The organism is Streptomyces sp. UC4497, from assembly GCF_054871485.1.
In genome coordinates this window covers 54,211-111,881 of record NZ_JBTYHB010000017.1, presented here as the reverse complement: position 1 = coordinate 111,881, position 57,671 = coordinate 54,211, and the positions used below count along the sequence as shown (strand labels likewise).

The following is a 57,671-nucleotide window of genomic DNA, read 5'->3' as shown; positions in this document are numbered from 1 at the left end:
AGCAGCCGCTCAACTCCGTGCTCGGCAACTCCGTTCCGTGCAAGGCGAAGGACTCCGGCTGCAACTGGGACATGTCCTTCTTCGGCACCGCCGGCAGCTGGTACTACCCGCTCAACCCGAGCGGCGAGCAGCTCTTCTCCACGGGCGCCTCCTCCAACTTCGGTAATTACAGCGACAAGAAGGCCGACCGCCTCATCGGTGCCGTGCAGTACGCGCCCGACATGAAGGCCATCCACGAGTACGGCGAGTACCTGGCCGAGCAGCTGCCGGTGATGTGGATGCCGAACCCCGCGTACCAGGTGTCGGTGATCCGCAACGACCTGCGCGGCATCGAGCAGAACCCGACGGTGACCTTCCAGCCCTCGCACTGGTACTTCGTCAAGAACGTCAAGAAGGGAGCCGAGAAGTGACCGGCTTTCTGGTCAAGCGTTTCCTTCAGGCGCTCGTCGTCCTGTTCCTCGTCTCGATCATCGTCTTCACCCTGCTGCACCTGCTGCCGGGCGGCCCCGCCCGCGCGATCCTCGGCCCCAAGGGGACGCCGCAGCAGATCGAGCACTTCAACCACGTGCAGGGCTACGACCGTTCGCTGCCGACGCAGTATCTGATGTACCTGAAGCGCCTGCTGACGGGTGACCTCGGCGAGTCGTACAAGCTCAACTCGCCGGTGATCGACCTGCTCACCCAGCGCCTGCCGAAGACGCTCCTGCTCACCCTCATGTCGACGGTCCTCGCGGTGATCATCGCGGTGCCGCTCGGCCTGCTCCAGGCGGTGCGGCGCGGCAAGGCGTCCGACTACGCGCTGACCGGGCTCGCGTTCCTGCTGTACGCGACGCCGGTGTTCTTCCTCGGCCTCGTCATGATCATCCTGTTCGCGCAGGTGCTGCCGATCTTCCCGGCGGAGGCACCGCAGGGCGAGACGATCGGTCAACTGCTCGGCGACATACCCGGGTTGATCCTGCCGGTGGTGACCATGGCGTTCGGCATCGTGGCCATGTTCAGCCGCTACATGCGCTCGGCGGTCCTCGACAACCTCACCGAGGAATACGTGCGCACGGCCATGGCGAAGGGCCAGTCGAGCCGCCGGATCATGGTGAAGCACGTGATGCGCAACGCCCTGATCCCGCTCGCCACCCTGCTCGGTCTGTATCTGCCGACGCTGTTCAGTGGCGCCCTCGTCGTCGAGTCGATGTTCAACTACCCCGGCATGGGGCTGCTGTTCTGGAACGCCGCGCAGGGCTCGGACTTCCCCGTCCTCCTCGGCGTGACCCTCGTCGTCGGCATCGCGACCGTCCTTGGCTCGCTGCTCACCGACATCCTGTACGCCGTCCTCGACCCGCGGATCCGGAGCGTGTCATGACCACTGCTGTGACGACCTCTGCCATACCGGGGCAGGAGGAGGCCGCGCAGGCCACACCCTCGCTGGCCCGCCGCACGCTGCGTGTGTTCACGGGCAACAAGCTGGCGCTGAGCGGCGTCATCCTGCTCGTCCTGCTGCTGGCCTTCTGCTACCTGGGGCCGCTGGTCCACCCGACCGAGCAGATCCACACCGACCTGTCGCAGGCGAACCTGGCACCCGGCACGTCGGGGCACCTCCTCGGCACCACCGACCTCGGTTACGACATGGTGGGCCGGCTCATGGTCGCGGGGCAGACGTCCCTCGAAATCGGCCTGGCGGCAGGCCTGTTGGCCACCCTGTTCGGCACGGTGTACGGCGCCGTCGCCGGGTACTTCGGCGGCTGGGTCGACGCGGCGATGATGCGCATCACCGACGCCGCGCTCGCCATCCCGGCGATGTTCCTGCTCGTCGTCGTGGCCGCGATCATCACGCCCAGCAAGGGCATCCTGATCCTCATCATCGCGGGCGTCGCCTGGCTCTCCCCCGCCCGCCTGGTGCGCGGCGAGGCGCTGTCGCTGCGCAACCGGGAGTACGTACAGGCGATGCGGATGATGGGCGGTGGCGGCGCGCGCGCCGTGTTCAAGCACATCGTCCCGAATGCCATCGGCACGGTCATCGTCAACTGCACGTTCCAGATCGCCGACGCCATCCTCTACGTCAGTTACCTGGCCTTCCTCGGCCTGTCGATCCCGCCGCCGTCCGCCGACTGGGGCTCGATGCTGTCCGCCGGCATCACCTACACGCAGAACGGCTACTGGTGGCTGATCTTCCCGCCGGGCATCGCGATCGTCCTGGTCGTCGCCGCGTTCAACTTCATCGGCGACGGACTGCGCGACGCGTTCGAAGTACGGCTGCGCAAGTGACGTACGAACCAGGTGACTTCAGGGACGTCAAGGGCGAGAAGGGCCTCACGAACATGACCACGACCGAGCCCCTGCTCCGGATCGAAGACCTGCGCGTCGACATCTCCACGCGCGACCGCACCGTGCACGCCCTCGACGGCGTCTCGCTCGAACTGGCGCCGGGCGACGCGCTCGGCATCGTCGGCGAGTCCGGCTGCGGAAAGACCATGACGGCGCTCAGCGTCCTCGGTCTGCTGCCGTCCGGCGGCGAGGTGACCGGCGGACGCATCATGTTCGACGGGCAGGACCTGGCGAAGGCGCCCGCGCCGGTCCTCCAGGACGTGCGCGGCAACACCATCGGCATGGTGTTCCAGGACCCGCTGACCTCCCTGAACCCGACGATGACGATCGGCGCGCAGGTGGCGGAGCCGCTGCTGCTGCACCGGGACGTGTCCAAGAAGGAGGCGTGGGCGCGCGCCGAGGAGACGCTGCGCCTTGTCGGCATGCCGCAGCCGGCCGAGCGGATGAAGGCGTATCCGCACCAGCTGTCCGGCGGCATGCGCCAGCGCGTGGCCATCGCCATGGCGCTGGTCTGCGAGCCGAAGCTGCTGATCGCGGACGAGCCGACGACGGCGCTCGACGTGACGACGCAGCACCAGATCCTGGAGCTCATCGACGATCTGCGCGAGCGGCTCGGCATGGCGATGATCCTGGTCACGCACGACCTCGGCGTCATCGCGAACCGGGTCGACCGGGTGGCCGTGATGTACGCGGGCCAGGTGGCCGAACAGTCCGATGTACGCGGCCTGTTCGCCCGCCCCCGGCACCGCTACACGGAGGCGCTGTTCGCGGCGCTGCCCGAGCGCGCGGCGGACAACGAGACGGAGCTGCGCACCATCCCCGGCCTGCCGCCGAGCCTGACGGTGCGGCCCACGGGGTGCCGGTTCGCGCCGCGCTGCGGATTCGCGACGGACGACTGCCGGACCCTTGAGCCGTTCCTCGAAGAGGACGAGGTGCAGGGCGCGGAGCACCGGTTCGCGTGCTTCCACCCGGTGCCGGCGGCGGATGCCGCCGCCCCGGACGAGGTGGTGGCCCCCGCGCCGATCCCTCCGCAGGACGCACCCGCCTCCGACGTACTGGTCGAACTCGACGCGCTGGTCAAGGAGTTCCCCCTCAAGGGCGGCCCGTTCTCGCGCAGTCGCGGCACGGTCAGCGCGGTCGGCGGGGTGTCGCTGAGCATCCGCAAGGGCGAGACGTTCGGCATGGTCGGCGAGTCGGGCTGCGGCAAGACGACGCTCGGCCGGATCGTGGCGGGCCTGGAGGAGCCGACGGCGGGTTCCGTACGGTTCGAGGGCCGGGACCGCGCCTCGTTGTCCCGCTCCGAGCGGCGCGCGCACCGCCGCGACGTCCAGCTGATGTTCCAGGACTCGACGGCGGCGATGGACCCACGCATGCGGGTCGGTGAGATCCTGCGTGAGCCGCTCGTCATCCAGGGCGTCGGCGACAAGGCCGAACAGGAGAAGCTGATCGGCGAACTCCTCGACGCGGTGGGCCTGCCGCGCGGCGCGGTGCACCGCTATCCGCACGAGTTCTCCGGCGGTCAGCGCCAACGCCTGGGCCTCGCACGGGCGTTGACTCTCTCCCCCGATCTGGTGGTGGCGGACGAACCGGTGTCGGCGCTCGACGTGTCGGTCCAGGCGCAGATCCTGAACCTGATGCGGGAGCTGCAACGCGAACGCGGTCTCACCTACCTCTTCATCTCGCACGACCTCGCGGTGGTCCGCTACCTCGCGGACACGGTCGGCGTGATGTACCTGGGCAAGCTGGTGGAGGTGGGCCCCGCCGAGCAGGTCTACAACCATCCGCTGCACCCGTACACGCGCGGCCTGCTCGACACGGTGAACGTGCCGGATCCGGAGGCGGCCGCCGCCTCCGGGTCCCCGCTGACGGGCGAGACCCCGTCGGCGGCGAAGCCCCCTTCGGGCTGCCGGTTCCGTACGCGCTGCCCGATCGCGCAGGACGTCTGCGCGACGACGGAGCCGCCGGAGTCGACGCCGAACTCGGCGGGCCACCGGGTGGCGTGCCACTTCCCGCTGGCGGTGCCTTCGCCGGCTTGACCGGCGGCACCGACACCGGCCTGACCTGCGACGATGTCCGGTACGGGGCCATTGTCAGTGGTGGGGTGCAGACTGACCGATACCTGGAGACAACGACGTTTCGGAGGTTCGGTATGACTGACGTACTGCTGGCAGTGGGCACCCGCAAGGGCCTCTTTCTGGGCCGCAAGCGCGACGGCGGCCCGTTCGAGTTCGACGAGAGCCCGTACTTCAACGCGCAGGCGATGTACTCGGTCGCCATCGACACCCGCGGGGACCGACCACGGCTCCTCGCGGGCGGCGACAGCACGCACTTCGGGCCGTCCGTCTTCCACTCGGACGACCTGGGCCACACCTGGACCGAGCCTTCCAAGCCGGCCATCAAGTTCCCCGATTTCACCGGGACTTCACTGGAGCGGGTGTGGCAGCTGCACCCGTCGGCCTCGGAGCCGGACGTGGTGTACGCGGGCACGGAACCGGCGGCCCTCTACCGCTCCGAGGACCGCGGCGAGACCTTCGAACTGTGCCGCCCGCTGTGGGAGCACCCCACGCGTTCGCAGTGGGTGCCGGGCGGCGGCGGGGAGGGCCTGCACACGATCCTGACGGACGAGCGGGACCCCGGCGCGGTGACGGTGGCGGTGTCCACGGCCGGCGTCTTCCGTACGACGGACGGCGGCGCGAGCTGGGACCCGGCGAACAACGGAGTGGCGGCGGTCTTCCTGCCCGACCCGAACCCCGAGTTCGGCCAGTGCGTGCACAAGGTGACGCGGGACGCCGTCGACCCCGACCGCCTCTACCTCCAGAACCACTGGGGCGTGTACCGCAGCGACGACGGCGGCGGAAAGTGGCTCGACATCGGCGAGGGACTCCCTTCGACCTTCGGCTTCGCCGCGGCCGCGCACCCGCACCGCGGCGACACGGCGTACATCTTCCCCATCACCGCGGACATCGACCGGGTCCCCGCCGACCACCGATGTCGCGTCTACCGCACCCAGGACGCCGGCACCACCTGGGAACCCCTCACCCACGGCCTCCCGTCGAGCGACCACTACGGCACGGTCCTGCGTGACGCCCTGTGCACGGACGACAACGACCCGGCGGGCGTCTACTTCGGCAACCGCAACGGCGAGGTGTACGCGTCCCCGGACGACGGCGACACCTGGAAGCAGGTGGCGTCGCATCTGCCGGATGTGCTGTGTGTGCGGGCGGCTGTGGTGGGGTGACGCACGGGGGCCGTGGGCTGGGACCGCTCAGCCCACGGATCCGCCCTCCTGGGTCGGCTCGGTGGTGTCGACGCGGTACCAGACCGTGGCGTCCGGAGGCAGGAGCCGGGCCGTCGCCGGGAGAGGCAGGCTGGTCAGGGACGGGGGTCCGGAGGGGACGTCGGGCAGGAGTGCCGGTTCGGGGGACGGGTTGGAGACGCAGCGCAGGGAGCCGACCGTGAAGTCGAGTACGGGGTCGGGTTCCGTGGAGTGCCAGGTGACGTGCTTGTCCGGGGTCAGGAGGGTGCGGCGCAGTGCGATGGCCTCGCGGTAGAGGGTCAAGGTGCTGGTGGGGTCGGCCTGTTGGGCTTCTACTGAGAGGTCGGCGAAGCTCGCGGGCTGGGGCAGCCAGGGGGCGGCCGGGCCGAAGCCGTGCGAGGGGCCGGTGCGTTCCCACGGGATCGGGACGCGGCAGCCGTCGCGGCCCTTGCGGGCGCCGGCGGAGCGGAGGCGTACCGGGTCGCGGAGGGCCTCGTCCGGGAGGTCGGCGACTTCGGGGAGGCCCAGTTCCTCACCTTGGTAGAGGTAGGCGGCGCCGGGGAGGGCGAGGAGGAGAAGTGCGGCGGCGCGGGCGCGGCGGGCGGCGAGGGCCGGGGGTACGTACGGGTCGGTACCTCCGGACCGCAGCCAGGCTTCGACGTCGGTGCCGGGTGGCAGGGCGAGGCGGGAGGTGTGGCGTACGACGTCGTGGTTGGAGAGGACCCACGTGGGCGTTGCGCCGACCTCGTCGGCGAGGGCGAGGGAGCGGTCGATGGTGGCGCGCAGCACCGCGCCGTCCCAGTCCGCGCCAAGGAAGTCGAAGTTGAAGGCCTGGTGGAGTTCGTCGGGGCGGACGTACTGGCCGCGTCGGTCGAGGGCCGCCCAGGATTCGGCGACGGTGACGCGGGGCGGCTCGTAGGAGTCGGTGACGGTGCGGAAACCGCGCAGCAGGTCGTGCACCTCGTCGCGGTCCCAGAACGGGTGCTTGCCGTGCCAGCCGTCGCCGACGATGCGGTGGTGCACCTGGTCGGGACCGAGGTCGCGGAGCGGTTCGGCGAGGTCCTTGGCCATGCCGTGGGCGACGTCGAAGCGGAAGCCGTCGACGCCGCGGTCGAGCCAGAAGCGGAGGATGTCGTGGAACTCGGCGACGACGTCGGGGTGGGTCCAGTCGAGGTCGGGCTGGGTGGCGTCGAAGAGGTGGAGGTACCACTGGCCGTCGGGGACGCGGGTCCAGGCTGGGCCGCCGAAGACGGACTGCCAGTCGGTGGGCGGCTCCGTGCCGCCGTCGCCCCGGCCGTCACGGAAGACATAGCGGGCGCGGGCGGGACTGCCGGGCGGCGCGGCGAGGGCCTCCTGGAACCAGGCGTGCTGGTCGGAGGTGTGGTTCGGGACGATGTCGATGATGACGCGCAGGCCCAAAGCGTGCGCGCGGGCGAGGAGTTCGTCGGCGTCGGCGAGCGTGCCGAAGCGGGGGTCGATGTCCCGGTAGTCGGCGACGTCGTAGCCGCCGTCGCGCATCGGTGACGGGTAGAAGGGGGTGAGCCACACGGCGTCCGCGCCGAGGTCGGCGACGTGGGGCAGGCGGGCGGTGATGCCGGGGAGGTCGCCGATGCCGTCGCCGTCGCTGTCGGCGAAGCTGCGGACGTAGATCTGGTAGATGACGGCGGAGCGCCACCAGGCGTCGTCCGGGTTCACGGGGTGTCTTCCTTCCGGCCCGGCAGGGCGGCGAGTTGGGCGGTGCCGGAGCGCGGCGACGTGAGGACGGGTACGCCGAGCGCGCCCTGCGGCAGTGCGGTGAGCGCGTTCGCCATCGAGGCCTGGGCGAGGACGAGGACGTCGTGGTCGGCGGCGAGCCGTCGGGCCTCGGCGGCGATGAGCGCGTCATGCCGGTCCGGGTGACCGCCGGTCCGCGCCTCGTACGCGCCGGGGCAGGCGGTGGTGGTGAGGGTGATGTCACGGTCCTGCGCGACGGCCGCGCGGCGCACGAGGTCGACGGTGGGTGTGAGGGTCGAGTCGAGCGTGGCGAGGACGGCGATGCGGCTGCCGGTGCGGACGGCCTCTGCGGCCATGGGCTCGTCGACACGCAGCACCGGGATCCCGGTGAGCGGCCGGGCCTGTTCGGCGAACGGGCCGACGGACGAGCAGGTGACGAGGACGGCGTCGGCGCCGGCCGCCTCGGCCTGCTGGACGTAGGCGGCGAGGCGGGCGGCGGTGCGGGGCAGCGGGCCGTGGGCGACGGTGTCGGCGAGGAGACTTTCATCGACGACGTGGTACGGGCTGGTGCGCGGGGCGAGTTCGCGCAGTAGCGGGTCGAAGGTGGCGGGCAGTGCGGCGACGGTGTGCAGGACGCAGACGCGGGGGGCGGCGGTGCTCATGCCGAGACCTCCGCGCGGGCCGCGGCGGTCTCCCACCACGGGCGGCCGTGGGTGTCGACGATGTCGGCGAGGAGGCGGAGGCGGTCCGTGCTGGGGCCGCGGAGGGCCGCGTCGCGGTCGCCGGTGAGGGCGTCGGTCCACAGGGCGCGGCCCGCGAGGAAGCCGGAGGCGCCGGCGCGGCAGGCGGCCTCGACGGCGGTCGGGAAGTCGGCGGCGGCGACGCCCTGCGAGAGGACGACCCAGGGGACGTCGACGACGGCGTCGATGCGGGTGGCCTGTTCGGTGAGGTGGGCGAGGGAGCCGACGCCGCCGTCGGGGACCTGGCATTTGTACAACGAGGGGCGGAGATGAGCGAGTTCGCGGGCGGCGTCGACGATGGCGTCGTTCAGTACAAAGGTGTCCTGTTCGCCCTCGGTGGGGCGGGCCACGGGTTCGAGGACGGCGGCGAGTCCGGCCTCGCGGCACAGTTCGACGAAACGGGCGGCGAGTTCGACGCGGGCGTCGCGCTGGTCGTCGCGGCGCCAGATGACGAGGAGCTTCAGGCCACGGGTGCCGTCGGCGACGACCGCGGCGGTGTCCACGGCCTCGTCGAGGGAGGTGCCCTCGACGGCCTGCCCGGGCTCCTGGTCGAGGACGTCCACGGCGAGGATCGGTGCGCAGGTGCTGGGCAGCACGTTGTCGTCGATCAGCTGCCGATAACCGTAGTCGCGGTCGATGAGCAACGCGGAGGCGTGCGGGCCGAGTTCGCGGGCGACGGCCATCTTGAAGTCGGTGAGGTGGTCGTGCGGAATCTCCTCGCCGGGGACGCCGGTGCGCTCGGCCATCATGGTGCGCAGCGAGTCGCGCTGGTCGGCGGCGACCATGGCGAACGTGCCGGTTTCTCGGGCCAGGTGGGCGGGGGCGAGGGAGCCTCCGGCGAGCAGGGGGGTGGTACGGGTACCGGTGCGGGTGCAGGTCATGGGGTGGGTTCCTCGGGGTCGTTGGCTGTAACGGGGTCGGAGTCGTCGTGAGGTGCGGCCTGCACCGGGGGCCGCCTTGCCCACCCTGCCGCCCCAGGCGGCAGATTGCCCAAGGCGCTGGACGCTGACCGCTCGGGGTGGGGAGCCGTGGTTGGCCGCAGGCTGCCCAAGGCGGGGTGGCGGCCGTCTACCTCCGGGTGGGGAGCCGTGCCAGGCGGGTGGGCCAAATCAAGCCCCTGCGGCGATTGAGCAGCGGGGTCCGGGGCGGAGCCCCGTGGCGTGGGGGCGGTCGGCCCTGAAGGGGCGGGTGGCGTGGCGGCAGCCAAGGGTAGGAAACGGTCCTGGTGATGGGCCCGGTGGGCCTGCGCCGTTGTCGCGTCGGGGACCACGGGGTGCGAGGGGGCGACCGGCGACACCCCGTCCACCCCCACCGCGCGGCCAGCGAGAAGCGCCGCACCGAGCCCCGCCGCCTCCGGCTCCGCGCACACCCGCGTGGGCCACGGCCCGACCGCCGCCTTGAGCGCGGTCCAGGCGGACAACCGGGTCGAACCGCCGAGCAGCGTCACCGAGTCCGGGGCCGCGCCCCCACACAGCCGCGCCTGCGTGTCGGTCATCCAGCGCGCCTGGTGCGCCGTGCCCTCCAGGATGGCGCGGGCGATGTGGGCGGGCCCGTGCTCGAGGCGAAGATCGTGCACCGCGAACCGGGCCTGCGGATCGGGCCGCGGAGCGCTGCGCCCGTGTGCGTACGGGGTGACCGTCGGACCGCACGGCGCCGCCGGCAACGTGGCGACGAGCCGTGCGAACTCCTCGTAGCGCCCGGCGCCCTGAACGCCGTCGAGGAACCGGTCGCAGAACCACTCCACCAACAGCCCGGAGCTCGCCGCCCCCGCGAGCACGATGAAGTGCTCGCCGTCGGCGTGCCGCCCCCACGACATGCCCTCGGCACCGGCCCGCGCGCGGTCGGGCGGTTCGCCGGTCACCGTGAGGACGGCCTCGGCCGTACCCATCGAGTCGGCGACCTGCCCGGGCCCACGCACCCCGGCGGCCCAGGCGCCGACGAGGTGATCGTGCCCAGCGACGACCACAGGCGTGCCCGCACGCAGTCCGACGTCGGCCGCGACCTGCGCCGTGACGTGCCCGACCGGTTCGCCGACCTCGCACACCCGCGGCATGTGGTGCACACCGAGGCCCGCCTCGTCCAGAAGCTCCGGGAGCCATTCCCGCGCGACCGGGTCCCACGCCATGGTCCGCTGCGCGAAGGTGGCATCCGTACCGACGGCCCCCGTCAGCGCGTGCGCGACGAGATCCGCGGCGCCCGCCCACGTCCGCATCCGCCCGGGCAGCCCCGCGTCGTCCGCCACCAACGCGCACCACTTGGCGAGCGGCACCTTCGGGCTGGACAACACACCGGTACAGGCGTGGAGTTGAGGGCGACCAAAAGCCTCGGCGAGGCGTGCCGCATGCGTGGCCGGTGCCGGATCGGACCAGGCGCGTACGGGGCCGATGGCGCGGCCGTCCGCGTCCAGCGGCACCCCGGCCTCCGCCATCCCGGTCACACCGACGGCCTCCGGCGCCCGCCCGACCTCGCGGACGCACTGCGCGAGCGCGCCGAGCGCTGCCGCGACGAGACCGTCGGCGGGGTGGGTGTGCGGCAAACTCCCATAAGGCGTTGGCGACTTGACGCGGCCCACGACCCGCCCCTCGCCGTCGCACAGCACCGCCTTCACATGGGTCGTGCCGATGTCGATCCCGCCCAGGAGCACGCCCCCGCTCATCGTGCGGCCCCGCCCTCGGACGCGGACAGCACACCGGAACGGGCCACCTCCGCGTACCAGCGGCCACTGTCCTTGACGGTGCGACGCTGCGTCTCCCGGTCGACGTGGACGAGGCCGAAGCGGGGCCAATACCCCATCGCCCACTCGAAGTTGTCGAGCAGCGACCAGTGGTAGTAGCCCTCGACGGGGGCGCCCGCGTCGATCGCCCGGTGCACGGCTGCGAGGTGGGAGCGGAGGAAGGCGATACGGCGGCTGTCGCGCACGCGGCCGTCGTCATCCGGCCCGTCGCCGTAGATGGCGCCGTTCTCGGTGATCAGGAGCGGCACGCCCGGGTGGTCGCGGTGCAGGCGCACCAGCAGGGCTTCCAGGTCGTCGGGGACGATCTCCCAGCCGAGGTCGGTGCGTTCGACGTCGGGGCGGCCCTCCTCGACCTTCCAGGGCCACGGACCGTCACCGGCGTGGGCGCTGACGATGCGGCGCGTGTAGTAGTTGACGCCGATGAAGTCGCTGCCCGCCGCGACGGTGTCGAGGTCGCCCTCGCGGATGAAGTCGAGCTCCCCCACCGCCTGTTCCCAGTGGGCGCGCATGTCGGCGGGGTAGCCGCGGCCGTGCACGGGGTCGAGGAACCAGCGGTTGACGTAGCCGTCGGACGCCTCGGACGCGGCCCGGTCAGCAGGGTTCGCCGGGTCGTCGGGGGTGTGCGGGAAGAGGGAGTACGCGATACCGGCGCGGGCGTCGTCGCGCCCGGTGGCCCGCAGCTCGCGGACGGCGAGTCCATGGGCGAGCAGCAGGTGGTGCATGACGGTGACGGATGCCTTGAGGTCCTTCTCGCCCGGTGCGTGCAGGCCGAGTTGGTGGCCGAGCAGGCCGACGATCCAGGGCTCGTTGATGGTGACCCAGTCGCGGACGCGGTCGCCGAACGCGTCGAAGCAGACGGCCGCGTAGTCGGCGAAGCGCTCCGCCGTCTCCCGGTTCCGCCAGCCGCCGCGCTCCTGCAAGGCCTGCGGCAGATCCCAGTGGTAGAGGGTGACGAGCGGTTCGATGCCGCGCTCCAACAGCCCGTCGATGAACCGGTCGTAATGGTCGAGGCCCCGCTGCTCGACCCGGCCCGCGCCCTCGGGCAGGATGCGCGGCCAGGCGAGCGAGAACCGGTGGGCGTTGGTGCCGAGTTCGGCCATCAGCGCGGTGTCGTTGGCGCGGCGGCGGTACTGGTCGACGGAGACATCACCGGTGTCGCCGCCGTCGATCGCGCCCGGTACACGGCAGAACCGGTCCCAGATCGACTCGCCGCGCCCGTCGGCGTCGACAGCGCCCTCGACCTGGTACGAGGAGGTGGAGGTGCCCCACCGAAAACCCGCGGGGAAGTGCAAGCCGGGCGTCGTCACAAAGCCTCCTGAAACTCGGGGAGTTCACGGGCGCGCTCGCAGGCGTACAGCAGCACGCCGGCCGACCAGGCGTGGGAGAGCGTGAGGAGCATGCCCTTCGCCTGAAAGCACTCGGTCTGGTAGAAGCGCTCGCTGACCATGCCGCGGTAGGCGTTGAAGTCACCGTCGGCGCGGGCCACGAACTGGCGGAAGCAGTCGAGGTTCTCGCGCGTCGAGCGCAGGTAGTAGGCGTCGTCGAGGTGCCGGGCGAGGCGCACGAACTCGGGCAGGCAGATCAGGCCGAAGGCGTGCAGGTGCTGGTTGGACGGGGAGGCCTGGTCGGCGCCGCGGGTGCGGAAGCCGTAGCGGGCGAGGAAGGTGTGCTCGTCGAAGTGGACGTCGTACGTATAACGGAAGGTGAGGGTCCAGTCGGCGGCGCGGCGGGCCAGGTCGAGCCACCGCCCGGCGTCGCCCTCGGTGGATCCCGCCTCATGGAGCAGCGTGTACGCGATGACCGCGTTGTAGCCGTCCTCGGAGGTCGGGGCGAGGGAGACGTCCTCGGGGGCGCCGCACAGGAACTCGGAGCGCACGTCGTCGGCGAACGCGGCCCCCGCACGCCGGGCCGCCTCCAGGTACGCGGGTTCCGCGAACACCTCGGCGGCCTCGACGAGCGCGCCGACGAACGCGAGGCCCGCCGCGCCCTCGTGGTCCAGCGCCTTACCGGTGTGCACGTCGTGCGCGGCGGCGAGACGCCCGGTGGCGGGGTCCTGCCCGGCGAGCGCGGCAGCCAGATTGCCCCGCACGGCCGCTTCCCAGGAGGGGTGTTCGTGGCCCCGCGCCCGCTCGGCGACCAGGGCCCGCAGCGTGAACAGTGTCGCGTCGCCGAGGGTGCGCGCGTGCAGCCGCTCGGCGTCGCCCGTCCATCCGGCCGACCATCCGCGCGTACGCGACCACTGGCCCCAGAAGGTGCCGCCGGGCGTGAGGTTGGCACAGATGTGGTCGATGACGGCGCAGGCCGCGTCCGCCTGTTCGCCGTTTCCCGTACGACGGGCGTGCAGCAGCAGGGCGTGGGCGTACGGCACGCCGCTGATCCAGGAGACGTGCATCGCCTGCCGGTCACCGCTCTCACCCAGCGCCTCGCGGTCGAAGGCGGCGGTCTCCAGGAGGACGGGCGGGTCGCTGCGGTAGTGCCAGCGGTACAGCCCTTCGGCGGACAGCGCGGCGGCCTCGTCGATACCCATCCACGCGGCGGGTTCCCCCTCCGGCACCGCTTGATGCAGGGCGCGCAGCACGCCCGCGTAGGCGTGCGGGTCGGTGTCGAGGAGGTGCACGGTGAAGCGCAGAGTGTGTTCCTCGCCGGGCCGCCAGGTGTGCAGGGGTGTGTCGGCGGGCCTGGGGTCACCGGACCCGTAGTAGGTGACGGGCTCCTCGCGGTACGGGGCGTGCAGCCGCAGCGCCGGCCGGTCGCCGTCCAACAAGGCGAATCCGACGCCCTGTTCACCGAGCGGCCCGGTCTCCGCCAGGGTGAGCGCGGCGCCGCCACGCCGGTCGCGGGCGAAGACGGCGGGGGTGGCGCAACGGTCGGCGCGGAAGGACCAGGCGGACGCGGTGAGATCGTCCTGAGGGCCCTCGGTCGCATAGCGCGGGTAGGGGCGGGCGCAGTCGGGGCGGCGGTTCTCGCCGTAGAAGGCGCCGGGGATCAGCCAGCCGGGATCGTCGCTCGCGCCGAGCCGCAGCTCCACGCGGAGCCCGGCGTCGACGGGCTCCGTCCCGTCGTGGCGCACGTCGAGCTCGGCGTCGTACGAGTGCCCGTCGACGCGGCTCAGCCGGAGGGTGGCGGTGAAGCCGTGGGCGTTGCCACTAAAAAGCGAGGGTACGGCGGTGGGCATGACCGGCACCGGCAGACATTGCCCGGCCGCATCCAACACCCCTACTACGTAGGGCAGTTCAACGAGCCCCTCGGCCTCGGCGCGCAGCACCCGCGCCGGAGGAGCCTGCGGCTCAGTCAAGGACTCGGGCATCGACATTCCAGCCTTCCAGCAGTACGGCGCGGCCCTCTTCGGGAGCGTCGCGCCAGGTGACGGGCACCTCGACGGACTCTCCGGGCAGCAGATCGAGCATGTTGTCGCCGAACACGGCCCATCCGGGGGTGTCGATGGACCGGGCGTCGGTGAGGTGGAGGCCGAGGGCGGCGGGGCCCTCGACGTGGGTGAGGCGTACGTGGCGACGGTCCGGGGACCAGTCGTGCGAGACGTGGGCCGGGGGCAGGTCGAGGTAGGCGGAGAGGTCGGCGCCGACACTGTGCACGTATCGGTTGACTGCCTTCAACTCGCCTTCTTTCGCAAGCAGTTGTAGATCCAGCGCGAAGAGCGGTCCCGGTAGTTCATCCGCCGACAGGACCACCTCCGCGCCCCGGCTCTCCGTCACCACCCTCCCGTCGAGTGCCACGATCCGCGCGACCGTCACTCCGTTCCGCCACCCGTGCACCCGCGCCTCGAACCGCTCACGCCCGGCCCACGCCTGCGTGGCGAACGACGCGCACACATGGTCGGGCCGGTACGCGCGGCGCACACCGTGGTAGGCGGGCTTGGGGTCGCCGCGATGGTCGACGGCGGCCGTGCACCAGGCGTTCGGGAACGGCTCGTTGAACTGCCAGGGGATGGCTCCGGACGAGCGTGGCGCACGCCGCAGGTTGGCCTCCACCGCGTAACGCAGCCCGTCGTACTGGAGTTGCTGACTGGCACGGCGCATCAGGTCCACGCTGTCGAGCCGGCCGCCGAACGTCTGCTGCACGAGCGGCGCGTTGTTCCACCAGGCGCCGAGGTGCTCCATGACGGGGTTGGTCCGGTCGGTGGGCCACTGGGCATCCGGCGGCACCACGGCATTCCAGGTGCGCCGGTTGGCCATGCCCTCCACGCCGAACTCGGAGTGCAGCAGGCTGGTCCCGGCGTCGTACAACTCCTGATGCGAGCCCAGGCCCTGGTGTTCCCACGGCCCGTGCACATCGTGCTGTCCGCCGGGCGCGCGCTCGATGTTCTCCCTCGTGTTCAGGAAGTCGCGGCCCGAGGGTGAGCCGGGCAACCAGGAGCGCTCCGGGTCGAGTTCCGACACGACGTGGGCCAGCCGCGCGACGACCGGTGAGGTCTTCTCGTCGAGCGGCGTGGCGGTGGCCGTGTCGTGGAGTTCGTTGCCGGGGCCCCACAGGGCGAGCGCAGGATGGTGGCGCAGGGCGGGGACGATCGCTCGCGCCTCGTGTTCCATCAGATCGAGGTAGGCGTCGTCGGTGGCCGGTACGGAGTCGATGCCGGAGCTGGAAAGGCTGAACTCCTGCCACACCAACAGGCCGAGCCGGTCGCAGAGTTGATAGAACTCCTCGGTCTCGATCAGCCCGCCGCCCCACACCCGCAACAACGTGACGTGCGCGTCGGCGGCGAGGTGCAGCAGATGCGCGAGCCGGTCCGGTTGCGGAACCCCGTAGAGCGCGTCCTGCGGTACCCAGTTCCAGCCCTTGGCGTGGATCCGGCGCCCGTTGACCTCCAGGGTGTACGGGAGGGCATCCTCAGGTGCGCCGGGGTTCGGTACGAGCCGCACGGTGCGGAATCCGACCGTACGCACCACGGGCTCACCGCCCGACACCCGTACGGTCACCGTGTAGAGCGGCTGCGCGCCGTGATCGTTCGGCCACCACAACTCCGATTCCGGTACGTCGAGTTCGGCCAGGACCGGGCCGCTCTCCGCCTCGAAGGGAGCCGTCAGCTTCGCGACGAGTGCCCCGTCCGGCGCATGCACAGCGGCGTGCAGCACCCCGGCCTCGCCCGCCTCCACGGCCGCCTCGACCCGCACGCTCCCCCGGCCTTCGGCCTCGACGTACGCGCCGACCACCGCGTCCCGCAGCCGCACGGGGCCTGCGATCTCCAGGCGTACCGGCTTCCAGACGCCCTGGTGGACGAGGCGCGGGCAGAAGTCCCAGCCGTAGTTCATGCGTGTCTTGTGGGTGCGCACCCGGTCCGTCCGGCCCACCTGGGGTTCGCCGGGCGGGGCGGGGTGGACGACGACGGCGAGGAGGTGCGGGGCGCCGTCCGCGTACGCGCTCACGTCGACCTCGAAGGGCACGAACATGCCCTCGTGGTGAGCGACTTCGTGCCCGTCGACGAGGACGGTCGCCTCGTGGTCGACGCCGTCGAAACGCAGCAGGGCGCGTTCGCCGGCCGCCAGGACAGGCAGGCCCAAGGAGCGCCGGTAGAGCCAGGCCCGCTGCGGCACCCATTCGGTGAGCAGGCTGTTCGTGCCCACGTACGGGTCGGGAATCTGCCCGGCCGCACGCAGGTCGTCGAGGACCGAGCCGGGGACCCGGGCGGGGAACCAGCCGGGTTCCCCGTCCGGGCGGCCGGGGCCGCACAGCCAGCGCCAGGTGTCCCCCAGGCAGCCGCGCAGCTCCCAGCCGCTGTCGAGCGTGTGCACGTGGGTCAGGCCTCCGGCGTGCTGTTCGCGGGCACGGGGAGTTCGAGCAGGTCCGTCTCGGTGACAGGGGCCGCCTGGTCGGCGGGCACGCGGAACGTCTTGATCTCGTGCGGCCCGAACTCGGCCTCGATCACCCGCTGTTCGCCCAGCATCGGCAGCGCGATCCGCGCCGACGCGGCCGTGCCCCGCGACTCGTAGGCCCGCACGATCGCGTCGCCGGAGGCGTCCTCGTCGCCCTTCACGACGGTGACCAGGACGCTGCCCGCGCCGTCGTCGGCGTGCGCCTGCGACTGGGCGAGCGGTCCCTCGTGGAAGGTCTCCAGGAGCGCGAACGACGGCTGGTTCAGCTCGGCGGCCCGGCGTGCCGGGTCGGCCGCGCGCCAGTCCGCGCCGTGCGGCAGCAGTACGTAGCGGAATTCCTGGCGGCCCTGGTCCAGGTACTCGTAGACGCCGTCCTCGTCGAGGATCTTCGGCTCGTGCCAGGCGTAGACGGGGCTGCGCAGCGCCGTCATGCCGATCTCGGCGCCGGTGACGTCGTGGCCGTGCTTGCTGTCGTTGACGACGGTGAGTCCCGCACGCTTGCCGCCGGGCAGGGTGCCGGTGACGTCGACCCACGCCTGGGTGGGCTCCTCGGTGCCGTCGGGGGTGCGCTCGATGAATCCGTACGGGATCTCGTGCGTGGCCGTGACGTCGGTGAGCGCCGTCGGGAAGCGCAGCTTGAGCGTCTTGAGCCGCTCGTGCCAGTCGACGACGGTGCGCACCTCGACGGAGCGGGCGCCCGCCGACAGCACCAGTTCCTCCGCCATGCGCGAGGTGCCGTACGCGGACTCGATGCGCAGCACCGCGCGCACCGGGCCCGACTCGACGAGGCGCACGCGGCGGCCGGTGAAGGAACCGATGGCCTGGTCGTAGGCGCGCACCCGGTGGCCCCAGGTGTCGCTCTTGTCGTCGATGACGACGGCGTGCGGGGCGGGCTTCGCGGGGATCAGTTCGGCGCCGGTCGACTTGTCGACGAAGGAGGTGAGCCAGCCGCTCGCCGGGTCGACCTCCAGGCGCAGGTGTTCGTTCTCCAGGGTCGTGTCGGTCGCCCTGACCGGGCCGTCCGCGTCCACGGCGCCCGGCAGCAGGTGGTACACCCGGTGTCCGAGCGGCGGCACCGTGGCCCGGAACGCCAGCCGGCCCCGGCTGCCCATCATGCTGGCCTCGGACCGGGTCAGCTGCACAGGGACCGGGTGGCCGTCCTGGTCGGTGAGGCGCACGGTGGCGGCCTGCGCGAACTCGACCTCGACGTCCTGCTCCAGCTCCCACGGATGCGGGTTGAAGACGACGACGGGCACGGTGCCGTCGGCGAGCGGGATGTCGATGCGGCGGGCGATCGCCTGGGTGGCCCGGTTGAAGACGTCGGCGGCGATCGAGCGGGCGCGGCCGTAGTCGTCGCGGGCGTCGTCGTAGGCGGAGCGGATCGACGTCCCCGCGAGGATGTCGTGGAACTGGTTGAACAGGACGAGCTTCCAGGCCTCCGTCAGCTTCTCGACGGGGTACGTCTCCCCCGCCACGGCCGCCGCGACCGACGCCCACTTCTCCGCGCGCTGGAGGTCGTTCTCGGCGCGGCGGTTCCACGCCTTGACGCCGGAGTGGGCGGAGTAGCAGCCGGGGCCGTGGTGTTGCAGTTCGCCCGCGTGCACGGGGACGTCCTCGCGGTCGCGGACGCGCTCGAAGAACCGCTCCGGGTGGGAGAGTTCGAGCTTGGGCAGGCCGCCGATGGCGTCGAGGCGGGCGATGGAGTCGAGGTTGGCCTTGGTGGGTCCGCCGCCGTGGTTCCCGACGCCGTAGAACACCATCAGCTCGGGCTCGTCCGGCGGCATCATCGCGAGGGATTTGTCGAGGTGGTTGCCGATGTCCTTGCCGGGCGTGCAGTACTCGTTGGGCAGCCGGTAGGCCATCACGCGGGAGCCGTCGGGCGCCTCCCAGTGGAAGAACTGGCCGGGCAGCACCTGCTCGTGCGGGCCCGGGCGAAGGAAGATGTAGCCGTCCATCCCGGACTTGCGGAGGATCTGCGGGATGGTCGCGTTGTGCCCGAACGGGTCGAGGTTGCAGCCGATCGTGGCGGCCTCGCCGAACTTCTCGATCAAGTACCGCTGCCCGTACAGGGCTTGGCGGACGAAGGACTCGCCGGACGGGATGTTGCAGTCGGGCTCGATCCACCAGCCGCCGACGATCTGCCAGCGGCCGTCGGCGACCCGCTTGCGGATCGCGGCGAACAGATCGGGGTCGTGCTGCTCGATCCACTCCAGGTACATGACGGAGTCGCAGGTGAACACGAAGTCGGGGTACTCCTCCATGCGGTCGATCGCGGACTGGAAGGTGGCCCGGATCTCCTGAAGACCCTCGGGCCAGCGCCACAGCCACACCGGGTCGATGTGGGCGTTGCCGACGAGGTGCAGGGTGCGCTCGCGGGAGTTGGGCTTCGCGGTGGTCATACGGCGGCCTCCGGGCGGTGGTCGTGCTGGTGGTGGTCGTTCGGGAGGTGGTCGGCGTCCGCGCCCGCGGCCCAGGCGTCGACGTGCTCGCTCAGCAGGTGCAGGAGTGTCAGATGCATCTCCTGGATACGGGCGGTGGTGTGCGCGGGGGCGACGAGGACGTCGTCGGCGTGCACGGCGGCGGGCATGCCGTCGTTGTCACCGCCCGCGAACAGGACGGTGCGCGCGCCGCGCTTCCGCGCCTCCTCCAGGCCCCGGATGACATTCGCGGAGCGCCCGGACGTGGTGAAGCCGACCACCATGTCGTCGCCGGTGACGAGGGCCTCGACCTGGCGGGCGAAGACCTCCTCGTACGCGTAGTCGTTGCCGATGCAGGAGACGACGGAGGGGTCCGTGACGAGCGAGACCGCGGGGAGCGCCTTGCGTTCACGCAGGTAGCGGCCGATGAACTCGCCCGCCAGGTGCTGTGCGTCGGCGGCGCTGCCTCCGTTGCCGAAGGTGTAGAGGCGGCCGCCGCGGCGGAACACCTCGATCAGCGCGTCGCCGACGGTGCGCAGGGTGGGCAGCAACTCCTCCAGGCGCTGTGCGGCGGCGACGTGTTCGGCGATCTGGGTCGTCGGACTGAGGCGGGCGGTGGGCGGGGCGGACATGGTGCTCCAGAGGCGAGACGTCGGGGCGTTCGGCGAAGTCGGCGAGGTAGGGAAGGGGTCAGACTCGGGCGAGTCCCGCGGCGGACCCGTCGTGTTCCGTGAGGCGTTCGAAGGCGATGGCCGCGGCGCCCAGCACCCCGGCCCTGTCGCCGCCGGTGGCGGTCACGATGCGGGCGGCTCCGGCGGCAGGACCCATGGCGAGGCGGGCCACCTTCTCCCGTACGGGGGCGAGGAGTTGTTCGCCGGAGCGGGTGACTCCGCCGCCGAGGACGACGAGCTCCGGCTCGTAGAGGTTGACGATGGAGGCGAGGCCCTGGGCGAGGAGTTCGCAGGTCTCCTGCCACAGTTCGGCGGCGAGTTCGTCGCCCTCCCGGGCGGCACGCGCCACGTCCGCGGCGGTGATCCCGTCGGTCGGCAGCCCCGCGAGCACGGTCTGCCGGTCGAACACGAGGGCCTCACGGGCCCGTTCGGCGATCGAGGTGCCGGACACGTACGCCTCAAGGCAGCCGGCCCGCCCGCAGCTCTTGCAGGTCCTGCCCTCGGAGCGGACGGTGATGTGTCCCGGCTCCCCGCCGTTGCCCGCCGCGCCCCGGTAGGTGCGGCCGTCGACGACGAAGCCGCCGCCGACGCCGGTGGACACGGTGAGGTACACGAGGTGGCGGGTGCCGCGTCCGGCGCCGAATCGCCACTCCCCCGCCGCGCCGGCCGTACCGTCGTTGTCGAGGACGGACGTCAACCCGTAGGCATCGTATGCGAGTTGGGTGATGGGGATGTCGAGCCAGCCCGGAAGGTGCGGCGGCGCCACGAGCACGCCCGACGTGGAGTCGAGCGGCCCGCCGCAGCCGATGCCGCAGCCGAGCAGGGCGCGCGGCGCGTCGTCCGGGTCGATGCCGGCGGCCCGCAGCGCATCGCGTCCGAGAGTGAAGAGGCGGTCGAGGGCGGCTGCGGGGCCCTGCTCGACGCGGGTGGGCACAGTCAGGAACGACAGCGCCTCGCCGTCCTCCCGCACCACGCCGGCCGCGAGCTTGGTGCCACCGATGTCGAGCGCGAGCACGCTTGAGTTGGTCATGTGACTGTTCAGCCCTTGCTTCCTGTGGTGGCGATGCCCTGCGTGAAGTGCCGCTGGCAGACGAAGAAGGCGATGATCATCGGTACGGTGACCACGACGCTGGCCGCGCAGACGATCTCCCAGCGCATCTCGCCGCCGTCGCCGAACTGGTCGAGGACGGCCTTGAGGCCGCGGGGCACCGTGTACAGCTGCGGGTCGCGCAGATAGATGAGGGGACGCACGAGGTCCGTCCAGGAGGCCTGGACCTCGAAGATGAAGGTGACGATGAGGGCGGGGCGGCACAGTGGCGCCGCGATCCGCCAGAACAGCGTCCAGTAGCCCGCGCCGTCGACGCGGGCCGCCTCGAAGAGTTCGCGCGGCAGGCCGAGGAAGAACTGGCGGAGCAGGAAGATGTAGAAGGCGCTGCCGAACAAGTTCGGCGCCCACAAGGGGACTTGGGAGCTGGCGAGGTGCAGCCAGTTCCACACCATGTACTGCGGCACCATCGTGACGGCGGCCGGCAGCATCATCGTGCCGATGACGAGCGCGAACAGGGCGTCGCGGCCGGGGAAGCGGAAGTACGCGAACCCGAAGGCGACGACGGCGCTGCTGACCGTGACGGTGACGGCGGCTGCCAGGGTCACCAGGACGCTGTTGCCGATCCAGGTGAACAGCGGCAGCGCCTTCCAGAGCTCCTGGTAGTTCGACCACTGCACCACGTGCGGGATCAGCGCGTTGTCGAAGACGTCGGTGGACGGCTTGAGCGAGGCACTGATCAGCCACACGAACGGATAGAGGAAGACGACGGAGGCGAGCAGCACACCGACGACGCGCAGCGCCCGCTTGGCGGTGCCTTCCTTCGTGTCGGGACGCATCGTGAGCTGGGTCATCGCTGGTCACCCTCGTAGTAGACGAACCGCTTGCTGACCTTGGCCTGGATGATGGTGATGACGAGGATCACCAGGAACAGCAGCCATGCAAGGGCGGAGGCGTAGCCCATGTGCATGTACTGGAAGGCCTGTTGGAAGAGGTAGACGACGTAGAACAGGGCCGCGTCGCTGCTGTACGACTGTGTGGTGGCGGTGCCGAAGAACGCGGTGTACGCCTCCGTGAACGTCTGCAGCGAGGCGATCGTGTTGACGATCAGCGTGAAGAACAGCGTTCCGGAGATCTGCGGCAGCGTGACGTGCCGGAAGGACGTCCAGCGGCTCGCGCCGTCCAACTCGGCTGCTTCGTAAAGGTCCTTGGGGACATTGCGCAGCGCCGCGAAGTAGATGACGACGGTGGAGCCGACCGACCACAGGCTGGTGAGCACGAGGCCCGGTTTCACCCAGAAGCTGTCGGTGGTCCAGGACGGTCCTTCGATGCCGAAGAAGCCGAGGACGTGGTTGATCAGGCCGACGTTGCCGTTGAACAGGAGCAGGAAGAGGATGCCGACGGCGACCGGCGGTGTCATCACGGGCAGATAGAACACGGTGCGGAAGAACCCGGCGGTGCGGCCGACCTTCAGCAGCAGCATGGCGAGCACGAGCGCGAACGCCATGGCGAGCGGCACCCGCAGCACGGCGAAGATCAGCGTGTTCATCAGCGACTTTGCGACCTGCGGGTCCTCGAAGAGCTGCTGGTAGTTGGCGAACCCGACGTTGTGGGTCGAGCCGATGGCGTCGTAGTCGGTGAAGGACAGGACGAGGCTGGCGAGCATCGGTCCCGCGGTGAAGACGACGAAGCCGATGATCCACGGCGAGATGAACCCGTACGCGGCCCAGATCTCGCGGCGCCGAGCACTACCTGCGGCCTTCGGCTTTCCGGTGGCCGGGTCCTGGGTGCGCGCCGCCCTGCCGGACTTCGGGGATTTCGGGGGCTTCGGGGTGAGGACGGACTGCACGCTACTCACGTCCTTCGTTGGCGAGGTCGAGCGCGCTCTGTGCCTTGCGCTGCGCCTGGTCGAGGGCCTGCTGAGGGGTCTGCTCTCCGGAGAGGACCCGGTTCACCGCGGACTGCCAGGCGTCCTTGAACTCGCTGCCCGCCGCGTTGGACGGGACCGCGAAGCCCTTGCGGGAGAGGTCGAAGACGATCCGGGTCGCCTTGTCGAAGGCCTTGTTGCCGGTGGGCTTCCAGACGTCGCGCTCGATGATGCGGTCCGCGGCGAGGTTGCCGGTGACGTCGCCGGTATAGGGCGAGCCGCTCGCGCGCGTCTCCTTCGCCTTGGCCCGCGCGGCGTGCACCCACGTCTTCGTCGACGTCATCGTCTTGATGAACTCGCAGGCGGCGTCCGGGTGTTTGGCGTTCTTGGGGATCGCCCAGCCGAGTCCTGACGACCAGTTGAGCGGCTTGCCCTTGCGGTCGCGGAACACGTCGGGCGCGAGGTCGATCTTGGGCGAGGAACCGGCGAGGACGTTGACGTACCAGTCCTCCATCGGGAAGGAGCCGAGCTGTTCGCGCACGAACTCGTTCTTCGCGCCGAACATGTCGAAGGAGTCGCGCAGCGCCTTCAGCTTCCCCCAGCCGCCCTGCGCGTCGACCAGCTTCACCGCGTACGTGAGGGCCTGCACGGCCTTCGGGTCGTTCAGCTCGGCGGTGCGTCCGTCGGCGCTGATCAGGTCGGCGCCGTTGGCCTTGGCCCACATCGGGAAGAACTCGGGGATCTTCGGGTCGAAGCCGATCCGGGTGAGCTTGCCGCCGCTGCGCTTCTGCAGCGTGCGCGTCGTCGCCTCCAGCTTCTTCCAGTTGCCCGTGGAGAACTGGGCGGCGCTGGTGCCGTTGTCCTTGAGCACCTTGTCGTTGGTGAGCAGCAGCCGGCTGTCGTACGAGTCCGGGAGCGCGTACACCGTGCCGTCGAGGGAGCCCTCGTCGATGGCCGTCCGCACGTAGCCGCCGGTGTCGATGTGTTCACGCTTGAGGCAGTCGGTCAGCGGCATGAGCGCTCCGCGGGCCGCGTAGCCGCCGACGAGGGTGCGGTCCATGACGACCGCGTCGGGGGCGTCGCCCGCGGCGACGGCGGAGAGGAACTGCTGCGAGTCGAAGGCGCCTTCGTTGACCTGGATGTGCAGGCCGTCGGGTGCGAGCGCCTTGCGCGCCGCGTCCATGCGGTCGCTCGCGAGGGCGTCGGACTGCATGAACCCCATGGTGGTGAAGGTGGAGTTGCCGCTGTCGGCCACGCTCACGCCGCCGCAGCCGGACAGCGCCGGCAGCAGGGCGAACGCCGCGGCGAGTCCCGCCGCCTTACGGCGTATGCGCTGGGGTGGTGCCGCCATCATCTCTCCTTTGAGTGGCTGGCTACACGAGGGGAAGGGGATCCGGCTCTGGTCCACCGGCGTCCTGCTGACTGGCGACGTCCCCGGTGTGGCATCGATCCCATGTGAGAACGTAGCCACATGCGGTCCGAGCGTCAACGGTTTTCGGCCGGGCAGTTGCTGGAATTGAGCGGTGGGTCCGGGTGGTGCCGGTTCCAGGGGCCTGGTGGGTCAGTTCTTGAGGGTCCCTGGCGGGCCTGGTGGGTCAGTCTTGAGGGTCCCTGACGGGCCTGGTGGGTCAGTTCTTGGGCGGCGCGGTCGAGCCGCGCAGCACCAACTCCGGCTGCAGGACGACCGATTCGGCCCTTCCTGCCCCGTCCCGCCCGACCCGGTCGAGCAGCAGCTCGGCGGCCCGCCCACCGAGGTCGAACACGGGCTGGCGTACGGCGCTCAGGCCGGGCTCGACCATCTTCATCCACGCCAGGTCGTCGAACGAGACCACGGAGCAGTCCTCCGGCACGGCGCAGCCGCGCCGCTTGAGCTCCTGCCAGACGAGCTCGGCCATGACGTTGTTCGCGGCGAACACGGCGGTCAGGGACGGGCTTCCGTCGAGGAAGGCGGCGAGCTGGGCGGCCTGGTCGTCCTCGCCCTGGCTCAGGTCGAGGACATGCCGGCGCGGCACGGGCAGACCCGCGTCCCGCAGCGCCGCCCGATAGCCCTTGAGTCGGTTGCGCCCGGTGTCCCACTGGACCTCGTCGACGACGATGCCGATGTCACGGTGGCCGAGCCCGATCAGGTGCTCCACGGCGAGCCGCGCGCCCCGCTCGTTGTCGATGGCGACGGCGTCGCAGCCGCGCACCCCCGACCTGCGGTCCAGCTCCGTGACCGGGACGCCGTGCCCGACGAGGGTCTCGGTGGCCCCGCGCGCGACGGGCGTGAGCAGCACCCCGTCCGCCCGCATCGCCAGGAAGGCGCGCGCCCCCGCTGCGGCCCGCTCCTCGTCGGCGTGGTCGTCGACGAGCACCATCTGGTACCCGGCGGCGGACAACGTGTGCTCGACCCCCGCGGCCAGCTCGGCGTAGAACTGGTTGCGCAGGTCGGAGACGAGGACGCCCACCAGACCGCTGCTGCGTCCCTTCAGGGTGCGCGCCGACACGTCCGGTACGTAGCCGAGCCGCTCGGCGGCGGCCTCGACCCGCTCCTTGATGTGGTCGGCGACATAACCGTGCCCGCCGAGCGCCCGGGAGGCCGTGGAGCGCGAGGTTCCCGCGGCTTCGGCGACATCGCGCAGGGTCGCCCGCGCACGCCTGCCGCCCGAACCGCCGCCACGCACAGCCGCCGCCCCGTTCGCCATCAGGCCGTCCTTCCCGTCGCCCCCGCCGGCCTTTTCGGCCCCGCCGTGCCACCCCCGGGCCCGTCACGTCCGCGCCATCGGGCCCACATCGTCCGCAACGCAGCGTAGTCGATGTCCTCCAGCGGCTCGCCGGTCCGGTCCACATGGGTGCTCAGGTAGAGCGCCGGGACACCGAGTTCGTCCTTCATCCCGGTGTACGCGCGCCACTGTTCGCGGTCGGGCGGGCACCAGTCGTCGGTGTCGACGGGTGTCTCGGGGCAGGCGGCAGAGGCGACGGCCGCGCGCAGCCGCATCTGCGGCACCACGCGCGCATACGGGTCCGGGTCGTCGAGGCGGAGCATGTCGTTGAGCCGGATCATGTCGGTGACGTCGGCGAAGGCCGGGTGCGGGGTGTGGGTGACGACGAGCGCGTCCGGTTTCGCGGCCTTGGCGGCCTCGTACACGACCTCCAGGTACGCGTGCAGGAGCGCGATCCCCCATACGTCGCCGTCGTGGCTGCGCAGGCCTTCGCCCGTCGGGGTGTCGGCGGTGAAGTCGATCTTCAGCCCATCGGCGTCGAGGCCTTCGGGCGACAGCATGGTCCGGATGTTCTCGGCCAGGAGTTCGCGGGCCTCGGGGTGGGTCGGGTCGAGGGTGACGGGGTGCCCGTCCGCGGTGCGCACGCACAGTGCGTCGGGGACACCCTCGGTGGCCCAGGCCCGCCACCACAGGAGGACCTTCTGGCCGCGGGCGTGACGGGCGGCGATCCACTCCTTGAGCGAGGGCCAGCGGGTCTCGTCGGGTAGCCAATTGCCGTACTGCTGCTGCCATTTGTCGTCGATGACGACGGTTCCCGGTACGAGGTCGTGGTGTTCGAGGTGGTCCAGGTGTGCGTCGTACTCGGCCCGCGTGCTCAGTGCGGGGGCGGGTGTGCCGGTGGCGCGGGAACGGGCCATCTGGGCGCCCCAGCCGCAGAACATCGGCTCCGTCCACCACGCGGGGCGGTCCTCGGGGGCGGTGCGCGGGTGCGCGGTCCAGCCCTCGCGCTCCAGCCAGTCGCGGTGGGCGCGCAGGCCCGTGTACGGGTCCGGGTGGCCGGGCGAGACGAGCACGGAGGGCGAGCGGTGCACGCCGTCGACGCGGGTGTGTCCCTCGTAGGAGAGGGCCAGGTGGAAGCCGCCGCCGGAGGGCACGTACGTCAGCTCGGTGAAGGTCAGGGCGTCGCGGGGCGCTCCGGCCGATACGGTCCACCAGCCGTGCGGCGCCTCGGTCGCAGCCGGGTCGGCGGCGTCGTCGATGCGGTCCTCGGTCAGGGCGAGGGCGAGCGGGGCGGGCGTGAAGAACCAGTGGCCGCGGCCGGGGCGGGCGTCGCCGCACACTCCGATGACGGCGCTCTCGCCCGCGCCCCGGGTGAGGCGGCGGGGCGGTCCCGGGTTCGGCGTGAAGAGCGTCCGCCAGGCGTGACCGCTCGGGCGCAGCCCGCCGCCACGGCCGCCGAGCGCGGCACGCCCGGCGAGCAACAGGCTCTGCCGCAAGGTGCCTTCGCCCTCGACCTCCCAGCTGAGGACGGGGCCTCGCGGCGTGCAGGTGATCGTGGTGCGGGCCGCGCGCCAGGCGCTGCTGCGGCGGCCGATTGTGATCACCGGATGCGGTCCTGTGACGTCGAGCACCGGCGCCTCGACGGACAGCGTCTCGTCGGTGCGGTCGGTCCGGTCGAGGGCTCCGGCGAGTTCGAGGTGGACGGGATGGTGCGCCACGGAGACGTCGGTCGTGCGCAGTTCGGCGGACTGACCGTCAGAGGCAACGGTCAGACGCCAGCCTGCGGCCCGCACCTCCACGGCTCCTTCGACGTACGTGCCGTGTACGGATGTTGTTGTCGTCATCGCACGCTCACCAATGCCTCCGCCTGCTGTCCGAACGTCATCTGTCCCACCGCCAGGTCCACCGCCACCCGCATCCGCTCCGCCGCCGGGGCATCGGCGGGCACCCGCAGGGTGAACCGCGCCTCGGCCACCTCCCGCCCGCCCAGCTTGAGTTGGCGTACCGGTGGATCGGCGCTCCAGCCGGATGGGACGACCAGTTCGAGCCGTGCCGTCTCCGCCCGGGGGAACGGGTTGCGCACCTCGACCGTGAGCGGCACCGTGCCGCCCGGCGCGGGCGCACTGCGGTACGGGAAGATCCGTGCGCCGAATCCCTCCGCCTCGAAGTCGACGTCGCGCGGCAGCAGTTCACGGTGCAGGCGGGCCAGGCGTGCGCCTTCCGTGGACAGCATGTCGAGGTAGGCGTCGTTCACCTCGAACGGCTGCCAGTGTCCGCTGATCATCACTTCCGGGCGCAGCCGCTGGTACAGCTCGGCACTGCGCACGAAGTCGTCGATGCGGAAGCGGTTGCGGTACTGGTAGTTGAGCAGCTCCGGCTGCCCGCCGCCGGGGGCCCACGCGGTGTTCTGCTGGTCGCCCGTGGCGATGACCCGGCGACCGTCGACGGTGAAGGAGTACGCGGCCGCGTAGAGGGTGTGGCCGGGCAGTTCGTGGACGCCGATCTCGTACTCGCGCCAGCGCACGGTGCCGTTGTCCGGCAGCGAACGGTCGACCGGGATCGGGTCGTACCAGAGGCAGGGCAGGTCCCAGCGGGTGGGCGCGGCGAGCACGGGGGCGATGTGGGCGGGGGCCCAGACCTGGGTGCCGTGCACCTCGCGGAGCAGGTTGAAACCGGCGACGTGGTCGTCGTGGTAGTGCGTCGGCAGGGCGACGTCGACGCGCTCGATGCCGTGGTCGCGGCGCAGCGCCTCGATCGAGGCGAGCAGCGGCCGGCGGGAGGAGCGGTCGTGGCCGCCCGGCAGGCCGGTCGTCAGGTCGAAGCCGAAGTCGATGAGGAGGGCGGTGCCGCTGTCGGAGAGCAGGGCGTAGGAGTTGGCCATGCTCGTGACGTTGCGCAGGAGATGCAGGGTGACCGGCTTCCAGGGACTCGCGAGCATCGGCTCGGGTTCCCAGGGGGTGGGGCGCCGCATGTCGATGAGCTCTTGGAGGTGGGTGCGCAGGCGGGTCACCGCGGCGGGTGGGTCCGTGACCGTGTCACCGTGGGACGGGAGCAGCAACTCCGGAGCGTGGTCCATGAGTTGGATGCAGGAGAGGATCGTGGCCGCCGCGCCCTCCACGCCTGCGTTCGGGTGCCAGCCGGTGTACGCCCACTGGGTCGCGGCGAGGGACCAGACCCGCCCCTCGCCGTGGATCAGATCGCCGGTGAAGGCGAGGCGGCGGCCGTTGACGTCCACGACGTAGCCGACCGAGCCGACCGTGTGGCCCGGCAGCGGCAGCGTATGGATGTCGAACGCGCCGTGGCGGGCCGTGCGGTACTCGGCGACCGTGCCGGTGACCGGGACCTGGTTCAGGAGCGAGAAGCGGTCCTGGCGCACGTCGTAGTCGTTGTCCAGGGGGCGGGTGCGCCAGTGCTCGTCGACCGCGTCGATCAGGTCGCGTTCCACCGGGGGGACCCAGATCCGGATGCCCTCGCGGGCGGCGCGGGCCAGGCCCTGGACCTGGTCGCGGTGGTGGTGGGTGACGAGGACGTCCGTCACCTGGTCGATTCCCAGGGCGGCGAGTTCGTCGAGGACTTGGCCCGTGCCGAAGTCGATGAGGACGGCTTCGCGGTCGTTGCGGAGTACGTAGACGTGGCAGGTGTCTTCGAAGCGGAAGACGTCCTCGGTTATCCGCCGGTGTGGCATCGATCCCATGTGGGAACGATGCCACTTGGTTTTGTGCGGGTCAATGGTTTCGCTGCGGCGGGGTTGAGGTCGCGGGGCTCCGCCCCGGGCCCCGCTCCTCAATCGCCGGAGGGGCTTTATTGGGCGGAGTGGCTTGGTGAGGCCTGTTCCAGCAAGCGCTGCAAGTGCAGGCCCCGCCGTGCGTCCAGGTCGCCGGAGCGCCGACGCCGTACCGACTCCGCGAACTCGCGTCGCAGGATCGGCCAGCATTCCTCGTGGTTGATGTCTGCCGTGTCGTAGGTCAACTCCGGTCCCGGGCCGAAGAGTTCGACTCGGGTGAGGGCGCGGTCGCGGGCCACGGAGCCGGACAGGGACGCCTGGCTCACCGCGCCGTTCTCGTGTTCGCAGGTCAGTTCCAGCCAGCGGCGGGAGTCGCCCGTGGCGCGGATGGAGGCGATCGGGCCGACCGCCGCGTCGAGGAGGTCGAGGAGGTGGGGGCCCAGGTCGTAGAGGGCGCCGTGTTCCAGGCGCCAGGACGTGGCGAAGTCGCCGCCCAGGAAGGCTCCGTGGAGGTAGCAGGAGCGGGCGCCCGTCACCGACATCCCCTGCGCCTGCTCGATGAAAGTGCGCGTCGTCGGGTGGTAGCGCTTCGTCAGGACGAGTTGGGAGACGACGCCCGCCTCGTCGATCGCGTCCACCATGCGTTCGGCCGACGCGAGGTCCAGGGCGAGGGGCTTCTCCAGGAGCAGTGCCTTGCCTGCCTTCGCCGCTCTCGGTGCCAACTCCGCCTGCACCGAAGGTGGTACGGCGAAGGCGACCGCCTCGCAGGTGTCGAGGAGTTCGTCGAAGCTGTCGGCCACCGCCGCGCCATAGGGTTCGGCCGTCGCGCGGGCCGCGTCCGCCCGGCGGGCCCAGACGGCGGTCAGCCGGGTCTCCGGGCCCGCGGCGAGCATGCGGGCGTGCATGGTGCGGGCCCAGGGCCCCGCGCCGACGAGTGCGACCCGGACGGGGTCGTGGGGCCATGCGGCGTTGTCTGTCACTGCGTTCCTTGCGGTTCTTGTGCGTCGTCGGATGCGTCGAGCGCGCGCAGGCGGGCGTCCGCGCGTTCGGGGGCGTAGAGGACGTCGACGACCATCGCCGCCGCGCCGATCAGGCCCGCGTGGTCGCCGAGCCGGGAGGTGACGACGTCGAGGTGGGCGGTGGTGCGGGGCATGGCGCGCTGGTAGAGGAGTTCGCGTACGCCGGTGAGGAAGGGGATGCCCGCCAGGTCGCCGGCGAGCATGAGGACGCCGGGGTTGAGGAGGGTGACGACCGTGACCAGGACTTCGCCTGCGCGCTGTCCCGCCGCGCGGGCGAGGCGGACCGCGTCAGGGTTGCCCTGTTCCAGGAGGGCTTTGACGTCCGCTCCCGAGGCCACGTCCATGCCCAGGTTGGAGAGGTCCTTGGCGAGCGCGCGGCCGCTGGCCACCGCCGCCAGGCAGCCGTAGGACCCGCACATGCACAGGGCGTCGGGCTTGTCGTGGAGACGGATGTGGCCGATGTCGCCCGCGCCGCCGTCGATGCCGCGGAAGATCTCGTGGTTGACGACGACGCCCGCGCCGATGCCGGTGGAGACCTTGATGAGGACGAAGGCCGAGCAGTCGGGGTGGCCTGCTTGCTGTTCGGCCAGGGCCATCAAGTTGGCGTCGTTGTCGACGAAGACCGGGATCGGCCGGCCGCCCGTCGTGTCCTCCATCGAGGCGCCGACACGCTCGGCGTAGGCCTCCTGCATGCGTTCCCTGACCGGGAAGCGGTCCCAGCCCGGCATGATCGGCGGCTGGACGATCTGTCCCGTCTCCCAGTCCACCGGGCCCGGCACCGACAGGCCGATGCCGCAGACCCGCTCGGCCGGGGTGCCGGAGGTGGCCAGCAGCTCCGGGAAGCAGCGGGCCAGCCCGTCGAGGACCCGGTCGGGGCCGTCGCCGATGTCGAGGTCGACGGTCCGCTCCGCGAGGACCGTGCCCCCGAGGTCGAGCACGGCCACGCGCGCGTACCGGGTCTCCAGGTCCACCGCCAGGACGGCGGCGTGGCCGGGGTCGAAGACGATGCGGTGCGAGGGCCGCCCGCCGGTGGACGTGCCGGTGTCCTGGCGGAGCCAGCCCGCCCGGTCGAGTTCGTCGAGGCGGAGCCCCACCGTGGAGCGGGACAGGCCGGTCGCGCGTTGCAGTTCGGCGCGGGTGTTGGCCTGGCCGCCGCGGATCAGCTGCAGCAGCCGGCCCGCGCTCGCCGGGCTTGGCGTGCTCATCGTCTTCTTCCCCCTGTTCACCTGGGTCGTTCCCCTGGTCAGCTCTTGTCCGCGCCGGCGGTCAGACCCTCGGTCAGCAGGCGTTCCGCGGCGAAGAACAGGATTACCACGGGGATCGTCAGGACCACGGACCCGGCCATGAGCACCGTCTTCGACACCTCGATGCCGTTCGACAGCTGGGCGAGGCCGAGCGACACCGTCCACTTGCCGGGGTCGGCGGCCAGGAAGAGGAGCGCGAAGAGGAATTCGTTCCACGCGATCATCAACACGTAGAGGCCGGTCGCCATGAGGGACGGCAGGGCCAGCGGGAGGATGACCTTCCGGACCGTCTGCAGGCGGCTGCAGCCGTCGAGCGCCGCCGCCTCCTCGATCGAGTACGGGATGGTGACCAGGTAGTTCTTGAGCATGTAGATCGCGACCGGGACCGTCTGCGCCACGTAGACGATCGCCAGGCCCACGAGGCTCGACGACAGGCCGATCTTCGCGAACATCACGAACAGCGGCACCGCGAGCAGCGTCGACGGGAACATGTAGACCGCGAGGAACAGCGCGCTGACCTGGCGGTTGCCGAAGAACTTGAGGCGGCTGATGGCGTACGCGCCGGGGACGGCCGCGAGCAGGGTCAGGGCGACCGTGCCGAGGGACACCAGGGCGGAGTTCTTCAGGAGCTGGAGGAAGCCCTGGCCGCCGTCGTCCGTGGAGCGCAGCACCTCGGTGTACGTGTCGAGGGTGAACTGCTTGGCCGACACCCACAGGGAGCCGGGGTCGAGGAGCAGCGCGTCGATCGGCTTCACCGACAGCAGCAGCATGTAGTAGAAGGGCACGATCGTGATCAGCGCGAGGAACGCGATCACGACCCAGCGTGCGACGCCGAAGAACCGCTCCTCGAACTGGGCGCGCGTCATGGCCGGCCTACCGGTACGCGTACTGGTACTGGTCACGACTCCTCCTGGACCTTGTTGCCGAAGAACTTGAAGTACAGGCCCAGCAGGACCATGAGCGCGACGGCCAGGACGAGGGCCTGGGCGGCCGCGGCGCCGACGTCGTAGCGCGACGTGAGGAAGTCGTAGACGCGCACGGCCGCGACGTCGGTGCCGGCCCCGCCGCCGGTCAGCAGGTACACGTCGTCGAACTTGTTGAACGTCATGATGAAGCGCAGCACGCAGAGCAGCGCGATCACCGGCATGAGCTGCGGCAGCATGACGTGCCGGAAGCGCTGGGTGGGGGTGGCGCCGTCGACCTTCGCGGCTTCCTCCAGGCCGTCCGGGACCGCCTGGAGGCGGGCGAGGATGAAGAGGAAGGCGAACGGGAAGTAGCGCCAGCACTCGAAGGCGATCACTGTGAGCAGGGCGAGCGGGATGTCGAAGTGCAGGCCCAGCAGGTGGACTTCGTACTCGCGCGTGGACAGGAACGCGATGGGGTCGTCCCAGCCGAAGAGCTTCTGGCCCCATTCGTTGACGATGCCGTACTGCGGGCTGAGCGCGACCTCCCACACGAACGCGACGGCCACGACCGGCGCCACGTACGGCAGCAGCATCGCGGCGCGCAGCAGGCCGCGCCCCCGGAAGGGCTTGCGCAGGGCGAGCGCGGCGATCAGGCCGAGGGCGACGGAGCCGAAGGTGGCGCCGACGGTGTAGAGGAGCGTGGTGCCGAGGCTGGACCAGAAGCCCGCGGAGTCAAAGACCTGCGAGAAGTTGCGCAGGCTCCAGTTGCCGAACAGGCCCATGCCCTGGATGTCGACGAGCTTGGCGCGCTGGAAGGCGAGCAGCACCGTCCACAGGATCGGCAGCACCACGACGACGAGGACGACGAGGAAGGTGGGGCTGACGAAGGCGAGGCCCGCCCTGTTGGTGCGGCGGCTCGCGGTCATCGGCTTGCGGGGGCGGCGACCGCCGGAGGGTGCCGGGGATCCGTCCGGCGGGTTGGTGCGCTGCTTCGCGCTGGAGGTGGCTGTAGTCATGGGGAGGCTTTCGACGAGAAGGTCACGAGGGAGGGCGAGGAAGGGCCGGGACGGGCCGCTGCTGCAGGGCTATTGCAGGGACTTCTTCAGGGCGGCCACCTCTTCCTCGGCCTCGCGCGAGGCCTCGCGGGGTGAGGTCTGGCCCGCGGTCATGGATCCGATGGCCTTCGGTACCGGCAGTTCGCCGTTGGTGGCGCCGACCAGGGCGCCCTCGCCCTGCTCTATGCCCCAGCGGCGCAAGTCACCGATACCGGCGGCCAGTTGGTCGAGGACCTTCGGCGAGTAGACCTCGTCGAGGGGCTTGCGCTCGCCGACGCCGATCTTGCTGTGCCGCCAGGCGGCCATGTACTTCTCGGGCTCGGCGGCGGTGCCGCGGCGGACCGGGATCTTGCCCTCGGGGGCCTGTCCGAACCAGGACTCGTAGCCGCTGCCCATCATGTACTCGATGAACTCGCGGGAGGCGTCCGTCTCGGCGGTCTTGGTGGTGACCCAGGAGGTGATCTCGCCGAACTGCGCGGCCTTGCTCTCCTTCGCGCCCTTGAGCGCGGTGACGATGCCGGTGTTGTCGGCGAGGAACTGCTTGTCCTTGCCGTCGCACTGCGGGCAGCTCGGCAGGGCGTCCTTGCGCAGGCCCGCCAGCTCGTCGAGGAGGAACGAGGACCAGATCATCATGGACGAGCGGCCCGCGAAGTAGGTGGCGCGCGTCGAGTCGACGGTCTGGGTGCCGGGGGCTCCGTACTCGCGCGCCAGTTGGTCGTAGGTGTGGAACGCCTTGACGCACTGCGGGGAGTCGAGGGTGACCTTGCCGTGGCCGTCGACGAGCTGGCAGTCGTTCGCGAGCGCGAGGCTCTCGAAGCTCTGCGAGGTGAAGACGTCCGAGGGGTCGGTGGCGGCGGAGACGCCGTCGTGCCCCTTGGTGGTGAGCTTCTTGGCGGCCGTGACGAGCTTGTTGTACGTGTCCGGCTTCTTGAGGCCCGCCTTGGCGAAGTCGTCCTTGCGGTAGACGAGGAGCTGAAGCCAGGCGTCGGAGGGGACGCCGAGGCTGACCTTGCCGTCGCTGGTGAGCTTGAGGGCGTTCTTGTCGAACGTTCCCCGGCCCAGCTTCTTGACGATCTGCTGGGGTATGTCCGTGTTGAGCAGGCCGTTGCTGTACATCTGCCAGGTCTGACCCATGGGGGCGGCGCCGATCACGTCGGGCAGATGACCCGAGGCCGCGGCGGACATGATCAGTTGGGGCATCTGCCCCTCGTCGACGCCGACGAGATGGACCTTGACGCCGGTCTTCTTCTCGAAGCCGTCGATGATCTTCTGCGTCGCCGCGACGCGGTCCGGGAGATTCTCCTGGGACCACACGGTGATCTCACGGTCCGGTGTGCCGGGCCCTGTGCTGCTCGAGCAGCCGGTGAGCATTCCTATGCCCAAGGCTGTCGTGGCGCCGACCGCGATCGCCCTCGACCGCCGCGTCCTGGTGCGCATTACCGTCCCCATCGCCGACTTACGTCTATCAAGCACGCATCTCAGCACTACTTTTGCCTGTTGACAAGACATAAGTTGCGGATATTGTCGACTCAACCAACAGGCACACCACCCTTTTTCGGAGCCGTCCGTGGAACGCGTCGTTCAATTCACAGGTCCCCGCCAGGTGGAGGTGGCCGAGCACGAAAGCCTGGAGCTGCCGCCGGGCCACTTGCGCGTCCACACCCGCTATTCGGGCATATCGGCCGGCACGGAGCTGACCGCCTACCGCGGCACGAACCCCTATCTGACCCGGACCTGGGACGCCGAGGCCCGCCTCTTCCGCGACGACGAGGCCGGCATCTCGTACCCGGTCGTCGGCTGGGGCTACTCCGAGGTCGGCGAAGTCACCGAGGTCTCCCCCGAGTTGGTCGGCACGCCCGGCATGCCCGAGGTCGGCGACCTCGTGTGGGGCATCTGGGGCCACCGCAGCGAGGGCATCGTCCCCGCCGAGCGCATGATCGGCCACACGCTCCCCGCGGGCCTCGAACCGCTGGCCGGAGCCTTCGCCCGCGTCGGCGCCATCGCGTACAACGCGGTCCTGGCCGGTGGGATCAACCTCGGCGAGGACGTCGCCGTGTTCGGCCAGGGCGTCATCGGCCTGATCGCCACCCGCCTCGCCCAGCTCAGCGGCGCCCGTGTCACCGCGGTCGACGCGATGGACACCCGCCTGGAATCGGCGAAGAAGTACGGCGCCCACGCCACGCTCAACGCCCGCACCGACGCGGTCGCCGAGCGCATCCGCGAGGCCACCGGCGGCCGCGGCACCGACCTCGCCATCGAGATCAGCGGCGTCTACCCGGCGCTGCACCAGGCCGTGCGCTCGGTGACCGTCGGCGGCCGCGTCGTCGCCTCCGGCTTCTACCAGGGCGACGGCATGGGCCTGCGGCTCGGCGACGAGTTCCACCACAACCGCGTGGAGATCGTCTGCTCCCAGATCGGCGGCGTCCCGGCACAGCTGTCCGGCCGCTGGACCGTGGAGCGCCTCCAGCAGACGTTCCTGCGGCTCGTCGCCGAGGGCCAGGTGGACGTGGAGTCGCTGGTCAGCCATGTCGTCCCGGTCGCGGACGCGGCCGACGCGTACGTCCTGCTCGACGAGCGGCCCGCGGACGCCCTCCAGGTCGTCCTGGAATTCTGAGACGTTTCGAGACGCCGGCCCGATCCACATGACAGGCCCCAGGGCCGAGACGCCCCATGGGCCTGAGACGGCCCGCAGGGCCTGAGAGGTACCGAGAAAAGACATGCTGAAGATCGCTGCCCAGGAACAGCTGCTGCCCGGCGAGAGCCTCCAGGAGAAGTGGGAGTTCGCGCAGGGCGCCGGGTACGGGGCCATCGAGCTGCGCGCCAAGGGCGACCTGCACTTCGCCTCCCGGCTCCCGGAGTTGAAGCAGGCGCTCAAGGACGGCGTGGTCATGCCGACCGTGTGCGTCGAGATGCTGCACTTCTTCGGCGCCTTCGACGACGAGCTGCGCCGCGACGCGATCGTCCAGATGAAGTCGCAGCTCTCCGTCATCGCCGAGATCGGCGGGCTCGGCGCGCAGACCCCGGCCTCGTACGGGATGTTCTCGCGCCGGCTGCCCCCGTTCGAGCCGCCGCGTTCGGAGGAGCGGGACCGCGAGGTCCTGCTCGAAGGGCTCACCGAGCTGGGCGAGCACGCGTCCGCCGAGGGCGTCACGCTCTACCTCGAACCGCTCAACCGGTACGAGGACCACATGGTCAACCGCCTTGAGCAGGCAGCCGAGTTGATCAAGGAGGTCGGTCTGGACTCGGTCCGGATCGGCATCGACAGCTACCACATGAACATCGAGGAGACCGACCCCGCGCAGGCGATCCTCACCCACGCCCCCTACATCGGGCACGCCCAGGTGTCGGACTCCAACCGCTTCCAGCCGGGCGCGGGACACCTCGACTGGCAGGCATGGCTGGGCGCCCTGCACACCGCCGGCTACGAGGGGTACCTCGCGGCCGAGTGCCGGCTGACCGGCGACCCCGTCGAGGCGGTCCGGTCCGTGCCCGCGTTCCTCAAGGGGTCCGGCGCGTGACCGCTCTTCTCGACGGGCCCGCCCGCACCGCCGCCGCGGACCTGACCCTGCGGCGCGGTGCGGGCCGGGTCCTCCTCGACAACTGGGTGGGCACGAGCACCGTGCCGTCCCGGACCCTGTATCCGCACCAGTGGAGTTGGGACTCCGCGTTCATCGCGATCGGCCTGCGGCACCTGTCCGTGCGCCGGGCGCAGCGCGAGCTGGAGTCGCTGCTCGGGGCGCAGTGGGGCGACGGCCGTGTCCCGCACATCGTGTTCAACTCGGCGGTGCCGAACGGGGCATACTTCCCGAGCCCCGACTTCTGGCGCTCGTCCACGGCGGGCGCCGGGGTGGGCGCGCCCCTCTCGCCCGAGACGTCGGGCATCGTCCAGCCGCCCGTGCACGCGCTGGCCGCCTGGCTCGTGCACCGCGCCGACCCGGCCGAGTCGCGCCGCCGCGGCTTCCTGAACCGGATGTATCCGCGCCTCGTGGCCTGGCACCGCTACCTGCTCGACCGGCGCGACCTGGGCGGCGGCGGCCTCGCGGCGATCGTGCACCCGTGGGAGCCCGGCATGGACAACAGCCCTTGCTGGGACGCACCGTTGGCCCGCATCATTCCCGCGGACCCCGGCAGCTACCGGCGCGCCGACCTCGACCACGGCCACCCGGCGGACCGCCCCACGGACCTCGACTACGGCCGCTATGTGCGGCTCGCCGTCGACTACCGCGACGCGGGGTACGACGACCGTGCGGCCGAGCACCCCTTCCGGCTCGAAGACCCGTGCATGAACGCCCTGTTGATCGCGAGCGAGCTGGCGCTCGCCGAGATCGCGGGCTGCGTGGGCGGCGACGCGGCCGCCCACGAGGCGCAGGCCGCGAAGCTCACCGACGCGCTCGTGACACGTCTGTGGGACGACGAGGCCGGCCTGTTCCGGGCCCGCGACCTGGTCGACGACACCTTCGTGCCGGCGCGCAGTGTGGCGGGGCTCGTCCCGCTGCTCGCGCCCGCTCTGCCCGAGGAGGTCGTGGACCGTCTGGTGGCGACGCTGGACGGCCCGGCGTTCCACGCCGACTCCACGGCCCTCGTGCCGAGTTACGACCTGACGGGCCCGGCCTTCGACCCGACCCGGTACTGGCGGGGCCCCGCCTGGTTCAACACCGCGTGGCTCATCGAGCGCGGCCTGCGCACCCACGGCCGGCACCTGCACGCCGACCGGATCCGCGCCGCGCTCCTCGACACGGCGGGCGCGTCCGGCTTCGCGGAGTACGTCGACCCGACGACGGGCGCGGCGCGCGGGGCGCGCTCGTTCTCCTGGACGGCCGCGCTCGCCCTTGACCTGCTGAACTCCGAGGAGGCAGCCCGATGAGCGGCGCCGCCCAACGCGCTCAACTCGTGCGCGACGCCACGTTCGCGCACGTCGATTCGGACGGCGGTGTCACCGGTACGCGCGGGGCCACGCCGGACGGGATGTTCGTGCGCGACGCCCGGCATCTGAGCCGCTGGCAGCTCGCCGTCGACGGCACCGCGCCCGTCGTGCTCTCCCCCGTCGGGTCGGCCGGGGAGTGCGTACTCACCCCGGAAGGGACCCGGGACGCACCGCCCACGTACACCGTGTTCCGCCAACAGACGGTCAATGCAGGCGAGTTCACGGACACCCTGCAGCTGGTCAGCAACAGTCCCGACCCGCTCGTCGCCGAGGTCGTCATCACCGCGGACGCCGACTTCGCCGACACCTTCGAGCTGCGCGCGGACGAGCGCAGCTACCCCAAGCCCGGTGCGGAGCGCACGGCTCACCGCACGGACACGGGCGTCGAGTTCGACTACCGCAGGGCCGACTGGCACTCCCGCACCGTCGTGTCCGCGACCCCCGCGCCGGACTCCGTGCGCGGCGACGGACCGTACGAGCTGGTGTGGCGGCTCGCCCTGGCGCCGCACGGCCGGGCCGAGCTGCGGCTGAACGTCGCGGCGCATCCGCACGGCGGGCCGCAGCTCGCGGCGGAGCGGGTGCGCGGCGGCGAGGCCGAACTCATCGATGTATCCGACGACTTGGACAGGGCGTGCGCCCAAGGGCTCGCGGATCTCGACCTGTTGACGATCTCCGCCCCCGGCGTGGACGGCGATCCCGTCAGCATCCCGGCGGCCGGTGTGCCGTGGTTCCTCACTCTGTTCGGCCGGGACTCGCTGCTCACCTCGTACTTCATGCTCCCCTACCGGCCCGCCCTCGCGGCCGGCACGCTCAGCGCGCTCGCCGCCACACAGGGACGGGAGTACGACGCGTTCCGCGGCGAGCAGCCCGGCCGGATCGTGCACGAGACGCGGCGCGGCGAGCTCGCCCACTTCGGGCAGGTGCCGTACGGGCGTTACTACGGCACGATCGACGCGACGCCGCTGTTCCTGGTGCTCCTGCACGCCCACTTCGAGGCGACGAAGGACGCGGCGCTCTCTGCCCGTCTGGAGACGCACGCGCGCTCCGCCGTCGACTGGATGCTCGGCGACGGCGGCCTGCGCGAGCACGGCTGGCTCGTGTACGAGCCGGACCCGAACGGTCTCGTCAACCAGAACTGGAAGGACTCCGCAGGCGCCATCTGCTTCAAGGACGGCACCCAAGCGGCAGGCCCCATCGCCGTGTCCGAGGCACAGGGCTACGCGTACGACGCACTGCGCCGCACGGCCCGCCTCGCGGCGCAGGTGTGGCAGGACGCCGCGTACGCACGGGAGTTGGACCGGCTGGCCGACGAGCTGCGGGCGCGCTTCGCCCATGACTTCTGGCTGGCCGATGACGATTTTCCGGCGCTCGCCCTCGACGGGGAGGGCCGCCAGGTCGACGCGCTCGCCTCGGACGCCGGGCATCTGCTGTGGTCCGGCATCCTCGACGAGGACCGCGCACGACGCGTCGGCGAGCGGCTGCTCGCACCGGACTTCTTCTCCGGCTGGGCGATCCGCACGCTCGCCGCGGACCAGCGTCCCTACCACCCGCTGTCGTACCACCGCGGCAGCGCCTGGCCGCACGACAACGCCGTCATCGCGCTCGGTCTCGCCCGCTACGGGCTCGGCGACGAGCTGCGCCGGATGGCGTCCGGGCTTGTCGACGCGGCGGCCGGGCACGGGCACCGGCTGCCCGAGGTGCTCGGCGGCTACGCGCGCACCGACGCCGCCCGCCCGGTCCCCTACCCGCACTCCTGCTCCCCGCAGGCGTGGGCGGCGGCGACGCCGTGGGCGCTGCGCACCGCCCTTGCCGAGGTGGGTCGTTGACGCCCTACCACGACGAGTGGTCGGCGGCGGCCGGTTGAGATGAGGTGCCGGGGCGGCAGTAGGGTGACGCCCGTGGCACCACGACCTCTGCATGAAATCGTCGAAGCGGGCTGGGCGAAGGCCCTCGAGCCCGTGGCCGGGCAGATCTCCGCGATGGGGGAATTCCTCCGCGCGGAGATCGGCGCCGGGCGCACCTACCTCCCGGCGGGAGCCAACGTGCTGCGCGCCTTCCAGCAGCCGTTCGACGACGTGCGGGTGCTGATCGTCGGGCAGGACCCCTACCCGACGCCGGGGCACGCTGTTGGTTTGTCCTTCTCGGTGGCTCCTGACGTACGCCCCCTGCCGCCCAGCCTCATCAACATCTACCGCGAGATGAACGCGGACCTCGGGCTGCCCGAGCCGTCGAACGGGGACCTGACCCCGTGGACGCGGCAGGGCGTGCTGCTCCTCAACAGGGCGCTCACGGTGGCCCCGCGCCGTCCGGCCTCGCACCGCGACAAGGGCTGGGAGCAGGTCACCGAGCAGGCCATCCGCGCCCTCGCCGCGCGCGGGACGCCGCTCGTGTCGATCCTGTGGGGCCGTGACGCCCGCAATCTGCGGCCGCTGCTCAGCGACTATCCGGCGGTCGAATCCCCGCACCCGTCCCCCATGTCGGCGGACCGCGGCTTCTTCGGATCGCGCCCGTTCAGCCGGGCCAACGACCTCCTCGAACGCCAGGGCGCGCAGCCCGTCGACTGGCGGCTGCCGTGACCGAGCGCCCGGCCGAGTGGGTGCTCGGGGTCGACTCGGGCGGCTCGGGACTCCGGGCCGCGCTCGCGCCCGTCGCCGACATCGGGCGCGCACTGACGAACGCTTCGTCCGTACCTGTACGTACGTCGGGGTCCGGCATCGACCCCGGGCACATGGTGGAACAACTCGTGCCGATAGCGCGGGAGTTGCTGGGTCGCGCCGGTGAAGTCGCGGTGTCCGCCGTCGCGTTGGGGGCGGCCGGTATGGCGACGCTCGGCGACGGGCTCCGGGCCGAGTTGCCTGGCGCGCTCGCGCGTGAACTGGGCGTCGAGCGGCTCGCGTTGGCCGCGGACGGTGTCACCGCGTACGCGGGTGCGCTCGGGCAGCGGCGCGGGGCGGTCGTCGCCGCGGGCACCGGGATGATCGCGCTCGGCACCGACCTCGCGGGCTGGCGGCGGGCCGACGGGTGGGGGCATCTGCTCGGAGACTGCGGCGGCGGCGCGTGGATCGGGCAGGCCGGGCTCGACGCCGCGATGCGCGCCTTCGACGGGCGCCGCGGTGGCAGCAAGGCGCTGCTCGCACTCGCCGAGGAACGCTTCGGACCCGCCATGGAACTGCCGGGCCGCATCTACCCGCGCACCGACCGCCCGGCGGCGCTCGCCACCTTCGCGCCCGACGTGGCACGCTGCGCCGTCGACGACCCGGCGGCCGCGGACATCCTGCGCCGGGCCGCCGCCCACATCGCCGAGTCGGCCGCGGCGGTCTGCCCGGCCGACGGCGGTGAGATCGCCCTGACCGGTGGCCTCTTCAAGCTGGGCGAGCCGCTGCTCGGCCCGCTGCGGGAGGAGCTGGCCGAGCAGCTTCCGCAGGCCACGGTCGTGCCCGCCACCGGCGACCCTCTGCACGGGTCGCTCGTGATCGCCGCCGCGCTCGCGGCGGACGGGCTCCGGCTGCCGCCGGACCGGCGGCTGCTTCATGTGCCGTAATTCACTTCGAATCTCCCGCACACCCCTCCGGACCAGGACACTTACAGGATTCGTAACTGAAAGGACAATCTCGGACGGAAACCGCTCATGTGCACCCTGACCGAACAACGAAGCCGGTCGAGCCAGTAGCATGCGGCGCCATGAGCACCCCCACTGGGCCCGCATCCGGCCTGCCCGTACGAATGCCGCGACCCCGACAGCCCGGACGCCACCGTCGTCCGGAACCCGTGGCCGCCCCCGAGGGCGCGCCGTCTCTTGTGCTCGCGGTGCCCGGCACGCCCAGCGCCGCCACGCGCATGCTCGCCGACGAGGTGGTGAGCATCGCCCGGTCCGAGCTGCCCGGTCTCGACGCGCGGGTCGGCTTCGTGGAGGGTGAGCTCACCGACTTCCCGATCTCCGCCGAGTTCCCCTCGCTGGCGTCCGTGCTCGCGCACGCCGCGAAGGAGCGCACCGCCCGCTACGAGCAGGCGCTCGCGGCCGGTGTCGAGGCGCAGGAGCCGGCCGGGCCCGTCGGCGTCGTCGTGCCGCTGCTCGCAGGACCGGACAACGCCCAGCTGCGGCAGATCCGGCAGGCCATCGCCGACAGCCGGGTCGCCGCGGAGCTGACCGATGTGCTCGGCCCGCACCCGCTGCTCGCGGAGGCGCTGCACGTGCGGCTCTCGGAGGCCGGTCTGGCCCGCGCCGACCGCGCCCGCCTCTTCGCCGTGACCACGGCGGCCGACGGGATCATCCTCGCCTCCATAGGCGGCGAGGAGGCGGTCCAGGCCGCGGGGATCACCGGCATGCTGCTCGCCGCGCGGCTCGCCGTGCCGGTGATGGCGGCGGCGCTCGACGAGGAGGGGGCGGTCGCCGCCACCGCCGAGCAGCTGCGCGGCTCCGGTTCGCAGCAGCTGGCGCTCGCGCCGTACCTCGTCGGTCCGGAGCTCGACCCGTCGGTGCTTGAGGCTGCCGCCAAGGATGCGGGGTGTGCTGTCGCGGAGCCGCTGGGGGCGTATCCGGCGATGGGCAAGCTCGCGCTCGCGAAGTACGCGACGGCGCTCGGGATCACGCCTCAGCCGGTTGCCTCTGGCAGCTGAGCGGTTGGGGGTTCGGGGTCCGGGACGGTGTCCCGGGCCCCGTTTTTTTGTCCTCGATCGCCGGACGGGCTGGATTGAACGACCGGACGGGCTTGACGGTTGAATGCCTGACGAGGGTGATCTTTGGCCGTTACGGTCGGGGGATGACCCTCGATGACGCCTTGTTGACGGAACAGTTGGCCTACTACCGGGCGCGGGCGCCCGAGTACGACCGGCCCTATGCGCAGCGGGCGGACTTGCAGGAGTTGTTGCGGGGCAGCGCGGAGTGGCCCGTCCGCGGGGACGTGCTGGAGCTGGCCTGTGGGACCGGGCAGTGGACCGCGCAATTCGCGCCGCGGGTCACGTCCGTGACGGCCGTCGACGCGTCGGAGGAAGTGCTCGCGATCGCACGGGAGCGGGTGTCCGCGCCCAACGTCCGGTTCGAGCAGGCCGATCTGTTCGACTGGCGGCCGTCGCGGCGCTACGACACCGTGTTCTTCGGATTCTGGCTGTCGCATGTGCCGCCCGCCCGGATGCCGGGGTTCTGGAGCTCGGTCGCCGCCTCCCTCGCTCCGGGCGGCAAGGTGGTCTTCGTCGACGACGGCCCGTCCATGGCCGCGGACGAGGAGCTGCTGACGGACGAGTCCGCCCCGGCCGCTGTGCGCGAGCTTGACGACGGCAGCCGGTACCGCATCGTGAAGGTCTTCCACGAGGCCGAGGCACTGACCGGTGACCTGGCCTCCCTCGGCTGGGCGGCGGACGTACGCCCTGCGGCGCGGAACTATCTCATGGGTGTCGCGGAGCCCGCGGTCTAGGGTCTGATCCAAACAACAGGCCCTAGCCGAACACCACGCAGGACGCCGCCGGCACCGGCGCGCTGCCGCCCCGCACCGGGACCCCGGACTGCCGGTCGACCGTGAACCACGTGACGTCGCCGGACCGCTCGTTCGCGGCGTAGAGGAAGCGGCCGGACGGGTCGAGGGCCAGGTCGCGGGGCCAGTTGCCGCCGCAGGGCACGGTGCCGTGCAAGGTCGGCCGCTCGCCGGTCGGGTCGAGGGCGAAGAGGGAGAGCAGGTCGGCGCCGCGCGTCGCCGTCCACAGGAAGCGGCCGTCGGGGGCGACGACGAGCGCCGAGGGGTACGCGTCGCCTGCCGGTGTGCCCGTCAGGACCGGGATCTCCGTGAGCGGCTTGAGGGCGCCGTCCGCGGCGTTCCACGCGCAGACCGTCAGAGTGGGGGCGAGTTCGTTGAGGACGTACACGTAGTCGCCCGACGGGTGGAAGGCCAGGTGGCGGGGGCCGGAGCCGGGGCGCAGGGCCGTCTCCTGGTGCGGCACGAGGCCGCTCCCTTCGGGGGTCTTCGCGTACGTGCGGACCGAGTCCGTACCCAGGTCGACCGCGAGGGCCCAGGTGCCGGTGGGGTCCGGCAGGATCTGGTGGGCGTGCGGGGACTGCTGGCGCTGCGGGTGCGGGCCCGAACCGGTGTGGCGGTGCACCTCGGCCGTGCCTGCGGCCGGGATGCCGTCGGCGCGCAGCGGGACCGAACTGACGCTGCCGGAACCGTAGTTGGCGGTCAGGACCTGCCCGCCCCAGACGGAGAGATGGGTGGGGCTCCCGCCGCCCACCGGCACCGGCGGCGCGGCGGGCGTCAGCGGCGCCGAGTCCGTGCGGAACGCGGCCACCGCCCCGTCGGCCGTCTCGCTCACCGCGTACAGCAGGCCGCCGGAGACGGTCAGGTACGAGGGGTCGGGCAGCTCGTCCGTGGCGTCGAGGAGCGTGAGCGTGCCGTCCTTCTGGTCGAGCGCCGCGGTCACGATGCCACGCCCGCCGGCCGCCGTGAACGATCCGATGTACGCCCGCCCTGTCTGACTCCCGGTCACTGCGTCCCCTTTCGGCGTGCGGACCCCGCGCCCGCGCCGCCGACGGTAGCAGCGGGCCAGGGCCTGCCGTTTGGACCGGGCCGGATCAGGGAGCGGGGGCCGGTGCGTGCGGGCGCAAGGCGGAGGAGGGAGTCGACGCGGAGCGTCGCCGACCGACGACAACGCCGCGAGCGTGCGTGCCAGGCGTCGCCGGGCAGACGGGAGTTTGACGGCAGGCCCTAGGTCAGAGCAGGTCCCGCCAGGGCCTCGTGGGGCGTTCCGTGGTCGGCTCTTCGCCGCGGGCGCGGGTGTGGGCGTCGGGGTGGTGGACGTAAGCGGGGGTGGCCGGTTCGTCGTCGTACGTGCGGTGGAAGACCGGGGTCGTCGAGCCGGAGAGCGGCGGGACGATCCAGGACCAGTCGGCGCCGACCGCGCGGCCGCGGGACTCCTCGCGGGCGACGTGGGTGAGGAAGCGCCGGGACTCGGTGTGGTGGTCGGCCATGGTGACGCCCGCGCTGTCGAAGGAGTGCAGGACGGAGCGGTTCAGCTCGACGAGGGCGCGGTCCTTCCAGAGGGACCGGTCGCTGGAGGTGTCGAGGCCGAGGCATTCGGCGAGGTGGGGCAGCAGGTTGTAGCGGTCGGTGTCGGCGAGGTTGCGGGCGCCTATCTCCGTACCCATGTACCAGCCGTTGAAGGGCGCCGCGCCGTAGCAGACGCCGCCGATCTCCAGGCACATGTTGGCGAGCGCGGGGACCGCGTGCCAGCGCAGGCCGAGCTCTGACCACCAGTCGAACTCCGGGTGAATCAGGGGGACTTCGAGGATCGCGTCGGAGGGGAGGTCGAAGCAGCGTGGCGGCCGGCGCGGGTCCGCCTGGACGAGCAGCGGCAGTACGTCGAAGGGGCTGCCTTCGCCGCCGCGCCAGCCCAGGCGGCGGGCGTACGCCGTGAGTCCGGTGCCGCGCGGGTCCCCGACCACGTGGCCGTCGCGCTGGACGTAGCCGGCGTAGCGGATGAGCTGTTCGTTCCAGATGCGGGGTCCGGAGTGGTCCGGTCGGTCGGGGGCGAAGACCGTGATGAGCGGGCGGATGCGGCCGCCGGGAGCCGCCTCGCGGAGGTGGTCGGCGCAGGCCGCGGCGATGTCCTCGGCGGCGGTGAGGTGCCGCAGGTCGCGTACGCGCAGGGACTGCCAGTAGAGGCGGCCTATGCAGCGGTTGGCGTTGCGCCAGGCGACGCGGGCGCCGAAGACGAGTTCCTGCGGGGTGTGCGTGTACGTGCCCGTGGCCGCGAGCTCCGCGTCGACCTCGGCGAGGCGGGCGGCCGGGTCGCCGAGCTCCTGCTCCGCGTGGTGCTGGCGGACGAACGCGGCGGCGGCGTGCGCGACTTCGCCGGTGCCGCGCGGGGTGGGGGTGGCGGGCCTCGGGCGGGCGCCATCGGCGGTGACCGGGCAGCGGTCGTGGCGGGACGGTTCGGGGGCGCGGGGGCCGGGGTGCCGGTTCGGGGCGAGGGCCAGCCAGCCGGCGGCGTCCGCCGGGTCGGTCGCGTTCGTCACGTCCTCCACGGCTCGTGTTCCGTTCCGGCGCAGGTTGCTACGCATGGTGCACCCCCAGCGACTGGTCATCGGCGCGCGGCCCGCTCCCGCACGGACGTGCGCCCTGGATTCGATGGCGCGGGGCCTACCCGTCGGGCGAACTGATCCACCCTGTCCGTGCCCCGGACACGTGCCTCAAACAGCCCGGCGGTGTCCACGCCGCTGCGAGACAACCACAAGCCGGGGCCGGTCGGCGCCCGGTTACGGACGCGCGGGGAGCGCATGGAATTGTGCGGCAGGCGCGCGCGGCCGGCTGCGCGCTTTGCACAATCAGCCGCCCACATTCAGCCTCGCCGTCGGACGAGAGGCAGCGGAGCCCCGTGGGTGCGCCCCGAGCTACGCCTCCCGAGCCCCGCGCAGCGGCACCGCCAGCTCCACCAGCGCACGCTCGAGCGCGTGCAGATGAGCCAGGACCGGATGCTCCGCCTCCGCGACCTGCGGCACCGCAACCGCCGCGCGAGCGTACGGCGCGGGCGCCGTGAGCGCCTCGACCGCCGCCTCCACCCGCTGGCACGCCGCGGCGAGCCGCGCGTCGTGCGAAGCCTCCGGGTCCGAGGCGACGGACGCCAGCCCACGCACCTCACGCGCACACTCGTCGAGCAGCGTGAGCACCTGCCGGGCCCGCCCCTTCCGGGCCTTCACGGGGCTCAGCGGATGCACGAGCGGCGACAACGACAGACGTACCCGCCCGAGGATGTGCTCCAGTTCCGCGACCCGCGGCGCCGGATCGGCGCTCTCGGCGCCACCCAGCCGCGCCGCCGCCTCGGCCGTGCACGCGTGCACGCACCGCAGCGCCCGCTCGACCCATGCCTCGGTCACGGAGTGCGTGGTCACGGGCAGCAGGAGCAGCACCGCGAGCGCGGCGCCGAGCGAACCGACCGCCGTCTCCCCCACCCGGAGGGCCAGCAGCGCCGGGTCGAGCACGCCGAGGAGCCCGTACAGCATGCTCGCCATCACGGTGACCGCCACCATCATCCAGGTGTACGAGACGTGCGCGGTGTAGAAGATCCCGAAGACGCTGACCGCGACGATCACGGCGGCGGCCACCGCGTGGTCGTGCAGCGGGACGGCGACCAGGAACCCGAGCACGATGCCGAGCACCGTCCCCAGGAACCGCCTGAAGCCCCGCACCACCGTCTCCCCGCGCGACGTCGTCGCCACGAACACCCACCACGTCGCGCCCACGGCCCAGTACCACCGCTGGTCCGAGAGCAGCTGCCCGATGCCGAGCGCGAATCCCGCCCCCACGGTCGCCTGCACGGCCTGCCGCGTCGTGATCCGCGCGAGCCCCGTGCCCCCGGTCGGCGCGGGCACGCCGACGGGCGCCGGGAGCCGCCGCTCGTAGCACCACACCCCGAACCGGACGACCGCCGCCGCGCCGAGCGACAGCAGCACGGCGACGTACAGCTCGGGCAGCTGCCGCGGCACGGTGTGCAGGAACTGGGCGGCGAAGAAGGTCATGAAAGCTGCCTATTAGGCGCGGCCGCAGGTCAGCGCCATACTGACGCCCCCGGGGTCAGCAAAAGGTCAGCACAAGCACGGAGTCAGTACATGGCCACCAAGACCCTCGCACGCGGCATGGGCACGTTCTTCAAGGACTGCACCTGTAAGGCACCGACCCGGTGCCCCCACCCGTACAAGATCCGCTACAGGGACGCAGCCGGCAAGCAGCGTGAGGAAGCGGGTTATGCCACACAGGACAAGGCCACAACGAGGCTCACGGAGCTGTATCAGGCAAAGAAGGGCTCACGGAAAGCCGGTCCCTCCGACGGAGAGAAGATCGCCGTCCAGACACTGGAGGACTTTGCCTCCAACTGGATGAGCCATCGAGCACGCGGACTCAAGGACAGCAGCATTGAGAGCTACGAGCGAGCGCTGTCCGTGCACATAGTGCCCCGGCTGGGATCACGCAAGATGGCTACGTTCACCGCGACCACCGTCGACGACTTCGTCAGCGACATGATGCTGGACGACGTCGGAAGCGCCGCGCAGATGACCGCCTACAAGGTCCTGCGCTTGGTCATCAACTCTGCACGGCACCGCGGTGCAGTGGCTCTCGACCCATTCCTGGACGCAACGCCACCGGACTACCAGCGCAAGGACATCTTGATTCCGACGCTGGAGGAACTCAACCTCATCCGCCAGCACGCATATGACGACGACCTGCGCCTTGTGGTCGAGATGATGTCCGGCTCCGGCCTACGGAACGGTGAGGCGCACGCAACTAACATTCACGGACTCGTCGCCGATGATGTCTACCGGGTCCGGGACCAGATCCACGGGCGGCAACGCGTCCCAGCTCCGCTCAAGCATCGTGATTGGGGCGAGTTCCGGGAGACCCCGATGCCGGCGAAGACACGTGCTCACGTGCTGGAGTTCGCCGAGACTCATCCTGCGGACGAGCTGGGCTATCTCTTGAACAACGGAGGTCGGGGCGGCGCAGGCGTCGGAGGGAGTCCGTACTACAGCGGAAACGCCTTTCGCCGGAAGTGGCAAAAGACGTTGGCCGCTGCCGGAATTCAGGCGCGCTACACCATGTACAGCCTTCGCCATTACTTCGCTTCCAACTGCCTTGCGAAAGGCATCCCCATCACAGATGTCGCCGAATGGATGGGACACAAATCCATCGAGGTGACGTATCGCACTTACCGCCATCTCATGCCGTCCTCTATCGGGAGGGCTGCGCGGCTACTCAACTCAGGTATCTGACCTGACGTGTTGAGCAGCCGCTCGGCTCAGGCTCGGGAGGGGACCCGGTGCGAACTCCGCAACGGAACAGCAAGCTCCTGGAGGGCACGTTCCAGGGCGTGGAGGTGGGCGAGCGCAGGTTCAGGGCTTGTCGCTTCGGGCACCAGCGAGCGAGCAAGGCGCTCCCCTTCACCACCAACGGGCGAGGCAGTGAGCGCCTCGACAGCCGCCTCCACTCGCTGGCAGGACGCCGCGAGCCGCGCGTCGTGCGACGCCTCGGGGTCGGCAGCAACGGACGCGAACCCACGCACTTCGCGTGCGCAGTCGTCGAGGAGCGCGAGCACCCGCCGGGCCCGCCCCTTGCGAGCCTTCATCGGGCTGAGCGGGTGCACGAGCGGCGCCAGCGAAAGGCGCACACGACCAAGGGCATGCTCCAACTCGGACACCCTCTTCGCCGGGTCAGCATCCACACTGCCCGCAAGTCGTGCCGTGGTTTCCGCGGTGCAGGTATGCACACAGCGAAGCGCTCGCGCAACCCACGCGTCGGTAACCGAGTGGGTGGTCACCGGCAGCACGAGCAACACGGCGAGCACGGCCCCAAGGGCCCCCACTGCGGTCTCGGCGATCCGCAGCGCGAGCAGCGCCGGATCGAGCACGCCCAGCAGTCCGTACAGCACACTCGCCATCACGGTGACGGCCAGCATCATCCACGTGTAGGAGACATGAGCGGTGTAGAAGATCCCGAAAATACTCACCGCCACGATCAGCGCGGCAGCGACTGGCACGTCGTGGAACGGCACAGCCAGAACAAAACCCAGGATGACTCCAAGCATCGTGCCCAAGAACCGCCGGAAGCTCCGCACCACAGTCTCGCCGCGCGACGTCGTAGCCACGAACACCCACCAGGTGGCACCCACGGCCCAGTACCACCGCTGACCAGAAAGCATCTGCCCGATGAGCAGGGCAAACGTGGCGCCGGCGGTTGCCTGGACGGCCTGCCGCGTTGTAATCCTCGCGAGCCCTGTCCCCCCGGTCGGCGCGGCAACGGCGACAGGGCCGGGAAGCCGCCGCTCGTAGCACCACGCACCAAAGCGCACGACCGACGCGGAGACGATCGACAGCAGTACTGCCTCGTAGAGGTCAGGCAGCTGCCCAGGAGTGGTGTGCAGAAACTGCGCCGCGAAAAATGTCATAAAGGCAAATACACCGAGCGAGTGCCCGCGCGGCCCCCACCGTCGCGCATACACGCCCACGCCTACGACGGCAACGAACGCCAAGTCCCGGGCTACGGGCGCATCGTGCAGCACCGCCGCCAGCCCGAGCACCGGCAACCCCACGACCGGCAGCAGCGCCGTCGTCACCGCCTGTGCGCGTACGGTCGCGTCGGTGACGGTGAACAGTGCCAGCAGCGCGGCGAGGCCACCTGTAATCGCCGCCTGCAGAGAATGCCCAACGGCACCGCACACCGCGACGGCCAACCCAATCCCCAGCACGGCCCGGCCCGCGAACCGCAGCCGCATGCGCCCCGGATCCGCCGCCACGAATGCCCTCTTCAGCAAAGCGCCCCGCCCCTTCCATGCGCAGACATGAGAAAGGCGCCGCGGAGATCCCATCGGATCCGCAGCGCCATCGACATGCCTATCTCAGCACCAAGGAGGCACCTGGTTCAAGACATACTCGAATGGCTGGGCCAATGGCTCACTCACCGAGCAAGACGAGCAGCCACGCCAGGACCAACGGACCACCACGGGCACCGCGCCACCCGAACGAGGCGTTCACGCCTGCCCCGTCACGACAGCCTCTGTTGACGCGCCCAGGCCTTCACCTCGGTAACCCTGAACTGGATCTTGGCGTTGCGGCCACGACCGAACTTGTATGGAGCCAGACCAAGAGCTGGCGCATCACGGTAGATCCATGCGACCGACATGTTCAGGTATTCGGCAGTCTGCTTGACGTCGATGAATTCCGGATCCATGTACACCAACCCACTTACAACTCTGTGCAACGGCGATCTTGGGATCGCGCCTACGACAGCTAGCATGATCCAACCGACCCTCGACTTGGCGAGACCGCAGATATCAGATAGGCCTCTCGTCTCCGGCAGGCGCCGTATGCGGAATCGCGTCCCGCAGGGCCCACCGACGAGTGACGTGCGGTCTCCGTCGGGCCCCCGCCTTGTCGTTCGAGCAGGCTCGTCCGCCTCCAGCTGCGTGCAGTCGCAGCATTGCGAGAAAAGTGCGCTGCAGCCGGCCCAGCACGTGCCGCCAACCCTTGGCCCGCCAGGGGTCTTTGAGAGGCCCTGGAACTTCTCGACTCACCCCACGCGACTTGTGGCGGCCGGTGCTTCGGGATGGGCTACTCGGGTGGGCTCGTCGTGCGGGAGCATGCTCATCTGGTCGATCAGCGGCACTACGGCGGAGTAGAGGTCTTCTCCTGCCGGGTTCGCCACACCGGCATGGCGCTCCCCCACCGCATATCCCGCGCCAGAGAGCAGGTCGGCGAGCTGCAAAGACGAGTGCTCCACGGACTTCCCTCGCCGGAGGTGGCCCAGATGCACGCCGCGGGACAGATAGCGGAACTCCGGGTGCCCGCGGTCGCGTACGTCGGCCTCGATTTCGTCGAAGTTCGCATCGGTCAGCGCCCTCTGGTCGTCGACCAGCATGTTCACCCGGCCCAGCCTTTGCGACCAGATGTCGGTGACCATACGGACGGACGGGATGAGTGCCTCGAGGGCCTGTGGGAGCACGCCGTCAGGCTCAAAGGCGTCTTGGACGTACTCCGTTGCTTCCTGCCGGGTGGAGCGCAGCAGGGCCAGCGTTTCGGTGACATTGCGCCGGTAAGAGCGAGCCCACGCCTCGTCGACAACCTCGAAGAAGTCGTCGGGCGTGACCAGTTGATCTTTGTTCTTCTGGGAGGTGAAGGCCACGGTGGACGCCAGCAGGCGGTCGAAGAGCTCCGGCCCCAAAGCGCGCGGACCCTCGGCGAACAGTCTTCGAGCCATTTTCCGGGCCTGCCCCGTATTGCGGATGTCGCGGCCTTGCTTGTGGAGCATTTCCTCGACGAACAGGTCGATCAGTTTGGCGACAACGAAGTAGTGCTTGTCGACGAGGTAGACCGATGCTCGGCCGTGCAGAGCACCGCCCGGCTCCAAGAGGCCGGAGAGGACCAGGCGGCGTTGACCGTTCTTTTGGCCGGCGAAGGTTCCGGAGAACTTCAGCTCTGGAGCCTGCAGTCGGGTTGCTTTGCGGATCTCCTCCACGATGGGCTCGGCCTCAGTGTCACTGATGGCTACCGAACCGATCGAGAGGTAGCGACTGCGCTGCGCGCCGTGTAGCTGATCGCCGTCGTAGCCCGATTCGTCTACGGCCACCCACCGTCCATCTCCTCCCACGTCCGCAGTGAGGTCGATCTGATTGCGACGGGCGTACTTCGGCCCCTTCAGGCCGGTGCCGGGATTGGGCTGGCGGTCGCAATGGTCCATACGGTGCATAGTTCTGAACTCCTCGGCCGCACGGGCAACGTGCGTGCAGTGATCATCATTGGCCGCCCCAACGCCCGCCGGCGAGCCTGCGTTCCGGAGCGCGCAGGCTCTCGGCAGTGCTCGCCGGTGATGGCCGGCGCCCTGGTCGTGTCGGCGCCATGGGGAGGCGCCAGCCAGCACGGGCTGTGGCGGTCGAAGCCCACGTCAGACTCAATCTCATGCCGACCAGACCGCGACCGGTTCCTGCGCAGCGCGAGGGCCGGCTCGTGGCCGGCTACGGCATCACGAACGCCACGCTGTACCGAGCTCGCGTCACCGCGACGTACAGCTTGGAGCGGTCCCCGGCCTGCTCGGGATCGCGGCTTCGGTAATAGTTGATCATCGGCTGGGTAGGGAAGATCAGCACTCGATCGAACGTACAGCCCTTCGACTGGCCGAAGTTCATAGCCGCGAGCCCTTGGGTGTCGGCCTTCTTGTTCCACCTCAGTACGACCGGTGCGTGTCTCTCGATGTACGCAGGTACCTCGGCCGGTGTGATGGTGGTGACGCCGTCATGGCCGGTGAGTTCGGCGTTCTTGGAGATGGTTCGTGGCAGTTCCGGGAACAGTTCGTCGGCGAAGTCGCAGATCTCCTGGTTGCATCGGTAGCTTTCGGTTCGGGAATCGATCTCGCAGAGGCTCTTACGCTCGTCCAGCCACTGAGCGATACCGCCACCCTTGTACTTTTTGTACTTGGTTGCATTGTTCGTCGCGAAGGTGGCCTGTCGCGGATCTCCGACGACCGTGACCTCGCAGGCCGACTTGAACAAGAGATCAAGCAGTACGAGGTCGTAGCCAGCGAGGTCCTGGACCTCGTCGATGTAGATGTGGTCGTAGATCTCGGTCAGCCGGTTGACGACCTTGCCGCCGCTGCGCCGGTCTGCCTCGCATGCGAAAGCAGCCGTCTCGTCCCGGAACATGTCGCCGTGCACGTCAAGGTAGTACTTCCTGACGTCCGTCTTGCGGATGAACCTCCTGCGCTCCCCGCGGAAGTTCAGCCCTCGCACCACACCCACGTCATCGAGCACAACACTCTGGTACGGGCGCGCGCACTGATTTAGGAGGAAGGCGAACCAGGTCATCACTGTGACGTGCTCGGGCAGCAACCCGGTGCCGCCGCTGAGCCGGTCGACCAGTTGGTTCATGTTCTCGGTCGTGTACGTGGTGACCAAAACCCGCTGGCCCGGGTCGCCGAGAACGCAGTCCACGATGTGCTGCGTTTTGCGTGAACCTGCAGCGGCAAGAACGGCGAGGTTGTTATGCGACTGCATCAGCGATGTACCCCGGCATGGAGATGCTCTCGGCAGATTCGAAGATGGCCAACGCACAGGTGGTCTTGCGTGCCTTCATGTAGGCGAGCAAGTCGTCGTCCGTGGTGAAGTTCTTGCCGAAGACGGTGTTGAGCACACCGCGGCCATTCGCCTTGAGTAGCTGCGGCTCCAGGGTCGGGAAGTCCGTGTCCTCGCCCACGTGCACCGAGATGTTGGTGAGCCCGCCGAAGGCGGCGTACCGCTCCTTCACCTGCTCCGGGTCCTTGCCGTCGTTGTCGGTGACGACGGCGACCCGGTTGTGCTCCAGCAGCGCGGCGATGTGGAGAAACCGTTTGAAGGAGAGCCCACGGATGTTGATGACGTCGACGCCATCCTCGGCCGGCAGACAGCCGTGGGCATCACGGTAGGCGCGCTGGACGACGAGCTCATCGGAGGGGCCTTCGACGAGGATCGAGCGGCGGGCCAGGACGACGCGCAGCGTGTCGTAGCCCGAGAGCTTGCGGAAGTAGTCCTGGGTGTCGGCCGGCAGGCTACTCAGGCGGAAGCCCCGCTGCTCTGACAGGAGTACGAGGTTCTCCAGGCCCAGCTTGTTCAGGACGTACGAGCTGTGGGTGGTAATGAAGACCTGCTTGTCCTCGCACATGGTGCTGATCTTGCGGATCAGCTTGCCCAGGTTCGCGAACGACAGGTGGTTCTCAGGCTCTTCGACCAGGACGACGTGGGCCGCCTCCGCCTTCTTGTTCAGGGCCAGCAAAATCTTGAGGGTGCTCTGTTCACCCTTGCCCACGAACTGGAACGGCAGATTGTCGAGGTGGGGGACGATGCTGTTTTCCCAGTTGGACTTCTGGGAGACGTCGATGCTCAAGGTGAGCTCGCGCTCACTGACGTCCCTCCGGGCCCCGCGGAGCGCGTCGTTGATCTTGACGATGGCCGCGTCGGCGGCGAAATTTTCCCGCAGGCTACGGTAGGCGCGGGTCAGCTCGACGCGCTCGCGGGGCATCAGGTGCGAGGTGATGATGTCGTTGAGGTAGTAGTCGGCACCGCTTTGAAGGTGGATGTTGGCGGCGTCGATCAGAGAGGCCGTGGCAGGGATCCGCGGGAAGGTGATGCCGTTGCCACCGAAATCGAGCCAGTCGACCTTGTAGTACTCGGTCGGCACGAGGCGGACCTCGTCCGGGTTTTTGACGAACTCCCCGTACTCCTTCTCGTAATCGGGGTTGAGGGACGCCCGGATGCGAATGCCCGGCTCGTCGCTCCTGAGGAGGTTGTTCGTCCCCTTCAGGGTTGATGGCGCGGTGTCGCCATCAAGGAAGAGATCGATGATGATCTCGGGCGGTCTGACCTCCCGGCCACCCCGGAGGGCGGCTATGTACTCGTCAACGATCTCTCTGTTGAACAAGTACGGCGACAGCTCATACCCCATGAGTCGCCCCCTGATCCGCCCCGTCAGGGCCAGGCCGATGGCTTCGAGGAGAGTGGATTTCCCGCGGTCGTTGTCGCCGACCAGAATGTTCATTTGGGGATCGAAGTCGAGCTCAAAGTCCCGAAACGTCCGGTAATTTCTAATGATGACCTTGGTGAGCACATCTCCCCCGCGCGTCAGCGGCCGCCCCTCACGGACGCAGGCGGCACGAGCACCTCAGACCCCCACTGGTCGGCACCCTGACGCATCATAGACACATTTCCTTCACGCTTTGCGCACGCTTCCTCTGTGGGTACACCGTCGGTACGACCCCTGCAGCGTCCGCCGACCCCTCCCGCTTGAAGGCCGTCTGTTTTGGCGCAGACATCCCCACGACGTGCATCAAGTGGCGCTGGAGAGCTCCACGGTTGTGCGGGAACGGGGGCGTGCGCAACCACGGGACGTTTTGTCTGCTGCGAGCTCCATCCGGCCTGGGAGCAGTGAACGTCCGCACCCTCGCGGTCGCTTCCTTCGTCGGAGGAATAGGGGCTTCCTCATCTCGATTGATCACTTACAAAGGACCCGAGATGTCGAGGGCGCGGGATGAGCAATCTGAAGGTCTTCAAGGTCAGAGGTCGGGGCGTCACCGAAGTCCCCGGAGAGACCGTCAGCGTAGAGGTCGAGCTGCAGCGGCTTGTCGAAGCCAACATGGAGACGATGCTCGGCATCCGGTTCCTGGCCACCGAGTACCGCACCGGGCGTCATGGCGGCCGGATCGATTCGCTGGGCCTCGATGAGAACGGCACGCCGGTCATCGTGGAGTACAAGCGAACCCGGGACGAAGCGGTCGTCGTCCAAGCGCTCTCGTATCTGTGCTGGCTCCAGGACCACCACTACGAGTTCGAGAACCTGGTTCGAGACAAGCTCGGCATCGAGGCCGCCGGCACGGTCGACTGGAGTGCTCCGCGGATCGTGTGCGTAGCCGGCGCCTTCACGAGTCACGAGACGATGGCCGTCGAGATGATCCCGCACCGGATCGACCTTGTGTCGTACCGAATCTTCGGCGATGCAGTAGCCCTGCACCTCGTCACGGCGGCTGGAGGCACCCGGCTCCCGACGCGCGGCAAGTCCGTCTTGTCGGCACGTGCAGCTCCAACGGCACCGAAGTCGGTCCAGCAGCTTCTCGATGAGTCGCCCACAGAGCTGCGCGAACTGTACGCCGACCTCGATGAGCTCTTCCTGTCGCATCGCGATGTGCAGATGGAGCCGCAGATGCACTACTTCGCATACCGGCGCTTCCAGAACATCGCCACAGTACGTGTCCAACCTCGGCGAGGCGCGCTCGTAGTCAGCCTGCGCCTCGATCCCAGCACCGTGGCCCTACAGGAGGGCTTCACCCGGGACTTGAAGGGGCGTGGAAACCTCGGACTGCAGGGGAAGCATGTCGTCGAGGCTCGGATCACCACTCGGCAGGACCTCGACCGAGCCGCTGACCTGATTCACTGCAGCGTCGAGGCCGCATAACTCAACTACACGGACGGGCTGTTGCTCCAACCACTCGGTAGAGCAACAGCCCGTCTCCTGCTTCACCCCATGTAGGGCTCGCCTCGTTCTCACTTCTCAGGTCCAGCGAGTTCGAAGGCGTCCCGGGTGAGTGCGCTGCGCAGTCGCTGCTCGGCGATGTCGGCGTAGTGGTCCGACAGTTCGACGCCGATGAAGTGTCGCCCCTCGAGCAGGGCGGCGACACCAGTGGTTCCTGAGCCTGCAAACGGGTCAAGAACCGTGCCGCCGGGCGGGCAGATCTTCACCAGTTCCTGCATGACCTCGACTGGCTTCTGAGTGATGTGAACGCGGTCCTTGCGGGGCTGGCTCGCGGTGTAGAGGCCAGGCAGGTAGACGGGGTTCCGGTTGGCGTCGACCGGGCCCTTGGTGCCCCAGATGATGTACTCGCAGGACTGTTTGAGGCGCCCCTTCTGCGGGCGGGACACGGGCTTGTGCCACGCGGCGACGCCGCGCCATGTCCAGCCTGCGGCCTGCAACGCGTCGGTGGTGGTGGGCAGTTGCCTCCAGTCGGTGAAGACGAGGGCGGATCCGGATTCGGCGGTGGCCCGGTAGGACTCGGTGAGCAGGAGGGTCAGCCAGAAGCCGTACGAGCGCTGGTCGCGGTTCTCGCCGGGGAAGTTGGCGAGGTCGTGTTCGGCATCGCCGGAGGTGTACTTGGCGCGCGCGCTTCGCCCGGTGCGTTCCCCGCTGGTGCGGCCGCCGCTGTTGTAGGGCGGGTCGGTGATGACGGCGTCGACGCTGTTGTCGGGGATGTCTGCTAGGGCGGTGAGGGCGTCGCCTCGGTGGAGGGTGTATGGCATTGCGCGGTTCTCTTTCGCTGGGCCGTGCGCAGCCGACTATTCGCCGAGTGCAGCGCGGACTGATTCATCTCGCACCAGTAAGTACGAATACGGGTGCCCGGTGGGGAATGAGCGGAAGGTTAACCGTCCGTTCCGGCCGGCCCTAACTGCCTCCTGACAGCAGCTGCGGAACTCGGCTAATGCGGCTGAGGGTCGTTTGGTGTGGCCGGGTTGCGTTCATACAG

General features: G+C 70.4%; 44 protein-coding genes and 1 pseudogene (1 of these 45 running past the window's edge). 15 read left to right on the top strand and 30 right to left on the bottom strand.

The window, feature by feature from the left end:
* The 5 genes from ACYSUO_RS23770 to ACYSUO_RS23750 form a co-directional block, all read left to right on the top strand.
* Nucleotides 1-410 carry the end of a peptide ABC transporter substrate-binding protein gene (locus tag ACYSUO_RS23770; RefSeq protein ID WP_461778257.1) on the top strand. The gene continues 1,441 nt to the left of window position 1, outside the view, so 410 of the gene's 1,851 nt are visible here — the last part of the coding sequence; its start codon lies beyond the left edge, outside the window; the stop codon is at nucleotides 408-410.
* Complete coding sequence (locus ACYSUO_RS23765; RefSeq protein ID WP_461778256.1) at nucleotides 407-1,357, top strand: ABC transporter permease; 951 nt, start codon at nucleotides 407-409, stop codon at nucleotides 1,355-1,357. Before ACYSUO_RS23770 ends, ACYSUO_RS23765 begins: the two co-directional genes overlap by 4 nt.
* Entirely contained in the window at nucleotides 1,354-2,259 is a 906-nt protein-coding gene (locus tag ACYSUO_RS23760; RefSeq protein WP_461778255.1) for an ABC transporter permease, read from the top strand. The genes ACYSUO_RS23765 and ACYSUO_RS23760 overlap by 4 nt, the downstream gene beginning before the upstream one ends.
* On the top strand, nucleotides 2,256-4,355 hold the full coding sequence (locus ACYSUO_RS23755) for an ABC transporter ATP-binding protein (RefSeq protein ID WP_461778254.1): 2,100 nt from the start codon (nucleotides 2,256-2,258) through the stop codon (nucleotides 4,353-4,355). Before ACYSUO_RS23760 ends, ACYSUO_RS23755 begins: the two co-directional genes overlap by 4 nt.
* 113 nt (nucleotides 4,356-4,468) lie before the next feature.
* Nucleotides 4,469-5,557, top strand: a complete 1,089-nt coding sequence (locus ACYSUO_RS23750) for a WD40/YVTN/BNR-like repeat-containing protein (protein WP_461778253.1) — start codon at nucleotides 4,469-4,471, stop codon at nucleotides 5,555-5,557.
* Nucleotides 5,558-5,584: 27 nt separating this feature from the next.
* On the opposite strand, the gene ACYSUO_RS23745 is transcribed toward ACYSUO_RS23750, so the two are convergent.
* The 21 genes from ACYSUO_RS23745 to ACYSUO_RS23645 form a co-directional block, all read right to left on the bottom strand.
* Nucleotides 5,585-7,270 carry a glycoside hydrolase family 13 protein gene (locus ACYSUO_RS23745; RefSeq protein WP_461778252.1) on the bottom strand — a complete coding sequence of 562 codons (1,686 nt, stop codon included), beginning with the start codon at nucleotides 7,268-7,270 and terminating at the stop codon, nucleotides 5,585-5,587.
* Nucleotides 7,267-7,950 (bottom strand): aspartate/glutamate racemase family protein, encoded by a 684-nt coding sequence (locus ACYSUO_RS23740; RefSeq protein WP_461778251.1) that lies wholly within the window; start codon nucleotides 7,948-7,950, stop codon nucleotides 7,267-7,269. Before ACYSUO_RS23740 ends, ACYSUO_RS23745 begins: the two co-directional genes overlap by 4 nt.
* Nucleotides 7,947-8,909 (bottom strand): hypothetical protein, encoded by a 963-nt coding sequence (locus ACYSUO_RS23735; protein ID WP_461778250.1) that lies wholly within the window; start codon nucleotides 8,907-8,909, stop codon nucleotides 7,947-7,949. Before ACYSUO_RS23735 ends, ACYSUO_RS23740 begins: the two co-directional genes overlap by 4 nt.
* On the bottom strand, nucleotides 8,906-10,684 hold the full coding sequence (locus ACYSUO_RS23730; RefSeq protein WP_461778249.1) for an FGGY-family carbohydrate kinase: 1,779 nt from the start codon (nucleotides 10,682-10,684) through the stop codon (nucleotides 8,906-8,908). The genes ACYSUO_RS23735 and ACYSUO_RS23730 overlap by 4 nt, the downstream gene beginning before the upstream one ends.
* Complete coding sequence (locus ACYSUO_RS23725) at nucleotides 10,681-12,069, bottom strand: GH1 family beta-glucosidase (RefSeq protein ID WP_461778248.1); 1,389 nt, start codon at nucleotides 12,067-12,069, stop codon at nucleotides 10,681-10,683. The genes ACYSUO_RS23730 and ACYSUO_RS23725 overlap by 4 nt, the downstream gene beginning before the upstream one ends.
* Nucleotides 12,066-14,057, bottom strand: coding sequence for a hypothetical protein (locus ACYSUO_RS23720; protein ID WP_461778247.1), 1,992 nt, complete (start codon nucleotides 14,055-14,057; stop codon nucleotides 12,066-12,068). The genes ACYSUO_RS23725 and ACYSUO_RS23720 overlap by 4 nt, the downstream gene beginning before the upstream one ends.
* Nucleotides 14,050-16,509 carry a glycoside hydrolase family 2 protein gene (locus ACYSUO_RS23715; protein ID WP_461778246.1) on the bottom strand — a complete coding sequence of 820 codons (2,460 nt, stop codon included), beginning with the start codon at nucleotides 16,507-16,509 and terminating at the stop codon, nucleotides 14,050-14,052. The genes ACYSUO_RS23720 and ACYSUO_RS23715 overlap by 8 nt, the downstream gene beginning before the upstream one ends.
* Nucleotides 16,510-16,514: 5 nt before the next feature.
* Entirely contained in the window at nucleotides 16,515-18,989 is a 2,475-nt protein-coding gene (locus ACYSUO_RS23710) for an alpha-mannosidase (protein WP_461778245.1), read from the bottom strand.
* On the bottom strand, nucleotides 18,986-19,639 hold the full coding sequence (locus tag ACYSUO_RS23705) for a D-sedoheptulose-7-phosphate isomerase (RefSeq protein ID WP_461778244.1): 654 nt from the start codon (nucleotides 19,637-19,639) through the stop codon (nucleotides 18,986-18,988). Before ACYSUO_RS23705 ends, ACYSUO_RS23710 begins: the two co-directional genes overlap by 4 nt.
* A gap of 58 nt (nucleotides 19,640-19,697) precedes the next feature.
* On the bottom strand, nucleotides 19,698-20,708 hold the full coding sequence (locus tag ACYSUO_RS23700; protein ID WP_461778243.1) for an ROK family protein: 1,011 nt from the start codon (nucleotides 20,706-20,708) through the stop codon (nucleotides 19,698-19,700).
* 8 nt (nucleotides 20,709-20,716) lie between these two features.
* Nucleotides 20,717-21,577: a carbohydrate ABC transporter permease gene (locus ACYSUO_RS23695; protein WP_461778242.1), complete on the bottom strand. Its 861-nt coding sequence runs from the start codon at nucleotides 21,575-21,577 to the stop codon at nucleotides 20,717-20,719.
* Nucleotides 21,574-22,572: a carbohydrate ABC transporter permease gene (locus ACYSUO_RS23690; protein WP_461778241.1), complete on the bottom strand. Its 999-nt coding sequence runs from the start codon at nucleotides 22,570-22,572 to the stop codon at nucleotides 21,574-21,576. The genes ACYSUO_RS23695 and ACYSUO_RS23690 overlap by 4 nt, the downstream gene beginning before the upstream one ends.
* Nucleotide 22,573: 1 nt before the next feature.
* On the bottom strand, nucleotides 22,574-23,941 hold the full coding sequence (locus tag ACYSUO_RS23685; RefSeq protein WP_461778240.1) for an extracellular solute-binding protein: 1,368 nt from the start codon (nucleotides 23,939-23,941) through the stop codon (nucleotides 22,574-22,576).
* A 277-nt stretch (nucleotides 23,942-24,218) separates the two neighbouring features.
* Entirely contained in the window at nucleotides 24,219-25,274 is a 1,056-nt protein-coding gene (locus tag ACYSUO_RS23680; RefSeq protein ID WP_403714501.1) for a LacI family DNA-binding transcriptional regulator, read from the bottom strand.
* The gene (locus ACYSUO_RS23675; RefSeq protein ID WP_461778239.1) at nucleotides 25,274-27,136 is read right to left on the bottom strand and encodes an alpha-amylase family protein; all 1,863 of its coding nucleotides are present in this window, start codon (nucleotides 27,134-27,136) and stop codon (nucleotides 25,274-25,276) included. Before ACYSUO_RS23675 ends, ACYSUO_RS23680 begins: the two co-directional genes overlap by 1 nt.
* Nucleotides 27,133-28,986, bottom strand: a complete 1,854-nt coding sequence (locus ACYSUO_RS23670; RefSeq protein WP_461778238.1) for an MBL fold metallo-hydrolase — start codon at nucleotides 28,984-28,986, stop codon at nucleotides 27,133-27,135. The genes ACYSUO_RS23675 and ACYSUO_RS23670 overlap by 4 nt, the downstream gene beginning before the upstream one ends.
* A gap of 107 nt (nucleotides 28,987-29,093) precedes the next feature.
* Nucleotides 29,094-29,996: a Gfo/Idh/MocA family protein gene (locus ACYSUO_RS23665; RefSeq protein ID WP_461778237.1), complete on the bottom strand. Its 903-nt coding sequence runs from the start codon at nucleotides 29,994-29,996 to the stop codon at nucleotides 29,094-29,096.
* Nucleotides 29,993-31,240: an ROK family protein gene (locus tag ACYSUO_RS23660; protein WP_461778236.1), complete on the bottom strand. Its 1,248-nt coding sequence runs from the start codon at nucleotides 31,238-31,240 to the stop codon at nucleotides 29,993-29,995. The genes ACYSUO_RS23665 and ACYSUO_RS23660 overlap by 4 nt, the downstream gene beginning before the upstream one ends.
* A gap of 38 nt (nucleotides 31,241-31,278) precedes the next feature.
* The gene (locus ACYSUO_RS23655; protein ID WP_266719077.1) at nucleotides 31,279-32,145 is read right to left on the bottom strand and encodes a carbohydrate ABC transporter permease; all 867 of its coding nucleotides are present in this window, start codon (nucleotides 32,143-32,145) and stop codon (nucleotides 31,279-31,281) included.
* Between the two features lie 32 nt (nucleotides 32,146-32,177).
* Nucleotides 32,178-33,200 carry a carbohydrate ABC transporter permease gene (locus ACYSUO_RS23650; RefSeq protein ID WP_461778235.1) on the bottom strand — a complete coding sequence of 341 codons (1,023 nt, stop codon included), beginning with the start codon at nucleotides 33,198-33,200 and terminating at the stop codon, nucleotides 32,178-32,180.
* Nucleotides 33,201-33,269: 69 nt separating this feature from the next.
* Nucleotides 33,270-34,676 (bottom strand): ABC transporter substrate-binding protein, encoded by a 1,407-nt coding sequence (locus ACYSUO_RS23645; RefSeq protein ID WP_461778234.1) that lies wholly within the window; start codon nucleotides 34,674-34,676, stop codon nucleotides 33,270-33,272.
* 130 nt (nucleotides 34,677-34,806) lie between these two features.
* On the opposite strand from ACYSUO_RS23645, the gene ACYSUO_RS23640 reads away from it, so the two are divergent.
* The 8 genes from ACYSUO_RS23640 (at nucleotide 34,807) to ACYSUO_RS23605 (ending at nucleotide 43,574) form a co-directional block, all read left to right on the top strand.
* On the top strand, nucleotides 34,807-35,853 hold the full coding sequence (locus ACYSUO_RS23640; RefSeq protein WP_461778233.1) for a zinc-dependent alcohol dehydrogenase: 1,047 nt from the start codon (nucleotides 34,807-34,809) through the stop codon (nucleotides 35,851-35,853).
* Nucleotides 35,854-35,956: 103 nt separating this feature from the next.
* Nucleotides 35,957-36,757 (top strand): sugar phosphate isomerase/epimerase family protein, encoded by an 801-nt coding sequence (locus ACYSUO_RS23635; protein ID WP_461778232.1) that lies wholly within the window; start codon nucleotides 35,957-35,959, stop codon nucleotides 36,755-36,757.
* The gene (locus tag ACYSUO_RS23630) at nucleotides 36,754-38,103 is read left to right on the top strand and encodes an MGH1-like glycoside hydrolase domain-containing protein (RefSeq protein WP_461778231.1); all 1,350 of its coding nucleotides are present in this window, start codon (nucleotides 36,754-36,756) and stop codon (nucleotides 38,101-38,103) included. The genes ACYSUO_RS23635 and ACYSUO_RS23630 overlap by 4 nt, the downstream gene beginning before the upstream one ends.
* Nucleotides 38,100-39,989, top strand: coding sequence for an amylo-alpha-1,6-glucosidase (locus ACYSUO_RS23625; protein WP_461778230.1), 1,890 nt, complete (start codon nucleotides 38,100-38,102; stop codon nucleotides 39,987-39,989). The genes ACYSUO_RS23630 and ACYSUO_RS23625 overlap by 4 nt, the downstream gene beginning before the upstream one ends.
* 72 nt (nucleotides 39,990-40,061) lie before the next feature.
* Nucleotides 40,062-40,739: a uracil-DNA glycosylase gene (locus ACYSUO_RS23620; protein ID WP_461778229.1), complete on the top strand. Its 678-nt coding sequence runs from the start codon at nucleotides 40,062-40,064 to the stop codon at nucleotides 40,737-40,739.
* Complete coding sequence (locus ACYSUO_RS23615; RefSeq protein ID WP_461778228.1) at nucleotides 40,736-41,704, top strand: N-acetylglucosamine kinase; 969 nt, start codon at nucleotides 40,736-40,738, stop codon at nucleotides 41,702-41,704. The genes ACYSUO_RS23620 and ACYSUO_RS23615 overlap by 4 nt, the downstream gene beginning before the upstream one ends.
* A gap of 140 nt (nucleotides 41,705-41,844) precedes the next feature.
* Nucleotides 41,845-42,780 (top strand): sirohydrochlorin chelatase, encoded by a 936-nt coding sequence (locus ACYSUO_RS23610; protein ID WP_461778227.1) that lies wholly within the window; start codon nucleotides 41,845-41,847, stop codon nucleotides 42,778-42,780.
* A gap of 143 nt (nucleotides 42,781-42,923) precedes the next feature.
* Entirely contained in the window at nucleotides 42,924-43,574 is a 651-nt protein-coding gene (locus tag ACYSUO_RS23605) for a class I SAM-dependent methyltransferase (RefSeq protein WP_461778226.1), read from the top strand.
* Nucleotides 43,575-43,596: 22 nt separating this feature from the next.
* Here ACYSUO_RS23605 and ACYSUO_RS23600 read toward each other — a convergent pair whose 3' ends face one another.
* From ACYSUO_RS23600 to ACYSUO_RS23590, 3 genes and pseudogenes are all read right to left on the bottom strand, one after another.
* Nucleotides 43,597-44,637: a lactonase family protein gene (locus ACYSUO_RS23600; protein WP_461778225.1), complete on the bottom strand. Its 1,041-nt coding sequence runs from the start codon at nucleotides 44,635-44,637 to the stop codon at nucleotides 43,597-43,599.
* Between the two features lie 223 nt (nucleotides 44,638-44,860).
* On the bottom strand, nucleotides 44,861-46,174 hold the full coding sequence (locus tag ACYSUO_RS23595; RefSeq protein WP_461778224.1) for a nitric oxide synthase oxygenase: 1,314 nt from the start codon (nucleotides 46,172-46,174) through the stop codon (nucleotides 44,861-44,863).
* A gap of 366 nt (nucleotides 46,175-46,540) precedes the next feature.
* A pseudogene (locus ACYSUO_RS23590) lies at nucleotides 46,541-47,671 on the bottom strand (FUSC family protein); the annotation flags it as partial.
* 84 nt (nucleotides 47,672-47,755) lie between these two features.
* On the opposite strand from ACYSUO_RS23590, the gene ACYSUO_RS23585 reads away from it, so the two are divergent.
* Nucleotides 47,756-48,913 (top strand): tyrosine-type recombinase/integrase, encoded by a 1,158-nt coding sequence (locus tag ACYSUO_RS23585; RefSeq protein WP_461778223.1) that lies wholly within the window; start codon nucleotides 47,756-47,758, stop codon nucleotides 48,911-48,913.
* Between the two features lie 26 nt (nucleotides 48,914-48,939).
* Here the strand turns inward: ACYSUO_RS23585 and ACYSUO_RS23580 are convergent, their stop codons facing one another.
* The 5 genes from ACYSUO_RS23580 to ACYSUO_RS23560 all read right to left on the bottom strand — a co-directional run bounded on the left by ACYSUO_RS23580 (nucleotide 48,940) and on the right by ACYSUO_RS23560 (nucleotide 55,267).
* A complete protein-coding gene (locus tag ACYSUO_RS23580; protein ID WP_461778222.1) occupies nucleotides 48,940-50,412 on the bottom strand; it encodes an FUSC family protein in 1,473 nt (490 codons plus the stop codon).
* A 269-nt stretch (nucleotides 50,413-50,681) separates the two neighbouring features.
* The gene (locus ACYSUO_RS23575) at nucleotides 50,682-50,867 is read right to left on the bottom strand and encodes a helix-turn-helix domain-containing protein (protein ID WP_461778221.1); all 186 of its coding nucleotides are present in this window, start codon (nucleotides 50,865-50,867) and stop codon (nucleotides 50,682-50,684) included.
* A 339-nt stretch (nucleotides 50,868-51,206) separates the two neighbouring features.
* A complete protein-coding gene (locus tag ACYSUO_RS23570) occupies nucleotides 51,207-52,382 on the bottom strand; it encodes a hypothetical protein (protein WP_461778220.1) in 1,176 nt (391 codons plus the stop codon).
* A gap of 265 nt (nucleotides 52,383-52,647) precedes the next feature.
* Entirely contained in the window at nucleotides 52,648-53,682 is a 1,035-nt protein-coding gene (locus tag ACYSUO_RS23565; RefSeq protein WP_461778219.1) for a UvrD-helicase domain-containing protein, read from the bottom strand.
* Entirely contained in the window at nucleotides 53,669-55,267 is a 1,599-nt protein-coding gene (locus tag ACYSUO_RS23560) for an ATP-dependent nuclease (RefSeq protein ID WP_461778218.1), read from the bottom strand. Before ACYSUO_RS23560 ends, ACYSUO_RS23565 begins: the two co-directional genes overlap by 14 nt.
* Nucleotides 55,268-55,687: 420 nt before the next feature.
* Here ACYSUO_RS23560 and ACYSUO_RS23555 point away from each other — a divergent pair, with 420 nt between their 5' ends.
* Nucleotides 55,688-56,608 carry a DUF5655 domain-containing protein gene (locus ACYSUO_RS23555; RefSeq protein WP_461778217.1) on the top strand — a complete coding sequence of 307 codons (921 nt, stop codon included), beginning with the start codon at nucleotides 55,688-55,690 and terminating at the stop codon, nucleotides 56,606-56,608.
* Nucleotides 56,609-56,697: 89 nt separating this feature from the next.
* On the opposite strand, the gene ACYSUO_RS23550 is transcribed toward ACYSUO_RS23555, so the two are convergent.
* The gene (locus ACYSUO_RS23550; RefSeq protein ID WP_461778216.1) at nucleotides 56,698-57,447 is read right to left on the bottom strand and encodes a DNA-methyltransferase; all 750 of its coding nucleotides are present in this window, start codon (nucleotides 57,445-57,447) and stop codon (nucleotides 56,698-56,700) included.
* Nucleotides 57,448-57,671 lie beyond the last annotated feature (224 nt).

What these genes read in the sequence shown, in the direction of transcription:
- ACYSUO_RS23760 (WP_461778255.1), top strand. Translation starts at nt 1,354, where the DNA reads ATGACCACTGCTGTGACGACCTCTGCCATACCGGGGCAGGAGGAGGCC.
- ACYSUO_RS23750 (WP_461778253.1), top strand. Translation starts at nt 4,469, where the DNA reads ATGACTGACGTACTGCTGGCAGTGGGCACCCGCAAGGGCCTCTTTCTG.
- ACYSUO_RS23740 (WP_461778251.1), bottom strand. Translation starts at nt 7,950, where the DNA reads ATGAGCACCGCCGCCCCCCGCGTCTGCGTCCTGCACACCGTCGCCGCA.
- ACYSUO_RS23735 (WP_461778250.1), bottom strand. Translation starts at nt 8,909, where the DNA reads ATGACCTGCACCCGCACCGGTACCCGTACCACCCCCCTGCTCGCCGGA.
- ACYSUO_RS23730 (WP_461778249.1), bottom strand. Translation starts at nt 10,684, where the DNA reads ATGAGCGGGGGCGTGCTCCTGGGCGGGATCGACATCGGCACGACCCAT.
- ACYSUO_RS23710 (WP_461778245.1), bottom strand. Translation starts at nt 18,989, where the DNA reads ATGACCACCGCGAAGCCCAACTCCCGCGAGCGCACCCTGCACCTCGTC.
- ACYSUO_RS23705 (WP_461778244.1), bottom strand. Translation starts at nt 19,639, where the DNA reads ATGTCCGCCCCGCCCACCGCCCGCCTCAGTCCGACGACCCAGATCGCC.
- ACYSUO_RS23700 (WP_461778243.1), bottom strand. Translation starts at nt 20,708, where the DNA reads ATGACCAACTCAAGCGTGCTCGCGCTCGACATCGGTGGCACCAAGCTC.
- ACYSUO_RS23695 (WP_461778242.1), bottom strand. Translation starts at nt 21,577, where the DNA reads ATGACCCAGCTCACGATGCGTCCCGACACGAAGGAAGGCACCGCCAAG.
- ACYSUO_RS23685 (WP_461778240.1), bottom strand. Translation starts at nt 23,941, where the DNA reads ATGGCGGCACCACCCCAGCGCATACGCCGTAAGGCGGCGGGACTCGCC.
- ACYSUO_RS23680 (WP_403714501.1), bottom strand. Translation starts at nt 25,274, where the DNA reads ATGGCGAACGGGGCGGCGGCTGTGCGTGGCGGCGGTTCGGGCGGCAGG.
- ACYSUO_RS23675 (WP_461778239.1), bottom strand. Translation starts at nt 27,136, where the DNA reads ATGACGACAACAACATCCGTACACGGCACGTACGTCGAAGGAGCCGTG.
- ACYSUO_RS23670 (WP_461778238.1), bottom strand. Translation starts at nt 28,986, where the DNA reads ATGGGATCGATGCCACACCGGCGGATAACCGAGGACGTCTTCCGCTTC.
- ACYSUO_RS23660 (WP_461778236.1), bottom strand. Translation starts at nt 31,240, where the DNA reads ATGAGCACGCCAAGCCCGGCGAGCGCGGGCCGGCTGCTGCAGCTGATC.
- ACYSUO_RS23655 (WP_266719077.1), bottom strand. Translation starts at nt 32,145, where the DNA reads ATGACGCGCGCCCAGTTCGAGGAGCGGTTCTTCGGCGTCGCACGCTGG.
- ACYSUO_RS23650 (WP_461778235.1), bottom strand. Translation starts at nt 33,200, where the DNA reads ATGACTACAGCCACCTCCAGCGCGAAGCAGCGCACCAACCCGCCGGAC.
- ACYSUO_RS23645 (WP_461778234.1), bottom strand. Translation starts at nt 34,676, where the DNA reads ATGCGCACCAGGACGCGGCGGTCGAGGGCGATCGCGGTCGGCGCCACG.
- ACYSUO_RS23635 (WP_461778232.1), top strand. Translation starts at nt 35,957, where the DNA reads ATGCTGAAGATCGCTGCCCAGGAACAGCTGCTGCCCGGCGAGAGCCTC.
- ACYSUO_RS23625 (WP_461778230.1), top strand. Translation starts at nt 38,100, where the DNA reads ATGAGCGGCGCCGCCCAACGCGCTCAACTCGTGCGCGACGCCACGTTC.
- ACYSUO_RS23610 (WP_461778227.1), top strand. Translation starts at nt 41,845, where the DNA reads ATGAGCACCCCCACTGGGCCCGCATCCGGCCTGCCCGTACGAATGCCG.
- ACYSUO_RS23605 (WP_461778226.1), top strand. Translation starts at nt 42,924, where the DNA reads ATGACCCTCGATGACGCCTTGTTGACGGAACAGTTGGCCTACTACCGG.
- ACYSUO_RS23585 (WP_461778223.1), top strand. Translation starts at nt 47,756, where the DNA reads ATGGCCACCAAGACCCTCGCACGCGGCATGGGCACGTTCTTCAAGGAC.
- ACYSUO_RS23580 (WP_461778222.1), bottom strand. Translation starts at nt 50,412, where the DNA reads ATGCGGCTGCGGTTCGCGGGCCGGGCCGTGCTGGGGATTGGGTTGGCC.
- ACYSUO_RS23575 (WP_461778221.1), bottom strand. Translation starts at nt 50,867, where the DNA reads ATGGATCCGGAATTCATCGACGTCAAGCAGACTGCCGAATACCTGAAC.
- ACYSUO_RS23570 (WP_461778220.1), bottom strand. Translation starts at nt 52,382, where the DNA reads ATGCACCGTATGGACCATTGCGACCGCCAGCCCAATCCCGGCACCGGC.
- ACYSUO_RS23565 (WP_461778219.1), bottom strand. Translation starts at nt 53,682, where the DNA reads ATGCAGTCGCATAACAACCTCGCCGTTCTTGCCGCTGCAGGTTCACGC.
- ACYSUO_RS23555 (WP_461778217.1), top strand. Translation starts at nt 55,688, where the DNA reads ATGAGCAATCTGAAGGTCTTCAAGGTCAGAGGTCGGGGCGTCACCGAA.
- ACYSUO_RS23550 (WP_461778216.1), bottom strand. Translation starts at nt 57,447, where the DNA reads ATGCCATACACCCTCCACCGAGGCGACGCCCTCACCGCCCTAGCAGAC.